At 34.2% G+C, this 57,671-nt stretch carries 50 protein-coding genes (2 of these 50 cut by a window edge); 30 read left to right on the forward strand and 20 right to left on the reverse strand.

The annotated features are described in order from the left end of the window. A protein-coding gene (locus tag GN138_RS10535; RefSeq protein WP_157363863.1) for a hypothetical protein crosses the window boundary here: on the reverse strand, positions 1–750 show its 5' portion. 3 nt of this gene lie to the left of the window's left edge; only the first 750 of its 753 coding nucleotides appear in the window; it begins with the start codon at positions 748–750; its stop codon lies off the left edge, out of view. A gap of 222 nt (positions 751–972) precedes the next feature. Between GN138_RS10535 and GN138_RS10540 the strand changes: the two genes are divergently transcribed. Then, the gene (locus GN138_RS10540; protein ID WP_157363865.1) at positions 973–1,596 is read left to right on the forward strand and encodes a DUF4230 domain-containing protein; all 624 of its coding nucleotides are present in this window, start codon (positions 973–975) and stop codon (positions 1,594–1,596) included. 3 nt (positions 1,597–1,599) lie between these two features. On the opposite strand, the gene GN138_RS10545 is transcribed toward GN138_RS10540, so the two are convergent. Continuing rightward, positions 1,600–1,908 (reverse strand): rhodanese-like domain-containing protein, encoded by a 309-nt coding sequence (locus GN138_RS10545; protein WP_157363867.1) that lies wholly within the window; start codon positions 1,906–1,908, stop codon positions 1,600–1,602. Positions 1,909–2,021: 113 nt separating this feature from the next. Between GN138_RS10545 and GN138_RS10550 the strand changes: the two genes are divergently transcribed. The 15 genes from GN138_RS10550 (at position 2,022) to GN138_RS10620 (ending at position 16,331) form a co-directional block, all read left to right on the forward strand. Then, positions 2,022–2,594: a TetR/AcrR family transcriptional regulator gene (locus GN138_RS10550; RefSeq protein WP_157363869.1), complete on the forward strand. Its 573-nt coding sequence runs from the start codon at positions 2,022–2,024 to the stop codon at positions 2,592–2,594. Between the two features lie 180 nt (positions 2,595–2,774). Continuing rightward, entirely contained in the window at positions 2,775–3,848 is a 1,074-nt protein-coding gene (locus GN138_RS10555) for a 2Fe-2S iron-sulfur cluster-binding protein (RefSeq protein WP_157363871.1), read from the forward strand. A gap of 108 nt (positions 3,849–3,956) precedes the next feature. Next, positions 3,957–4,913: a 1,2-phenylacetyl-CoA epoxidase subunit PaaA gene (gene paaA, locus GN138_RS10560; protein ID WP_157363873.1), complete on the forward strand. Its 957-nt coding sequence runs from the start codon at positions 3,957–3,959 to the stop codon at positions 4,911–4,913. 83 nt (positions 4,914–4,996) lie between these two features. Next, positions 4,997–5,281, forward strand: a complete 285-nt coding sequence (gene paaB, locus GN138_RS10565) for a 1,2-phenylacetyl-CoA epoxidase subunit PaaB (protein ID WP_157363875.1) — start codon at positions 4,997–4,999, stop codon at positions 5,279–5,281. A 243-nt stretch (positions 5,282–5,524) separates the two neighbouring features. Beyond that, positions 5,525–6,277, forward strand: coding sequence for a 1,2-phenylacetyl-CoA epoxidase subunit PaaC (paaC, locus tag GN138_RS10570; RefSeq protein WP_157363877.1), 753 nt, complete (start codon positions 5,525–5,527; stop codon positions 6,275–6,277). A gap of 39 nt (positions 6,278–6,316) precedes the next feature. Continuing rightward, positions 6,317–6,853: a 1,2-phenylacetyl-CoA epoxidase subunit PaaD gene (paaD, locus tag GN138_RS10575; RefSeq protein ID WP_157363879.1), complete on the forward strand. Its 537-nt coding sequence runs from the start codon at positions 6,317–6,319 to the stop codon at positions 6,851–6,853. A gap of 60 nt (positions 6,854–6,913) precedes the next feature. Further along, positions 6,914–7,693, forward strand: a complete 780-nt coding sequence (locus GN138_RS10580) for an enoyl-CoA hydratase-related protein (protein WP_157363881.1) — start codon at positions 6,914–6,916, stop codon at positions 7,691–7,693. A gap of 43 nt (positions 7,694–7,736) precedes the next feature. Next, complete coding sequence (locus GN138_RS10585; protein WP_157363883.1) at positions 7,737–8,672, forward strand: pyridoxal-phosphate dependent enzyme; 936 nt, start codon at positions 7,737–7,739, stop codon at positions 8,670–8,672. A gap of 146 nt (positions 8,673–8,818) precedes the next feature. After that, positions 8,819–9,973 (forward strand): 3-hydroxyacyl-CoA dehydrogenase NAD-binding domain-containing protein, encoded by a 1,155-nt coding sequence (locus tag GN138_RS10590; protein WP_157363885.1) that lies wholly within the window; start codon positions 8,819–8,821, stop codon positions 9,971–9,973. Between the two features lie 110 nt (positions 9,974–10,083). Next, the gene (locus GN138_RS10595) at positions 10,084–10,494 is read left to right on the forward strand and encodes a hotdog fold thioesterase (RefSeq protein ID WP_157363887.1); all 411 of its coding nucleotides are present in this window, start codon (positions 10,084–10,086) and stop codon (positions 10,492–10,494) included. 46 nt (positions 10,495–10,540) lie between these two features. Further along, positions 10,541–10,921 (forward strand): four helix bundle protein, encoded by a 381-nt coding sequence (locus GN138_RS10600; protein WP_157363889.1) that lies wholly within the window; start codon positions 10,541–10,543, stop codon positions 10,919–10,921. A 2-nt stretch (positions 10,922–10,923) separates the two neighbouring features. After that, a complete protein-coding gene (pcaF, locus tag GN138_RS10605; RefSeq protein ID WP_157363891.1) occupies positions 10,924–12,165 on the forward strand; it encodes a 3-oxoadipyl-CoA thiolase in 1,242 nt (413 codons plus the stop codon). A gap of 213 nt (positions 12,166–12,378) precedes the next feature. Then, a complete protein-coding gene (paaZ, locus tag GN138_RS10610; RefSeq protein ID WP_157363893.1) occupies positions 12,379–14,916 on the forward strand; it encodes a phenylacetic acid degradation bifunctional protein PaaZ in 2,538 nt (845 codons plus the stop codon). Positions 14,917–14,918: 2 nt separating this feature from the next. Further along, complete coding sequence (locus tag GN138_RS10615) at positions 14,919–15,677, forward strand: enoyl-CoA hydratase/isomerase family protein (RefSeq protein WP_157363895.1); 759 nt, start codon at positions 14,919–14,921, stop codon at positions 15,675–15,677. Between the two features lie 54 nt (positions 15,678–15,731). Next, positions 15,732–16,331, forward strand: coding sequence for an acyltransferase (locus tag GN138_RS10620; RefSeq protein ID WP_157363897.1), 600 nt, complete (start codon positions 15,732–15,734; stop codon positions 16,329–16,331). 109 nt (positions 16,332–16,440) lie between these two features. Here the strand turns inward: GN138_RS10620 and GN138_RS10625 are convergent, their stop codons facing one another. Further along, positions 16,441–16,917 (reverse strand): Lrp/AsnC family transcriptional regulator, encoded by a 477-nt coding sequence (locus tag GN138_RS10625; RefSeq protein ID WP_157363899.1) that lies wholly within the window; start codon positions 16,915–16,917, stop codon positions 16,441–16,443. Positions 16,918–17,089: 172 nt separating this feature from the next. On the opposite strand from GN138_RS10625, the gene GN138_RS10630 reads away from it, so the two are divergent. The 3 genes from GN138_RS10630 (at position 17,090) to GN138_RS10640 (ending at position 22,012) form a co-directional block, all read left to right on the forward strand. Next, positions 17,090–18,403: a dihydrolipoamide acetyltransferase family protein gene (locus GN138_RS10630; RefSeq protein WP_231743063.1), complete on the forward strand. Its 1,314-nt coding sequence runs from the start codon at positions 17,090–17,092 to the stop codon at positions 18,401–18,403. Between the two features lie 87 nt (positions 18,404–18,490). Further along, a complete protein-coding gene (locus GN138_RS10635; protein ID WP_157363901.1) occupies positions 18,491–19,558 on the forward strand; it encodes a branched-chain amino acid aminotransferase in 1,068 nt (355 codons plus the stop codon). Positions 19,559–19,924: 366 nt separating this feature from the next. After that, positions 19,925–22,012, forward strand: a complete 2,088-nt coding sequence (locus tag GN138_RS10640) for an alpha-ketoacid dehydrogenase subunit alpha/beta (RefSeq protein WP_157363903.1) — start codon at positions 19,925–19,927, stop codon at positions 22,010–22,012. Between the two features lie 67 nt (positions 22,013–22,079). Here the strand turns inward: GN138_RS10640 and GN138_RS10645 are convergent, their stop codons facing one another. From GN138_RS10645 to GN138_RS16040, 4 genes are all read right to left on the reverse strand, one after another. Continuing rightward, positions 22,080–23,972, reverse strand: a complete 1,893-nt coding sequence (locus GN138_RS10645) for a SulP family inorganic anion transporter (protein WP_157363905.1) — start codon at positions 23,970–23,972, stop codon at positions 22,080–22,082. Between the two features lie 147 nt (positions 23,973–24,119). Beyond that, complete coding sequence (locus GN138_RS10650) at positions 24,120–24,668, reverse strand: DUF4136 domain-containing protein (RefSeq protein WP_157363907.1); 549 nt, start codon at positions 24,666–24,668, stop codon at positions 24,120–24,122. Positions 24,669–24,685: 17 nt separating this feature from the next. Next, positions 24,686–26,686, reverse strand: coding sequence for a urocanate hydratase (locus tag GN138_RS10655; RefSeq protein WP_157363909.1), 2,001 nt, complete (start codon positions 26,684–26,686; stop codon positions 24,686–24,688). Further along, positions 26,686–26,847: a DUF5522 domain-containing protein gene (locus tag GN138_RS16040; RefSeq protein ID WP_161624671.1), complete on the reverse strand. Its 162-nt coding sequence runs from the start codon at positions 26,845–26,847 to the stop codon at positions 26,686–26,688. Before GN138_RS16040 ends, GN138_RS10655 begins: the two co-directional genes overlap by 1 nt. Before the next feature lie 50 nt (positions 26,848–26,897). On the opposite strand from GN138_RS16040, the gene GN138_RS10660 reads away from it, so the two are divergent. Then, on the forward strand, positions 26,898–27,224 hold the full coding sequence (locus GN138_RS10660; RefSeq protein WP_157363910.1) for a hypothetical protein: 327 nt from the start codon (positions 26,898–26,900) through the stop codon (positions 27,222–27,224). On the opposite strand, the gene GN138_RS10665 is transcribed toward GN138_RS10660, so the two are convergent. Further along, positions 27,221–31,231, reverse strand: a complete 4,011-nt coding sequence (locus GN138_RS10665) for a T9SS type A sorting domain-containing protein (RefSeq protein WP_197429341.1) — start codon at positions 31,229–31,231, stop codon at positions 27,221–27,223. The genes GN138_RS10660 and GN138_RS10665 overlap by 4 nt on opposite strands. Positions 31,232–31,564: 333 nt before the next feature. Here GN138_RS10665 and GN138_RS10670 point away from each other — a divergent pair, with 333 nt between their 5' ends. From GN138_RS10670 to hemL, 3 genes are read left to right on the forward strand one after another with little or no spacing between them, the layout of a single operon-like run. Next, on the forward strand, positions 31,565–32,467 hold the full coding sequence (locus tag GN138_RS10670; RefSeq protein ID WP_157363914.1) for a 1-aminocyclopropane-1-carboxylate deaminase/D-cysteine desulfhydrase: 903 nt from the start codon (positions 31,565–31,567) through the stop codon (positions 32,465–32,467). Position 32,468: 1 nt separating this feature from the next. Then, a complete protein-coding gene (locus GN138_RS10675) occupies positions 32,469–33,311 on the forward strand; it encodes a glucosaminidase domain-containing protein (RefSeq protein ID WP_157363916.1) in 843 nt (280 codons plus the stop codon). A gap of 3 nt (positions 33,312–33,314) precedes the next feature. Then, positions 33,315–34,601, forward strand: a complete 1,287-nt coding sequence (hemL, locus tag GN138_RS10680; protein WP_157363917.1) for a glutamate-1-semialdehyde 2,1-aminomutase — start codon at positions 33,315–33,317, stop codon at positions 34,599–34,601. A 55-nt stretch (positions 34,602–34,656) separates the two neighbouring features. On the opposite strand, the gene GN138_RS10685 is transcribed toward hemL, so the two are convergent. The 3 genes from GN138_RS10685 to GN138_RS10695 all read right to left on the reverse strand — a co-directional run bounded on the left by GN138_RS10685 (position 34,657) and on the right by GN138_RS10695 (position 37,143). Next, positions 34,657–34,998, reverse strand: coding sequence for a hypothetical protein (locus GN138_RS10685; RefSeq protein ID WP_157363919.1), 342 nt, complete (start codon positions 34,996–34,998; stop codon positions 34,657–34,659). A gap of 101 nt (positions 34,999–35,099) precedes the next feature. Then, entirely contained in the window at positions 35,100–35,558 is a 459-nt protein-coding gene (locus tag GN138_RS10690) for a hypothetical protein (protein ID WP_157363921.1), read from the reverse strand. Between the two features lie 88 nt (positions 35,559–35,646). Next, positions 35,647–37,143, reverse strand: coding sequence for a hypothetical protein (locus GN138_RS10695; protein WP_157363923.1), 1,497 nt, complete (start codon positions 37,141–37,143; stop codon positions 35,647–35,649). Between the two features lie 151 nt (positions 37,144–37,294). Here GN138_RS10695 and yiaA point away from each other — a divergent pair, with 151 nt between their 5' ends. Beyond that, positions 37,295–37,786 carry an inner membrane protein YiaA gene (gene yiaA / locus GN138_RS10700; RefSeq protein ID WP_157363925.1) on the forward strand — a complete coding sequence of 164 codons (492 nt, stop codon included), beginning with the start codon at positions 37,295–37,297 and terminating at the stop codon, positions 37,784–37,786. A gap of 147 nt (positions 37,787–37,933) precedes the next feature. On the opposite strand, the gene GN138_RS10705 is transcribed toward yiaA, so the two are convergent. The 6 genes from GN138_RS10705 to GN138_RS10730 all read right to left on the reverse strand — a co-directional run bounded on the left by GN138_RS10705 (position 37,934) and on the right by GN138_RS10730 (position 46,197). After that, positions 37,934–40,417 (reverse strand): zinc-dependent metalloprotease, encoded by a 2,484-nt coding sequence (locus tag GN138_RS10705; protein ID WP_231743064.1) that lies wholly within the window; start codon positions 40,415–40,417, stop codon positions 37,934–37,936. A 91-nt stretch (positions 40,418–40,508) separates the two neighbouring features. Further along, on the reverse strand, positions 40,509–41,504 hold the full coding sequence (locus GN138_RS10710; RefSeq protein ID WP_157363927.1) for a hypothetical protein: 996 nt from the start codon (positions 41,502–41,504) through the stop codon (positions 40,509–40,511). Between the two features lie 76 nt (positions 41,505–41,580). Continuing rightward, positions 41,581–42,702 (reverse strand): T9SS type A sorting domain-containing protein, encoded by a 1,122-nt coding sequence (locus GN138_RS10715; protein ID WP_157363929.1) that lies wholly within the window; start codon positions 42,700–42,702, stop codon positions 41,581–41,583. A gap of 123 nt (positions 42,703–42,825) precedes the next feature. Continuing rightward, a complete protein-coding gene (gene lysS / locus GN138_RS10720) occupies positions 42,826–44,514 on the reverse strand; it encodes a lysine--tRNA ligase (RefSeq protein ID WP_157363931.1) in 1,689 nt (562 codons plus the stop codon). Positions 44,515–44,624: 110 nt separating this feature from the next. After that, entirely contained in the window at positions 44,625–45,032 is a 408-nt protein-coding gene (locus GN138_RS10725) for a DUF1573 domain-containing protein (protein WP_157363933.1), read from the reverse strand. 109 nt (positions 45,033–45,141) lie between these two features. After that, positions 45,142–46,197, reverse strand: coding sequence for a response regulator transcription factor (locus GN138_RS10730; RefSeq protein ID WP_157363935.1), 1,056 nt, complete (start codon positions 46,195–46,197; stop codon positions 45,142–45,144). Positions 46,198–46,307: 110 nt separating this feature from the next. Here GN138_RS10730 and GN138_RS10735 point away from each other — a divergent pair, with 110 nt between their 5' ends. From GN138_RS10735 to lipB, 3 genes are read left to right on the forward strand one after another with little or no spacing between them, the layout of a single operon-like run. Then, on the forward strand, positions 46,308–46,466 hold the full coding sequence (locus tag GN138_RS10735) for a YqaE/Pmp3 family membrane protein (RefSeq protein ID WP_157363937.1): 159 nt from the start codon (positions 46,308–46,310) through the stop codon (positions 46,464–46,466). A 39-nt stretch (positions 46,467–46,505) separates the two neighbouring features. After that, positions 46,506–47,312 (forward strand): hypothetical protein, encoded by an 807-nt coding sequence (locus GN138_RS10740; protein WP_157363939.1) that lies wholly within the window; start codon positions 46,506–46,508, stop codon positions 47,310–47,312. After that, entirely contained in the window at positions 47,305–48,003 is a 699-nt protein-coding gene (gene lipB / locus GN138_RS10745) for a lipoyl(octanoyl) transferase LipB (protein ID WP_157363941.1), read from the forward strand. The genes GN138_RS10740 and lipB overlap by 8 nt, the downstream gene beginning before the upstream one ends. A 4-nt stretch (positions 48,004–48,007) precedes the next feature. On the opposite strand, the gene GN138_RS10750 is transcribed toward lipB, so the two are convergent. The 3 genes from GN138_RS10750 to GN138_RS10760 are packed head-to-tail and all read right to left on the reverse strand — an operon-like array spanning position 48,008 to position 52,110. Then, positions 48,008–49,057, reverse strand: coding sequence for a nucleoid-associated protein (locus tag GN138_RS10750; protein WP_157363943.1), 1,050 nt, complete (start codon positions 49,055–49,057; stop codon positions 48,008–48,010). A 52-nt stretch (positions 49,058–49,109) separates the two neighbouring features. Further along, positions 49,110–51,473 (reverse strand): ribonuclease HII, encoded by a 2,364-nt coding sequence (locus GN138_RS10755; protein ID WP_157363945.1) that lies wholly within the window; start codon positions 51,471–51,473, stop codon positions 49,110–49,112. Positions 51,474–51,507: 34 nt separating this feature from the next. After that, positions 51,508–52,110: a ribonuclease HII gene (locus GN138_RS10760; RefSeq protein WP_157363947.1), complete on the reverse strand. Its 603-nt coding sequence runs from the start codon at positions 52,108–52,110 to the stop codon at positions 51,508–51,510. 213 nt (positions 52,111–52,323) lie between these two features. On the opposite strand from GN138_RS10760, the gene GN138_RS10765 reads away from it, so the two are divergent. The 3 genes in view from GN138_RS10765 to GN138_RS10775 are tightly spaced (at most 15 nt apart) and all read left to right on the forward strand, a layout consistent with a single transcriptional unit that may run on beyond the window. After that, positions 52,324–55,593, forward strand: a complete 3,270-nt coding sequence (locus GN138_RS10765; RefSeq protein WP_157363949.1) for a SusC/RagA family TonB-linked outer membrane protein — start codon at positions 52,324–52,326, stop codon at positions 55,591–55,593. Positions 55,594–55,608: 15 nt separating this feature from the next. Further along, on the forward strand, positions 55,609–57,087 hold the full coding sequence (locus tag GN138_RS10770; protein ID WP_157363951.1) for a RagB/SusD family nutrient uptake outer membrane protein: 1,479 nt from the start codon (positions 55,609–55,611) through the stop codon (positions 57,085–57,087). Between the two features lie 15 nt (positions 57,088–57,102). Then, on the forward strand, positions 57,103–57,671 hold the 5' portion of the coding sequence (locus GN138_RS10775; RefSeq protein ID WP_157363953.1) for a hypothetical protein. It continues 154 nt past the right edge of the window; the window shows 569 of its 723 coding nt (coding positions 1–569); its start codon is at positions 57,103–57,105; its stop codon lies off the right edge, out of view.

Below are 57,671 nucleotides of genomic sequence, written 5' to 3' on the forward strand. Positions count from 1 at the left end.
AAGACTATTACTGGTTGCTGTAGAATAATATGGAGTTGTATTAAAGGATTTGGTTGTGGATGTATAAACGTAATCTGGGTTAGAAACTTGGTTCTCCATAAAGTCAGCAGTGTTGTATACTTCCCAAATAGTTAATTCATTAAATTTGCCGCTATCACTGTTAAGTTCACTTTTATGTTTTGCAATCATTCTGTCGACAGAATTCTGATCGACTAGCTTCATAGTTTTACTCGAGCCATTTTGATTGTTAACTTGTAATATAACCCAATAAAATTTATTGGGTTTAGTATTTTGATGTGATTTTTTTTCTCTAGTGAGAATGTAAGATATACTTATCTTTGGTGCGACTTTAATAACATTTAAAGTTTCATCTAACATCATGCCTTGGCCTTCTGCAGGTTCATTATTATAAGCGATATCTTTAGAAAAATCTTCGTGTTTTATTAAATCTATTAAAATAATTTTGTTGGTAAGTTTTGCTTCAATAATAAATTTACCTTGAGGCATGTCTTCTAGGGAAATTTTAGTTTTTAAATCATTAACTAAAACGGTTTTTTCAAAATCTTCATTAAAAAAATCAACTTCAATTATTTTTTTGTCACATTCTAAAATTAAACTATCTTTTGTTTTGTTAAGGTTGTGTTTTAATTCCTTGGCTTGTGGATGTGTGTTTTTTACTAAGGTAATCTTTTGACTAAAACCATTAAGAGTTGAGAAGGTGATAAGTAGTGTGCATATAGTTTTAAACATAATTTTCACTTTTTAGATTAGAGGGATTTCGTCAAATACATAAATTTGTATTTGCTTATGCTACAACTAAGTTAAAACCTTAGAAACGAAACTTGTACATAATATTGATGTGATGCATTTTTTATAGACAATTCACACTCAAATACGATATAACGCAAAAAAACAAGATTTAATTATAATCAATTTTGCTATGGTAAAATTGTAAAATATATAAATTGACTTATGAAAAATATACTATTTGGTATCATTATCGCAATTATTGTCATTTTCACGTTTAAATATTGTGATGATAAAAGAGAGGATAAAATGGTGATTGAAGAGCACAGTGCTCTTATCCAAGAACAAATTAAAAATGTTGGTAAATTGGTAGTCACAGAAGGACACTTTTCTGAAGTCTTTAGTTACAAAAATTCAAAAGCCATTTTTGGAGAGTATCTTTCAGCAGACAAAAAAGCCCTTGTAGTTGTAAATGCAGATGTTACTGTTGCTTATGACTTAAGTAAAATAGAATACAATATAGATGAAGGTACCAAAACACTTCAAATTATAAAAATCCCAAAAGAGGAAATAAAAATCAGTCCAGATTTTGAATATTACGATATTCAATCAGATTATTTAAATCAATTTGAAGCAAGCGATTATAATAAGATAAAACAGACCGTTAGTCAGTCTCTTTTAAAAAAAATTGAAGCATCCGATTTAAAATCCAACGCTCAAAATCGTTTAATCAGTGAACTTTCTAAATTCTTTATGTTAACTAATTCATTGGGTTGGACTTTAGAGTACAATCAAAAGCCTGTAGAAAGTATAAATCAACTTAATAATCTCGAAGATTTTTTAGACTAAGACTTAACCTAATTTTCGTTGTAGACTACCAATTCCACCACCATTTATGGCATCTACACCTTTAGATTTTAATAAGCTTGTTGCACTACCAGAACGCATGCCGCTTGCGCAATAAGCAATAACGGGTTTGTTTAACCTTACAATCTCATTAATTCTATTGCCTAATTCCTGTACAGGAATATGAATAGCGTTTTTTATATGTCCGCCTTGATATTCACTTTTGGTACGCACATCCAATATTACAGCACCTTTTTCAATATATTCTGCAACATTGTTAGTTGATTTTCCAAATAAAGCATTAAATAATCCCATAGTCTATAATTTTTGTCAAAATTCTAAAAAGCATTAAGAACCCAGCGTAACCAAAGTTACATTATTTAATAAGAAGCATAAAAATCTTCTTACCTTAGTGTTTTAAATCGTTCATGAAGACTGAAACACGTAAAGAAGAAATTATAAGAGTTGCTGCAAAACTTTTTAAACAAAAAGGATATAGTGCGGTAACCATGAGAGACATAGCAAAAGCAATGGGTATAAAAGCAGCTAGTCTTTATAATCATATCAATTCTAAACAAGATATTTTAAACGAAATCATTATTTCTTTAGCAGAAGCCTTTACTCAAGAGATGAAGCAAATTCAATCTTCAGGTGTTAATAGTATTGATAAACTCAAGAAAATTATAGAGCTTCATGTTAATATTTCAAGTCAAAATATTTATGGCATGGCGTCCCTAAATAATGATTGGATGCACCTCAAAGATAAATTACAATACTATCTAAAACTACGTAATACATACGAAGACGATTTTAAAACTATTTTAATTGATGGTATTACTAAAAATGAAATCATTAACATAAAACCAGAAGTGATGATGTTTTCTATTCTTACTACGCTGCGCTCGCTCTACATCTGGATACCAAAAAAAGAACAACTCAATCTAGAAGCTTTAACCGACGATTTAATTAATGTTCTCATTAATGGAATTGCTAAAGAATAGCATCATAAACTGATGTTTTATTAAGTTATAGAGTCTTAAAATGACATTAACACTAAAATCGATTAATTTTTTTGTAGTTTTGTTTATAAAACTAACAAGTGTTAGTTTTTTTTTAAAATAATATTCCGAAAACGATTTCGGATAAATCTTTAAAAATTAAGTAATAGATAATAACTGTTAATGGCAGAGTTTTATAAATTAGGAATTAAAGACATTTACAAAGAGACAGAAGATACTTCTGTAGTTTCTTTTAATATTCCAGAAGCGTTGGAGAAGGAATTTAAATTCCGTCAAGGACAACATCTAACGCTTAAAGCAGATATTAATGGCGAAGATATTCGGCGTTCATACTCACTCTGTACAGGTCCAAACGATAACAAGTGGCAAGTTGCGGTTAAACAAATTCCAGGTGGTAAGTTTTCAACGTTTGTGAATAATGAATTGAAAGTTGGAGACGAACTAGAAGTTATGTCACCAAGCGGAACTTTTGGCATAGAGTGCAATCCTAATGAATCAAAAAACTATCTTTTTTTTGCAGCAGGAAGCGGCATCACGCCAATACTTTCAATGCTAAAAGCACATTTATCTGCAGAGCCTAATGCCACGTGTAAGTTGTTTTATGTAAATAAAACCGCAAAATCCATTATCTTTAAGGAAGCCTTGGAGCAGCTTAGAAACACCTATTTCGGTAGATTAGAAATCTATTATTTCTTAACCAAAGAAAAGCGCGATATTGAGCTGTTTAATGGGCGTTTTGATGACGAAAAAATGGAAGTACTAACAAAAACGTTTATCGATATTCCAGATACAAACGAAGTGTTTCTTTGTGGTCCAGAAAAAATGGTACACTTCGTAAGTGAGTATTTAATAAACGCAGGATTACCAAAAGAATTAGTGCATTTTGAGTTATTTGTAACAGGATTGTCAGAAGAAGACATAAAACGTGCAGAACGTTTAGCACAGCAAGATGTTGAAGGTACTGAAGTAATCATTGTAGATGGAGGAAAAGAATTCGCCTTCACAATGACCAAAGAATACGATAATATTTTAGATGCTGCACTAGGAGCAGGAGCAGATTTACCATTTGCTTGTAAAGGTGGTGTTTGTAGCACCTGCAAATGCGAAGTTAAAGAAGGAACAGTAGAAATGAAAATAAATTACGCGTTAGACGATAAAGAAGTCTCTCAAAATTTGGTACTTAGCTGTCAAGCAGTTCCAACATCAGATAAAGTAGTTGTCGATTTCGATGTATAAATAAGATTTGTCATTCCTGCGTAGGCAGGAATCCATAATACTTTGAAAAAGAAAAGTTAGAGTTCAACAAGCTAAAGGCCAATAGCCAACAGCTAAAAGCTTAAAAAAATGAGTGAAGAACAAATAAAAAATCTAGAAGCCCAATTCGAAGCACGTATCGCAAGAGACGAAAAAATCGAACCAAAAGATTGGATGCCAGAAAAATATCGTAAAACGCATATTAGGCAAATGTCGCAACACGCACATTCCGAAATTGTAGGTATGTTACCAGAAGGTAACTGGATTACTAGAGCACCTTCATTACGTCGCAAAGTGGCATTGCTTGCAAAAGTACAAGACGAAGCCGGACACGGTTTATATCTATATTCAGCAACCGAAACTTTAGGTGTCTCTAGAGAAGAAATGTACGAGCAATTACACAAAGGTAAAGCAAAATATTCATCCATATTTAATTACCCAACCATTACATGGGCAGATATGGGAGCCATAGGTTGGTTAGTAGATGGTGCAGCAATTATCAATCAAGTACCATTGTGTAATACTTCTTATGGACCATATGCAAGAGCAATGATTCGTGTGTGTAAGGAAGAAAGTTTTCATCAACGTCAAGGGTATGAAATTATGCTAAAGCTTTGCAATGGCACACCAGAGCAAAAAGAAATGGCACAAGATGCATTAAACCGTTGGTGGTGGCCAAGCTTAATGATGTTAGGTCCTACGGATGCCGAGTCTATTCACACCGAACAATCCATGAAATGGAAATTAAAACGTAAGTCTAATGACGATTTGCGTCAGCAATTTATAGACCAAACGGTTCCGCAAGCTGATATTTTAGGACTTACAATTCCAGATTCAGATTTAAAATGGAATGAAGAACGTCAAAGCTATGACTTTGGAGAAATCAATTGGGATGAGTTCTGGCAAGTTGTAAAAGGTCATGGCCCAATGAATAAAGTACGTATGAAAGCAAGAGTTGACGCATGGGAGAATGGAAAATGGGTTAGAGATGCAGCAATGGCTCATGCCGAAAAGAAACAAGAACGAAAAGAGAAACTAGCTATGTAATAACACTTAATGCGCTTAGGTGTATTGTCCCCTAGAGGGGACTTTAGGGGTGTTTTTAAAATATGTAAAAAAATCAACTTAAAATGAGTAAAAACTGGCCACTTTGGGAAGTCTTCGTAAGAAGCAAAAACGGATTAGAACACAGACACTGCGGAAGCTTACACGCAGCAGATGCAGAAATGGCATTAGAAAATGCAAGAGATGTCTATACAAGACGAAGCGAAGGTGTAAGTATTTGGGTGGTAGAATCTAAGCACATTACAGCATCTAACCCAGAAAACAATGGCGAAATGTTTGAGCCTGCTCAAGATAAAGTATATCGTCATCCAACATTTTACGATTTACCAGATGAAGTAAAGCATATGTAATTTGAGCTATGCTCAAATTACAATTCCCGTGAAAACGGGAAACTCATAAATTAAAACGAACTGTCATTCCTGCACAAGCAGGAATCTCATGAATTGAAAAACATATTTTGATACTTAAGATTGTCCCCTTGAGGGGACTTTAAGGGTGTTAAAACTTGAATAATTAAATTTTGAAAGTATAGTGAAACTACTAATTGATTGTCTTCGACTTCATATTAGAATTCAATTTCAATTTAAAATACAATGAATAAGAATTTATACAAATACTTACTTGGCATCGCAGATAATTCACTTATTCTCGGTCAGAGATTAGGAGAGCTATGTGGTCACGGCCCAAGTTTAGAAACCGATATCGCGTGCACCAATATGTCACTAGATTTACTAGGGCAAGTGCGTAGTTATTATCAATATGCAGCAAAGATAGCAGGCGATGGCAGAACAGAAGATGATATCGCAATGCTTCGTAAAGAACGTGAATACTTCAATGTTTTATTGGTAGAGCAACCAAATACCGATTTTGGGTACACAATGGCAAGACAATTCTTATTCGATGTATATCATTTTTTAATGCTAACCGAATTGGAAAAAAGTACCGATTTAAACTTATCAGCTATTGCAAAAAAATCCATCAAGGAAGTGAGTTACCACAAGCGTTTCTCATCCGATTGGATAAAGCGATTAGGAGATGGTACAGAGGAAAGCCACAAGCGTATTCAAACCGCAATAAATGATTTATGGACGTATACCGATGAGTTATTCCATCAAACCGAAGCTGATAAAGCTATGGTTGCTGAAGGCGTTGGAGTAGATGTCACTAAATTAAAAGGCGCTTATTACGAAGAAGTAAATGCAGTTTTAGAAGAAGCAACGTTAAGCGTTCCAGAAAGCAAATACTTTCAAAAAGGAGGAAAGCAAGGCATTCATACCGAACATATGGGTTACTTGCTAGCCGATTTACAATATATGCAACGCGCCTATCCAAATATGGAATGGTAAAAAGCCCATCTCAGTCTTCCCAAAGGGAAGAAGAAAAATATGAGTAAGGAAAATCAAATATTACAGTCGAGTGATAACTCTTCCCCTTTGGGGAAGGTGGATGGGGTTCTAGTTCCGATATTAGAGTCTATTTCAGACCCAGAAATCCCAGTGTTATCCATTATGGATATGGGAGTGGTGCGTTCTGCGATTATCGAAAATGATATTGTAAAAATCGAAATCACACCAACTTACAGTGGCTGTCCTGCAATGGATGTTATCGGAGATGATATCAAACGCGCAATGCAAAAAGCAGGTTATACAGCTGAAGTAGATTTGATTTTACATCCAGCTTGGACAACCGATTGGATTACACCAAGAGGCCGTAAAGCACTAGAAGAATACGGAATTGCAGCACCTCTAAATGCAGAAGCAGATAAAGACCTGCTATTAAACGGAAAACGATTAGTAAAATGTACTAATTGTGGTTCCACAAATACAAGATTAGTAAGTCAGTTTGGTTCTACAGCATGCAAAGCACAATTTCAGTGCAACGATTGCCAAGAACCTTTTGACTATTTTAAATGTTTAAAGTGACAACTTGTTGTCATCCTGAACTCGTTTCAGGATCTCATTAAGATTAATAATTATAAAATTATGAGTTCAATAGAACTAAAAATAGAAAACCAAATAGCAACCATCACGCTTAACAGACCAGAAGTATTTAATAGTATAAATAGAGAAATGGCATTTCTATTTCAAGATACTTTAGATGCTTGCGAAACAAATGCAGACGTTAGAGCCATTGTAATCACAGGAGCAGGAAAAGCATTTTGTGCTGGTCAAGACTTAAAAGAAGTTACAGACCCAGACTTAAATCCAGGTTTTAAAAAAATACTAGACGAGCATTATAATCCAATTATCACCAGAATTCGAGCAATTAAAAAACCAATTATTGCAGCAGTCAATGGTGTAGCAGCTGGAGCAGGAGCAAACATCGCATTGGCTTGTGATATTGTTGTGGCTCATGAAAAAGTAAGTTTTATTCAGGCATTTAGTTTAATAGGTTTGATTCCTGATAGCGCAGGAACTTTCTTTTTACCTAGACTTATTGGTTTTCAAAAAGCATTAGCATTAGCAATGTTAGGAGATAAAGTGTCTGCCGATGAAGCCGAAAAAATGGGAATGATTTACAAAGTATTGCCATTAGAAAGTTTTGAAGAAGACGTGAGTAAATTAGCCTTAAAACTCGCTAATATGCCAACATTAGCTTTAGGAAAAATTAAGGAAGCGTTTAATCAATCCTTAACCAATAATTTAGAAGAACAATTAGCATTAGAATCTAAATTACAGATAGAAGCAGCAATTACTAATGATTATGCAGAAGGCGCTGCAGCATTTATTGAAAAAAGAAAACCAAATTTTAAAGGAAACTGACAATTTATTGTCATCCTGAACTTGATTCAGGATCTTATCAAATATGAATAAACAAACTCTCATACAAACCCATAACAGAATAAAACCATTTATTCATAAAACACCTGTGTTAACATCAAAGTTATTAGATGAAATAGCAGGTTGTAATTTGTTTTTTAAATGCGAGAATTTTCAAAAAATGGGAGCCTTTAAAATGCGAGGAGCCGCCAATGCCATTTTATCACTTTCTGACGAAGAAAGACAAAGAGGTGTAGTAACACATTCGTCTGGAAACTTTGCGCAAGCGGTTTCATTAGCAGCTCAAAAATTGGGAGTTAAGGCTTACATTGTTATGCCCAAAAACGCACCACAAGTAAAAAAGAATGCTGTGAAAACCTATGGTGGTGAAATCATAGAATGCGAATCTACACCTCAGGCAAGAGAAGCTATGGCTAATAAAATTAAGGAAGAAAAAGGAGCCTCATTTTTACATCCATCAAATCAAGATGAAGTCATATACGGTAACGCAACAGCAGCAATGGAGTTGTTAGAGGAGCATCCTAATCTTGATGTAATTATTACACCAGTTGGAGGTGGTGGATTATTAGCAGGTACAGCTTTGGCTGTTAATCAGTTTGTACCAAATTGCAAAATAATAGGCGCAGAACCAATGGAAGTCGATGATGCGTATCGTTCTTTAAAATCAGGTAAGATTGAAAAAAACGAAAGTACAAATACCATTGCAGATGGTTTAAAAACCTACTTAGGTGACCGTAATTTTCCAATTATAAAAACTTTGGTAGACAAGATTATCAGAGTTGAAGAACAAGAAATTAAAGAGGCTATGCAACTCATTTGGGAACGCATGAAAATAATTGTAGAGCCATCAAGCGCAGTAGCTTTTGCTGCTGTTTTAAAAAATAAAGAAGAATTTAAAAATAAGAGCGTCGGAATCATCATTTCTGGCGGAAATGTAGACTTAAAAAATCTACCATTTTAAAAGTCTCAGTAATGACCCCTTGAGGGGACTTTAGGGGTGTTTTAGAAAAAGTTGAATACGAATTGAATAGTCCTGCAAGGTTTTAAAAACCTTGTAGGAATAAATTTAAGTTTAATTAAAAGTTACTCACTTTCGTGGGCATTTATATGAACATAGGAATAATAGGTTCAGGAACAATGGGAAGCGGTATCGCTCAAGTAGCGGCAACTGCAGGTTGTTGCGTAAAATTATACGACACCAACCATGCGGCTTTAGATAAAGCTAAAGCAAGCCTTGAAAAAATATTAAATAGACTCATTGAAAAAGGTCGAATAGATGCTGAAGAAAAAAACAGAATTCAGTCAAATATCACCTATGTCGATAGTCTAAAAGCATTAGCAGATTCAAATCTTACGATTGAAGCTATCGTCGAAAATATCGATATCAAGAAGAAAGTCTTTTCAGAATTAGAAAGCTATGTGGCGGATGATTGTATCATTGCATCAAATACATCGAGTTTATCCATAGCATCCATAGCATCATCATTGCAAAAACCGGAGCGTTGTATCGGAATTCACTTTTTCAACCCAGCACCATTAATGAAATTAGTTGAGGTCATTCCAGCAGTGCAAACTTCAAAAGCAGTTTTAGACAAATCGGTTGAAATCATAAAAGGTTGGAAGAAAACAGTAGCTGTTGCCAAGGATACACCTGGTTTTATCGTAAACCGTGTAGCGCGACCATTTTACGGAGAAGCTTTAAGAATTTACGAAGAAGGCATTGCTGATTTTGAAACCATAGACCATAGTTTAAAAACATTAGGAGGTTTCAGAATGGGACCATTCGAATTAATGGATTTTATTGGCAATGATGTTAATTACACAGTTACGGAAACCGTATTTACAGCCTTTTATTTCGACCCAAGGTACAAACCGAGTTTTACACAAAAGCGTTTAAGTGAAGCAGGCTATTTAGGAAGAAAAACAGGAAAAGGTTACTATGATTATTCTGAAGGTGCTGTAAAGCAAGAACCAAAAGAAGATAGCGAATTAGCACAAACCATTTTCGACCGTGTTTTAGTAATGTTAATCAACGAAGCAGCAGACGCTTTGTTTTTAAACATTGCTTCAGCAGAAGATATAGACAACGCAATGACCAAAGGTGTAAATTATCCAAAAGGATTATTGGCTTGGGCAGACGAAAAAGGTATTGATTGGTGTGTAAATAAGTTAGACGAATTATATAATGAATATCATGAAGATAGGTACCGTTGTAGTCCATTATTACGAAAAATGAATAGAAAAAATAAAACATTTTTTTAAATAACGTCAGTTCGAGTGAAATTGCTTTTTCTGCAATTTTGTATCGAGAACAAGCGAAACTTCTCGATACAATTTTCTGTCGAAAATCACTCGAAGTGACAAATTGAAATATGAAAGGAGAACAAATTCCACATAAAATGTTAAGTCAAGATGCATTCAGTACTTGGTTAGGCATCGAAATCTTAGAATGCGAAATTGGTCGTTGTCGCGTGGCAATGACGGTTCGGAATGAAATGCTTAATAGTATGGGAAAAGCACATGGAGGCATCAGTTATGCATTGGCAGACACAGCTTTCGGATTTGCGGCCAATACACATGGCAAATATGCAGTGTCAATAGAAACGAGTATAAATCATATTGAAGCATTAAATGAAGGGGATTATTTGGTAGCAGAATCAGTAATAGAAAACGTAAAAAACAGACTCGGATTTAATATCGTAGAGGTAAAACGAGGTGATGAACTGGTAGCCCTTTTTAAAGGTGTTGTTTATCGCACTCAAAAGGATTGGGAAGATTCATAGGTATGAGACTTGAGGTATGAGGAATGTGGTAAAAAAGAAAATTAATATGAGAAAATCAAAATATCATTTTAAGTTTGAGGATTTGACCGTATATACTAAAGCAATGGAATATGGAGAAGTTGTAAATAGAATGGTTAAAAAGTTTCCAAAAGATGAACGATTTGAATTATCCTCTCAATTCAAAAGAGCAGCAGATTCAATAGCATTAAATATTGCAGAAGGCTCTAGTGGAACTGACAAACAATTCTATAATTATTTAGGTAATGCCTGGCATAGTGCTCATGAGTGCGTTTCTTGTAGTTCAAAAGCTCAAATGAGAAATTATATCTCAAGTGATGAAGATGAAGATAATAGAAGATTAATTACTGAACTATCAAAAATGATTACATCATTAAGAGTTACTATTTCAAAAAGAATAAACAAATGAATATGAGCAATACAAATACCTCACACCTCAGGCCTCAAGCCTATATAATCGACGGCATTAGAACACCAATAGGAAATTACAAAGGCACATTATCGGCTGTAAGAACAGATGATTTAGCAGCTTTAGTAATCAAAGAAATCGTAGAACGAAACCCAAACATCCCAAAAGAAGCCTACGACGATGTTATTTTGGGTTGTGCTAACCAAGCCGGAGAAGACAATCGTAACGTAGCACGTATGGCATCACTTTTAGCAGGATTACCATTTACAGTTCCAGGAGAAACTGTAAACAGATTATGTAGTTCAGGTTTGTCAGCAATTATTCACGCAAACAGAGCAATAAAAGCAGGAGATGGCGATGTGTTCATTTCTGGAGGTGTTGAGAATATGACACGCGGACCATATGTAATGGCAAAACCATCAAGCGCTTTTGGAGGCGATTCAAAACTTTATGATTCTACCTTCGGATGGCGTTTTGAAAACTCAAAAATGCACGAAATGTATGGCACAGACGGAATGGGAATGACAGCAGAAAATCTTGTCGAAAAATATAACATTTCAAGAGAAGACCAAGATGCATTCGCATACTGGAGTCAGATGAAAGCATCACAAGCACAAGAAAACGGACGATTAGAAAAAGAAATTCTACCTGTTGAAATTCCTCAACGCAAAAAAGACCCAATCGTTTTTGCGAAAGACGAATTTGTAAAACCAACAACGTCAAAAGAGATTTTAGCCAAATTACGACCAGCCTTTAAAAAAGACGGCGGAAGCGTAACCGCAGGAAATGCATCAGGATTAAACGATGGAGCAGCAGCTACTATTATAGCTTCAGAAGAGGCTGTGAAAAAATACAATTTAAAGCCTTTAGCGCGCATCGTGAGTTCCGCTGTCGTAGGTGTAGAACCGCGAATTATGGGCATTGGTCCAGTTGAGGCGTCCAACAAAGCTTTGGCAAAAGCCGGATTAACCATGGACGATATCGACATTATAGAGCTCAACGAAGCCTTTGCAGCGCAAGCATTGGCGTGTACCAGAGCTTGGGGATTGGCGGACAATGACCCAAGAATTAACCCAAATGGAGGCTCTATCGCAATAGGCCATCCGCTTGGCGTTACAGGCACCAGAATCGCCTATTCAGCGGCTTTAGAGCTCAAAGAGCAAAACAAACGTTACGCATTGGTAACGATGTGTATTGGCGTGGGTCAAGGCTATGCCGCTGTGATTGAAAACGTGAATATTTAAAATAATTTGGGCGTTACCACAAGGGTCGCGCTTTCGGCAGTCGCTCTCTGCGAGGAGCTTCAACAAAGCCTCAATCGCTAACGCACCAGCCAGAGATGGTCAGTGATTAATAAATGATTTATCATTCCTGCGAAATCGAAGATTCACGAATTCAATTAAGTGAATTAAGAATCGATGAGTAAAGTAGGAATCCAGAATAAAGTATAAAGTAAGATGAACAAAATACAACACTACGTCCAAGGACAATGGACCACAGGAAAAGAAGAAGGAGCACCAATTTACGACGCTATAACAGGCGAACACTTCACAAATTGGGCTGTTGAAGGATTAGATATTCCTGAAGTTCTTAATTACGGACGCACAAAAGGAGGCGAAGTACTTCGTAAAATGACCTTTCAAGAGCGAGGTAATATGCTTAAAAAATTGGCGCTTTACCTTACAAAACGCAAAGAACAATTTTACGATTTAAGTTATAGAACAGGTGCAACGCGTGTGGACAGTTGGATAGATATTGAAGGTGGTTTTGGTAACCTGTTTGCCAATGCATCATTACGAAAATTGTTTCCAAACAAACCATTTCACGTAGAAGGAGACCCAATCGATTTGTCTCGTGGTGGACGCTTTATGGCACATCATATTATGGTGCCTAAAAAAGGTGTTGCGGTTCATATCAATGCATTTAATTTTCCGGTTTGGGGAATGTTAGAAAAGTGTGCTGTCAATTGGATGGCTGGTGTACCAGCAGTGGTTTTACCAGCGCCATCATCGGCTTATTTGGCAGAAGCTGTAGCGAGAGAAATTATCAATTCAGGTATTTTACCAGAAGGCGCACTTCAAATTATAAACGGAACCGTAAAAACTGTTTTAGATACGGTTGAATCTCAAGATGTCGTAACTTTTACAGGTTCGGCAGCAACAGGTCGTTTGTTAAAAGCACATCCGAGATTAATTAAAGAGTCAGTGCCTTTTACTATGGAAGCCGATTCGTTAAACGCCTCTATTTTAGGGGAAGATGCAGTTCCTGGAACACCAGAATTCAACTTGTTCGTTAAGGAGGTTCGTAAGGAAATGACCGTAAAAGCTGGACAAAAATGTACAGCCATCCGACGCATCATTGTGCCAGAAAATTTAGTTGAGGATGTTCAAATTGCACTAGCAAAAGAACTCGATAAAGTAACCATTGGAGACCCAAGACTTAAGGAAGTGAGAATGGGCTCATTGGTAAGTAAACAGCAAGTTGAAGCAGTGAAAAGTTCCATTGCAGACATCAGTAAAGAAGCTGAAATGGTTTATGGCAATCTAGATAACATCGAAACCATTGGAGCAGATGCCAATAAAGGTGCGTTCATAAGTCCAGTGGTGTTTAGAACTGATAATCCTTTCCAGAATAATGTAGTTCACGAGCGCGAAGCGTTTGGACCAGTAAGTACCATTATGCCATACAAGTCAATGGACGAAGCTGTGCAATTAGCACAAATGGGTAAAGGCTCGTTAGTGTCTTCTATTGCAACTTATGATGATAACATCGCGACTGATTATGTAGTAAATGCAGCAAGTCATCACGGAAGAATATTGGTGATTAATCGCGAAATGGCAAAACAAAGTACAGGTCACGGTTCGCCATTACCTTACTTGGTTCACGGAGGTCCAGGACGTGCTGGTGGTGGCGAAGAAATGGGAGGAATGCGTGGTATTAAGCACTATTTGCAACGAACAGCGATTCAAGGTTCGCCAACAACCATTACCGAAATCACTGGGATTTACCAGCAAAATGCAGCATACAAGGAAGCAGAACAGCATCCGTTTCAATACCATTGGGAAGATATTCAGCCAGGAATGTCTTTAAAAACACACAAGCGTACACTTACGGATACTGATATTCAGAATTTTGCCAATCTAACTTGGGACCATTTTTACGCACACACAGATATTACCTCTTTAGATGGAAGTATTTTCGAAAAACGAACAGCGCACGGTTATTTTATAATTTCCGCTGCAGCTGGTTTATTCGTGTATCCAAATAAAGGTCCTGTAGCAGCAAATTACGGTTTGGATTCTATCCGATTTTTAAGACCGTTATACCACAACGACACCATTTATGTGCGTTTAACCTGCAAGGAAAAAGTAGATAGAGATGTGTCATCAACAGAGCATCCAAGTGGTATTGTAAAATGGCACGTTGAGGTGTTTGATGCTAATTTTGAAAACCGACCAGAAAGTCAAAAAACCGACAAAGATAGTCCGTTAGTAGCTGTTGCAACCATTTTAACAATGGTTCAGAAAAAGCAAGAAACATTTGTTGAAATGACCGAAGAAAAAATCAACGAATGCTTATCAAAGTTAAAAGCAGACGCTAAACCAAAATGGGGAATTATGACGCCTCAACATATGATAGAGCATTTAGAGTATACTTATAAAATTGCGTCTGGCGAAATTCAAGATTTTGAAATTGCCACACCAGAAAAGATTTTAGATAAGGTGCACGCAAGCTTGTATAACTATAGAAAGTTTCCACAAAATTCTCAATTTCCACAGTTAGAAAAAGATGCGCTAGACGATTTAAAACATCAAGATTTAGAAACAGCGATTGAGAAGTTTAAGGAACAACGCAAAAAATACATTGAGTATTTCAAGGAAAATCCAGATGCCAAATTGAAGAATTTAGTATTTGGAGAGTTGAATCGTTACGAATCTTACTTACTCGAAAGAAAACATTTAAACCATCACTTTGAACAATTTGGATTAATATAATTATGTCAGAACAACAACCATACGTAAAATTAGAAATACAAAACGAAGTAGGCTATATCGAGTTTTTTCATCCAGCACATAACTCATTGCCAGGTGATGTATTGGCAGAATTAGCCAATACCATCAGCGAAGCTGGACAAAATGATGCCATTAAAGTTATCGTGCTTAAAAGTGGAGGAGACAGAACCTTTTGTGCTGGCGCAAGTTTTAATGAACTAATCAATATCAATGATGAAGCCACAGGAAAAGTCTTCTTTTCTGGATTTGCAAACGTGATTAATGCGATGCGCAAATGTCCAAAATTTATTATTGGACGTATACAAGGTAAAACCGTTGGTGGTGGTGTTGGCTTAGCAGCTTCAACCGATTATTGTATGGCTACAAAATTTGCAGCCATCAAGTTAAGTGAACTTAATATTGGTATTGGACCATTTGTAGTTGGGCCAGCAATAGAGCGTAAAATGGGATTAAGCGCTATGTCGCAGATTGCCATAGATGCCAATACCTTTTATTCGCCAGAATTCGCAAAACAAAAAGGATTATATACGCACGTTTTTGACTCAACAGAAGCATTAGATGAAGCTGTTAAAACAACAGCAGAACACTTATGCACTTATAATACTGAAGCGATGCTAGAAATGAAAAAAGTATTCTGGCAAGGTACAGATGATTGGGATGACCTTTTAGCCGAGCGAGCAGCAACAAGTGGACGACTGGTTTTATCTGAATTTACAAAAGAAAAACTAAAGACTTATAAATAATCTTTCCTGCAAGGATTTAAAAACCTTGTAGGTATAATTCAAATTTACTGAAATATGGCAATTTACACTTTTAATGGATTTGTTCCAGTAGTACACCAATCCAGTTTCGTGCATCCATTGGCTGCAGTAACAGGGAACGTTATCATCGGTAAAAACTGCTACATTGGTCCAGGAGCAGCTATTCGTGGAGATTGGGGACAAATTATTTTAGAAGATGGTGTCAACGTACAAGAAAATTGTACCATTCACATGTTTCCTGGAAAATCGATGATACTTAAAGATAGTGCACATGTTGGTCATGGAGCCATAATTCATGGTGCTAATTTGGGTAAAAATTGCCTTATAGGCATGAACACGGTAATAATGGATGATGCAGAAATAGGTGACGAGTGTATCATTGGTGCTATGTCTTTTGTAAAAGCCGAAACTAAAATTCCATATCGAAGTTTAGTCGTTGGTAATCCGGCAAAAGTAATTAGAGGAGTTACAGACGAAATGATTACATGGAAAACCAAAGGCACACAGCTGTATCAGCAATTACCAGCCGATTGTCATGAGTCATTAAAGGAAGTTGAGCCACTACGTGAAGTTCCAGAAAACATGAAAGTTCAAGATGAGGTGTATAAAACGCTTCGGGAAACATTTAACAAGTAGACTTGTCATTTCGACAGAGTGAAGAATGAGCGACGAGAAATCTCATCATCTTATTGGATGTTATTGAATTAAAAGATTGCTACGGCTGTTGTCTGCGTAATATCTAATATCACAGCACCCGACTCAAATCAATTTCATTAGTCTCTTTACTCGTCGATAAAGCAATTAAACTCTGCACATTTCCTAAATAAGGTAATAATGTTAATTTCGAAATAATAAAAGTCTCGTAGGCTTCAATATCTTCAACTACTAATTTTAAGAGGTAATCAAAATTACCACTCACTCTGTGACACTCTACCACTTCAGGGAAATTATTAATCTCTTTTACAAATTTTTCCAAATAACTTCTAGTGTGGCCTTGTAAAGTAATACCAATAAATACGGTTAGTTTTAAACCAATTTTCTTGTTGTTTAGAACCGCAACATAGTTTTCAATATAGCCTTCTTTTTCTAATTTTTTAATGCGTTCAAAAATGGGAGAAGTGCTCATACCGAGTTCTTCCGCAATACTTTTCGTCGTTCGGTTACTGTTTTTTTGAAGAATAGATAAAAGCTGAATGTCTATTTTATCGAGCGTATGAGCCATCAGAAAATTATTTGGTTAAAACTGTAAATTTAAAATTAAAAAGTTAAATATTCTGGTTTATTAATCTTTTAAAGATTTATTTTCTTTTTAATGTTATAAGAAAAGATTTTAACAATTGTTAATTGTGATATGTGTTATCTTTAATTCTTATAATTAATAATTTTATAACCGAATGACTTTCGAATTAAAAATGCCTAAAATGGGCGAAAGTATAACAGAAGGGACCATAATCAATTGGTTAGTTTCTGATGGAGATACTTTTGAGGAAGGAGACATTATTCTAGAAGTCGCTACAGATAAAGTCGATAACGAAGTCCCAGCACCAGCTTCAGGAACGTTGTTAGAAACCAAATACCAAGCAAAAGATGTGGTAAAAGTTGGTGAAGTTATTGCTATTTTAGAAGTAGAAGCATCTAGTTCGAAGCAAAAATCTAAAGAAGAAACCGTTATCACATCGAATAAAAGTGAGAAACCGAATTCAAAGCGTAAACCTAAAAAAGAGCATAAGCAAAGTTATATAGAGCAGAGTGTTTCTTCCTCTTTGGGGAAGTCAGAAGGGGCTCTTTTCTTTTCACCATTAATCATTAAAATAGCAAAAGAGCAACACATTAGTTTTGAAGAATTAGCCAGAATTCCAGCAACAGGTCACGAAGGCAGACTACGAAAAAGTGATGTCTTTCAATATTTAGAAGACGGCAGACCATACAAATTCGCGCAACCAATAGCCGAAAAGGACCCAACAGCATATCGCATTCCTCAATTGCAATTCGATAAAGGCAAAGGTAAGGTCATTGAAATGGATCGCATGCGCCAAATGATTGCAGACCATATGGTGTATTCTAAACACACGTCGCCTCACGTTACAGCTTATGTTGAAGCCGATTTAACTAATATGGTAAACTGGCGAAATGCTAACAAAGTAGCGTTTCAAGATAAGTATGGCGAACGCTTAACCTTTACACCATTATTTGTAGAAGCAGTCGCGAAAGCCGTAAAAGACTTTCCAAATATTAATGCTTCGGTAGATGGCAATAACATCATCATAAAAGAAGATATCAATATTGGTATGGCAACCGCATTACCAAGCGGAAATTTAATTGTGCCTGTAGTGAAAAATGCAGATACTAAAGATTTAAAAGAACTTGCAGCTAACGTAAATGAGCTTGCAGGAAAAGCAAGAGAAAACAAACTAGCAGGAGACGATATAAAAGGCAGCACATTCACCATTTCTAACGTAGGAACCTTTGGTAGCGTTATGGGAACACCAATTATTAACCAACCAGAAGTTGCCATTTTAGCCTTAGGAATTATAAAGAAAAGACCAGAAGTTATCGAAACCGAACACGGAGATGAAATCGCCATAAGGAGTATGATGTATCTATCATTATCATTCGATCATAGAGTGGTTGATGGCTTTCTAGGCGGAAGCTTTGTAAGACGCGTAGCCGATTATTTTGAGCAATTTGATGTCAATAGAATAATATAACCCGTTTTGTTATTCCTGCGCAAGCAGGAATCCACAAAAGAAGTATAACATAAATAGATTCCTGCCTTCGCAGGAATGACAAAGTATATGAAACACAACATTTCAATAACCACAGTAACCGAATCCAAAGTCAAAAACGTAGACTTTAACAACATACCATTAGGCACAACATTTACAGACCATATGTTTATTTGTGATTATAACAATGGCGTATGGGAAAATCCAAGAATTGAACCCATGGGAATGATTCCTACACATCCTGCAGCCATGGCTTTACATTACGGACAAGCTATATTTGAAGGTATGAAAGCTACTGTTGATGCCGACGGTAACCCAATGCTATTTAGAGCAGATAAAAATGCAGAAAGGCTAAATTTTAGTGCAGACCGAATGGGAATGCCATCGTTTCCTGAAGATTTATTTGTAGAAGGACTAAAACAATTAGTAGATTTAGAGCGTAACTGGATTCCACCAATCGACGGAAGTGCACTCTATTTAAGACCATTCATGTATGCCGACGAAGCCTTCATTGGTATGCGCGCGGCAACACATTTTAAGTTCATCATTATGGCCTCACCAGCTGGTCCATTTTTTACAAAGCGCATAAAACTATGGGCAGAAAACAAATACATACGAGCAGCCTCAGGCGGAACAGGTGAAGCTAAAGCAGCAGGAAACTACGCAGCAGCCATTCGCCCAACGGAATATGCTAAGGCCAAAGGTTACGACCAAGTTCTATGGTTAGATGCTGTAGAACACAACTATATTCAAGAAGTCGGTACCATGAATATTTTCTTTAAAGTCAACGGAAAATTCATCACACCAAAACGAGACGGTTCCATTTTAGATGGCATTACCAGAATGAGTGTCATCGATATTTTACGAGACAAAGGTTACGACGTTACAGAACGCGCCATAACCATTCAAGAAATTCGTGATGCTTCCTTAGATGGTACTTTAGAAGAAGCCTTCGGAACCGGAACAGCCGTTGGTATTGCTTACATTCAAGAAATTGCTATGGGAGAACATACCATTCATGTATCCGACAAAAGTCCGGTTGGTTTAGAGGTTAACGATACGCTAAATGCAATAAAAACAGGAAAAATTGAAGATAAATTTGGTTGGATGGTTAAAATTGAAAAGCAGTTAGTTTAAAATAATTTGGGCGTTACCACAAGGGTCGGGCTTTACGCTATATCTTTTTTGCTTTTAATGGCAAAAAAGGATGCCGCTGCAATCCCTAACGCGGAAGTAACGGTCCAATAGTACATAACGTCACTTCGAGTGATTTGTGAAGCATGAGCAAATTGTATCGAGAAGTAAAATAAAAAGTTCGTGAGACAAAATTGAAGAAAAAGCAATTTCACTCGAACTGACACAGAGTTATCATTCAGAGCAAAGGGAAAAATTTCTATGAAACTCTTAGTCTTATAAATTTAAGTTTGTCATTCCTGCCTGCGCAGGAATGACAAAAAATAACTGCTTTCGCGGTTATCAATACTGAAATAAATTCAGCATAACATGAAAAAAGAAACACTAAAAAAAGGATTTTCAAAACTCTGCACAGCAAAAGCAATGGCAGAGTTATACGAAGCTAATTTTAAACAAGTTTCTAAATACGTACACGCCACATCCAGAGGGCACGAAGCCATTCAAATCGCTTTAGGGCTACAATTATTACCTCAAGATTATGCCTTTCCGTATTATAGAGATGATGCCATGTTATTATCATTTGGATTAGAGCCTTACGATTTAATGTTGCAATTATTAGCCAAAAAAGACGACCCTTTTTCTGGTGGAAGAACTTACTATTCGCACCCAAGTTTAAAGGATGATGATAAACCAAAGATTCCACACCAATCCTCAGCAACAGGAATGCAAGCTATTCCTGCAACTGGTGTTGCCATGGGACTGCAATATTTAGAAAAACAAGGTTTAAAAAATGCAGTGACGAGTAATCATAATTCGGCTTCGTTCCCTTCGGCAAGGACTGAAGATGGGCTTGTAGTCTGCTCTCTAGGCGACGCCTCAGTAACCGAAGGAGAAATAGCAGAAGCTTTTCAAATGGCAGCATTAAAACAAATGCCAATTTTATATTTGGTACAAGATAACGGTTGGGACATTTCTGCTAACGAAGCCGAAACCAGAGCACAGAATGCTTTTGAATATGCGCAAGGTTTTAAAGGCTTAGAAGCGATTTCAATAGATGGTGCCAACTTTATAGAAAGTTACGAAGCCATTAAAAACGTAATAGAAACTATCCGAACTGAGCGCAGACCATTTTTAGTACATGCAAAAGTGCCATTATTAAATCATCATACATCTGGAGTGCGTATGGAATGGTATCGTGACGATTTAGATGAAGCACGTTCGCGTGACCCTTACCCTGTCTTAAAACAACAATTACTAGATGCAGGGTTTTCAACAAAAGAAGTCGAAGAGATAGAAAATTCCGCGAAAGCGAAAGTACAATCAGATTTTGAAAAAGCGTTACTAGCCGAAGACCCTCAGCCTGAAGATTTATTTACAAACGTTTTTGCACCAACACCGATTACCAAAGAAAAAGGAACACGTTCACCAGAAGGAGCAGACAAAGTGGTAATGGTAGATTGTGCTTTATTCGCCGTAGAAGAGTTAATGAAAAAACATAAAGAATGTTTGCTTTACGGACAAGATGTTGGAGGAAGACTTGGTGGTGTTTTTAGAGAAGCAGCAACGTTGGCTCAAAAATTTGGAGACGACAGAGTGTTTAATACACCAATCCAAGAAGCCTTTATTGTAGGTTCTACAGTTGGAATGAGTGCGGTGGGTTTAAAACCCATTGTTGAGGTTCAGTTCGCCGATTATATTTGGCCAGGATTAAATCAGTTATTTACAGAAGTAAGTAGAAGTTGCTATTTGTCTAACGGCAAATGGCCTGTGAGTATGATTCTTCGTGTGCCAATTGGTGCTTATGGAAGTGGAGGGCCTTACCATTCATCATCTGTTGAATCTGTAATCACCAATATTAGAGGAATTAAAATTGCTTACCCTAGTAATGGAGCCGATTTAAAAGGTTTGATGAAAGCGGCGTATTACGACCCAAATCCGGTAGTGATTTTAGAACACAAAGGTTTGTATTGGTCTAAAGTACCGGGAACGCAAGGTGCAACCTCTGTAGAGCCAAGCGAAGATTACGTACTACCTTTAGGTAAAGCTTGGGTGTTACAAGAAATTTGGAAGCAAGATAATTTTGAAACTTTAACCATTATAACGTATGGAATGGGTGTGCATTGGGCTATGAATGCATCAGAAGCATTAGGAATGCAAGACCAAATTGAAGTGATTGATTTACGTACATTATTTCCATTAGATGAAGACACAATTATGCAATCGCTGAAGAAAACAGGAAAGTGTTTAGTGGTTACTGAAGAACCTTCAAACAATAGTTTTGCAAGAGCACTATCTGGAAAAATTCAAGAAGAATGTTTTAAATATTTAGATGCACCTGTTATGACCATTGGTAGTGAGAATATGCCTGCCATTCCTTTAAATTCAACTTTAGAACAGACTATGATTCCTTCCACGGAAAAGGTGAAAGCTAAAATTGAGGCAATATTAGATTATTAAAAATTAACAGAGCCTTTATTAATAAATGGCTCTGTTTTTTAATGTCAAAAGTGTGCTTTGTTAAAGTTTAGTTGTTTTTGTAGATATCGTATTCAAAAAGTGATTTAGTGAATTTTTCAGGATTTTCAGCTAGATGATATCTTGGGTCATCAATAGCTTCAACAATAACATCTTTAAATTTTGGACTCGCTTTGTACAGCAAAATTTTACAATCTTGGCTTAAATGTTTTAATTTAATGGTTTTACCAGCGGCTTGATACTTTTCAACCAAAATAAAAATAGCTTCAATGGCAGAATGGTCTGATATTCTGGCTTCAACAAAATCTATTTCCACGATATCTGGGTCGTTTTTAATATCAAACTTTTCATTAAATGAAGTAATACTACCAAAGAATAGTGGTCCCCAAATTTCGTATGTTTTAGTACCATCTTCTTTAAATCGTTTTCTAGCTCTAATTTTTTTAGCGTTTTCCCAGGCAAATGATAATGCAGAGATAATTACACCAACAAAAACTGCGATGGCTAAATCAAATACTACAGTTACAACAGAGACTATTATTAATACAACGGCATCGGACATTGGTATTTTTTTCATGATGCGGAAACTGGACCATGCAAATGTTTCTATTACCATCATAAACATTACACCAACTAATGCCGCAATTGGAACTTGCTCAATGTATTTGTCAGCGAAAAGTATAAAAGTTAATAATGTGACAGCCATAATTACACCAGAAAGTCTACCTCGTCCTCCTGCATTAATATTAATTACGGTTTGACCAATCATTCCGCAACCACCAGTTCCACCAAATAATCCGCTTAACATATTTCCTGCACCTTGAGCTACACATTCTTTATTTCCATTTCCTCTTGTGTCAGTTAACTCATCTACTAGATTCATAGTCATTAATGTTTCAATCAATCCAACAGATGCTGCTAAAAAGGCATAAGGCGCAATAAATTTTAAAGTGTCTAAATTAAATGGTAAATTACTCCATAGTTCAGCAATGTTGAGTTTACTAGATAGTTCATCAAAACCATTAAGACCAGCGCCTCCTCCATCTCTAATAAAATCACCAACATTAATAGATTGAAGGCCTCCAAAAATAGAAATTAATGTTACTATTAAAATTGCGGTTAGTGCAGCCGGAAGTTTCTTTGTTAATTTGGGCAAGCCCCAGATTATAAACATGGTAAGTAAAACAAGCCCTATCATAATGTAAAGTTTGTTTCCTTGCATTATAGATTTAACTACACCATTATCCTTTACAGAATAAAAGCCATCATCATGAAAGTTGAAAACAACTTTCTTAGTATTAATATCATATACTTGATTGTCTGCTATAACAAATACATCTTCGTTTGTTTTAATATTTTTTACAGATTCATTATCTATTGAGAATATCGTAGTGCCTGAAATTAAATCTTTTACGGCGTTGTTTTGTACATTATAAACTAACTCTTTAGATTCTGTTTTACGCATGTTTTGACCAAAAATATCTTTGGTGTTCTCTTTAAACATACCTAGCTGAGCCATAAAGATTACTATGGCTAATCCGTTTACAAAGCCCATCATTACAGGGTGTGGAATTAAACGAACGAACTTACCAAGCTTAAATAATCCTGCTAAAACCTGAATGATTCCCATTAAAACAACAGCAGCTAATAAATAAAAATAGCCCATATTTTCTACAGGAGTATCAAAAAGGAGACCTTTGGCGTGCCCTTCTTGTATCATGTGAACAAAAATAACAGCTACAGCACCTGCTGCTCCAGATATTAAACCTGGTCTACCTCCAAAAAGAGCAGAAATTAAACCTATTATAAAAGCTCCAAATAAAGCAACAATTGGACTAATTTGTGCAACAAACGCAAAAGCAACAACTTCTGGAATCATTGCTAATGATACCGTTATACCAGAAAGAATATCGTTCTTAGGGTTTTGCGTAAAATTTTTCATTGTTTTTGACCCGAGTTTCATAATATATGCTTTTAAAAGGCGGCAAAGATATACGTTTTAGATTTAAAGTCTAGCTAAATACGCTATGAAACAAAAAAAGCACTAGCTTATTACTAGTGCTTTGTAATTATATGGCGAATATTTTTGTTATTTCTCCGGAGGGAATAACAATAACATTTCAGAAACAAACTCTTTAATTCTTGCTTCTTTCTTTTCTATATTTCTCATTTCTAAATTTCCGGTACCAGATCCTTGCCAAATTAATTCTTTTTTATCTGCATTAATTAAATCTATATATAGAACACCTTCAGTTGAAGTTGAAACTTGGTTGTTGTTCCAGCCAGTTCGCCAGCCCCAGCCGCCATAACCTCCCCAACCCCATGCACCATTGCCCCAAGCATTGTTGTAAATATCTACTCGTTGGTTAGATTTGGTAAAAATGCTTACTAACATATCTGGATTTTCGGATTTGGTGTAACCTTTAGCCATTAACTCAGCTTCAATAGCTCTTAATATGCGTCTTTTGTCGATATCATTAATTTCTGCTTTGTCAATACCAGGTTTAAAGAAAGCAAAGGTTTTATAATTTTCAAAATTTGTTTCACGGTCATAATCTGCGGCAACTCTAACTGAACTGCACGATGATAATATTACTAGTAAAAGTAACATTGGAGTAAAATTGAGTAGTTTTTTCATAACTTTTTTGTTTTTAATTAAACATCTTTTAATAAATGATCATCTACAATGTTTGGTAATGTTATTTTTAAATTTGGTTCGGCTTCCATGGCGCGTTTAATAGCAAACATAGCACCTTCATTTCTGGCCCAACTTCGTCTAGAAATTCCGTTATTCACATCCCAGAATAACATTTGTTTGAGTCGTTTAGATGATTCTATACTACCATCAAGAACCATACCAAAACCGCCATTAATTACTTCGCCCCATCCAACGCCACCACCATTGTGTATACTAACCCAAGTGGCACCTCTAAAACTATCTCCAATAACATTATGAATTGCCATGTCTGCTGTAAAACGTGATCCATCGTATATGTTGCTCGTTTCTCTGTAAGGTGAATCAGTTCCGGAGACGTCATGGTGATCTCTACCTAAAATAACAAATCCAATTTCATTGTTTGCGATAGCTTGATTGAAAGCTTCTGCTATTTTCATTCGTCCTTCCGCATCTGCATATAAAATTCTAGCCTGTGAACCAACAACTAACTTGTTTTCTTGTGCACCTTTAATCCATTTGATATTATCAGCCATTTGTTGTTGAATTTCTACAGGAGAATTCTTTTTGATTTCTTCTAAAACCGTACAGGCAATTTCGTCTGTTTTTGCTAAGTCTTCCGGTTTTCCTGATGCACAAACCCAACGAAATGGCCCAAAACCATAATCAAAGCACATAGGTCCCATAATATCTTGTACATAACTCGGATATTTAAAGTCAACTCCATTATCTGCCATAATATTTGCTCCTGCACGAGATGCTTCTAATAAGAATGCATTTCCATAATCAAAAAAGTAGGTGCCTTTTTCGGTATGTTTATTTATAGCATCTGCATGTCTCTGTAGGCTTTCTTGTACTTTGGTTTTAAATAATTTTGGGTTAATTGCCATCATTTCATTGGCATCTTCAAAAGATAATCCTACAGGATAATAGCCACCAGCCCAAGGGTTGTGAAGAGAGGTTTGGTCACTTCCTAAGTCTATATGTATATTGGCTTCATAAAATTTTTCCCATACGTCAACAACATTTCCTAGGTAAGCTATTGATATTGTTTCTTTATTTGTCTGCGCGTTTTTAACTCTAGTTACTAATTCATTTAAATCTGTTATCTTTTCGTCTATCCAACCTTGGTCTAATCTAACTTGTGTGATTTTTGGATTTACTTCTGCGCAAACTGTAATGCAACCTGCAATATTTCCTGCTTTTGGTTGCGCTCCAGACATTCCGCCAAGTCCAGAAGTAACAAATAGATGTCCTTTGGGCTCTTTTTGAATTCTTCTAAAACCGTTTAAAACTGTTATCGTGGTGCCATGTACAATACCTTGAGGACCAATATACATATAACTTCCTGCTGTCATTTGCCCATACTGGGTAACACCTAAAGCATTGAATTTTTCCCAGTCATCTGGTTTGGAGTAGTTTGGTATCATCATTCCGTTAGTTACGACAACTCTTGGTGCTTCTTTGTGAGATGGAAATAAGCCCATTGGATGACCAGAATACATCACTAGTGTTTGCTCGTCATTCATTTCGGCTAAATACTTCATGGTTAATCTGTACTGCGCCCAATTAGAAAAAACAGCACCATTACCACCATAGGTAATTAATTCTTGAGGATGTTGTGCTACTTCGTCATCTAAATTGTTTTGTATCATTAGCATAATGGCTGCAGCTTGCTTTGATGCCGCAGGATAATCCTCAATTGGTCTGGCAAATATTTTATAGTCTGGTCTTAACCTATACATGTATATTCTACCATAAGTTTTCAATTCGTGCTTAAACTCTTTGATTAATTCTTTATGGTGTTTTTTATTGAAATAACGAAGCGCATTTTTTAGAGCTAATTTCTCCTCTTCTATAGATAGTATCGCTTTTCGTTTGGGAGCATGATTAATCGTAGGGTTATATGGTTTTAATTCTGGAAGTACTTCAGGAATACCCTCTAGAATTTGCTCTTTAAATGATAATGTAGATGTTGGCATTACTTTTTTTTTAAAGTATTTTTATTAAATCCATAAGGGCAATGTCTACAGCCACTTTCACAACAATAACCGCGTTTTAAATGGTATTGTTCGGTAAAACAGCGGTATCCTTCTGGCGTTAGATAGTAGTCTCCATCTTCAATTGGGACATATTTCTTCATAGTAAACAAAGATAATGTAATTTGGTGTGATTTTTGAATGGATTCTAGGTATGATTATTATATCAAAATATCTAGTGCCTAAAGGTTATATAGGTTTAACTATATTTCCTTTTGTATTGTTAAAGTTTGAAGGGTTAAGAGAGAAGAAGATACTTTTAAACCATGAGAAAATACATCTGAAACAACAAATTGAATTATTAATTATTCCTTTCTTTGTTATTTACGTAATTGAATTTTTGATTAAAATAGTGAAATATCGAAATTGGAATTTGGCCTATAGAAATATTTCGTTTGAGCGTGAAGCCTATGCCAATGAAAAAGACCTTGATTACTTAAAATCAAGGCCTTTATTTAATTTTTTTAATTACTTTTTTTAAATAATTATTTTCTTAGAAACTACGGAACCATTTTGTAACTCTACTTTTACAACATACGTTCCTTTGCTCAAATTATGGGAAAGGTAATTGTAATTAGTACTTTCTACACTAAGGTTTTTATGAATTAATCTTCCAGTAGCATCAAATAATTCAAATGATTTTATGATACTTAAATTGGAAGTAGCATACAGAGTGTTGTCAAAATTTCTTATGTCTAACTCAGATATAATTTCTTCGTCTTTAATACTTAAGGATTCATTGGTAAATCTTAAAATAAATCTAGTATCGAAAACACCAGCTTGCGAAGCAAATATATATGGATTAGCTCTAATATCATGAATGATATTAAGTTCAGTATCTTCTAAAAATATGTTCTGACTCGCATTTGCGAATAAACCATCAACTTGATTAATTGAGATTGTGTATGTGCCAGAGTTATTAATTTTATAACCTAACGGAATTGTTTCTGAATCTACAAAAGGTAAGCCTTTTCCTTGTATGGTAAGTTTTTCATTGCTTACTAATGAGTAAAATTGATCACCAGTTTGGCTTATTAAATACCCATCATATAATCTGTCTATATCATCAGTTGCCCCATCTGTAAATCCTACTAAAGTAGAAAGTGCTGTATTGCTACTATTTACTAAATCTAACCAAATACGATGTTTTTCTGGTGCAGTAGTTGCGCTTCTGTAAAACCCGTTATTGGCATACGTACCACGCATAGTATTGCTAAAACTAACAGTACTGTTTGCTGGAGCTGAATCTAACATAAGCGCAAAGAACCCTTGTCCGGATGCAATATAATCATTAAAGCCAGGAGGTGTTGAGCCTAAGCTATTAGCAGCTAAATATTCGCTATCTGAATAGTTGTACATATAGCCATTGTAAAATGGGTCATCTATAGCACTTGTTGCTGGTGTTAGGTGTTGCCAGAAGTACAATGTACCGTCAATATCAGAATTGGCAGCAACAAAATCTTGCAGAGAAATTGCAGAAGGATATGGGTTTCCTAATAAATTCCAGTTATCATCTTCTGCAGTTGCAGTATTCCCTAAACCAGCGTAATTAGCTCCAGTATAGTTTCCTCTAGATATTGGAAAAGTAATTCTACCATTGTTTAATGTGCCACTGAATTCGGCGGTATTTGCTATTGATGTGCCTGTTAAGCCTCTAACAATATAACCTTTACCAGGTATCATGTTTTCTTGTGTACTTATCCAATTACCATGATTACCAGCTGTGCCATTCGCTTGCGTTGGTAGCCATTTGTATATTCCATAGCTTGGCGTTCCTGGAGAGATGTTTTCAACGTCGAATACATCAACAGGAGAAGACCAATATACGTAATCGAAATAAGAAATACCGTCTACTTTTCGTTGTACTCTTGCTGTACCTGTATTGTTATTTGTAGTAACATCGGTAATTTGAATAATACTTGCACTGGTGTTTACTTCAATGTCACCTGTTGGTTCAATTTCAATAACATCTTCAATTGTTAAAGAAGCATTTGAGAGTTGAGTTAATGTTGCTCCGTTTTCAACACTTAAGTTATAGCCATAGCCATCAGTAGAACCTTGCATAATAGGGTCATTACCCGTGTTTGGTATAGTGATACAATTTGTAGGGTCAGGTACTCCATTTGGTGTCCAGTTGTTAGCGTTTTCCCAAGCTGTGCTTTGTGAGCCGTTCCATGTTTTTTTACCAGTTACAGTTACAGTCGTTGGGTCTAGCTCTACTAAAGTTGTTCCATTACATAAGTTGTAAGTCACCTCTGCGTAATAAGTTGTAGTTTCTGTTGGACTCACTTCAATTTGTCCATCGTTATCAGGATCAATAATTTCATTAGCTGCAGTGATTGAGTTTTCGTACCATTTTAAGGTGGTTATAGGTGTTCCGTCTGGAGTAAATCTCCATGCTTCGTTTGTTGCTGTCCAATTAGGACTAAAAGCATTCCTATCTGGGGCTACTGTGGCAGTTGAACTATCACCTTGAATACCAACTACAGCTCGTCCATTGTTCCAACGTGCTCCGTTATTATAATATACTCTATCTAAATTCTTTTCTTGGATATAAACTTCAATAATATTGGTGTCCTCGTATAACACCATCATCCCAGAATATAAAATTGAGTTTTCAGCGTACATTGGTACATCTTTCCATGCCGTGACTAATGCTTGGCAACCGGTATCTAAAGTTATGAGCTGATAACCTATTTCACCACCTTTACTTGGGTCCACATCATGGTGAACTCCATAAACCGATGGACCGAAATAATAATTGTTCGCACCACTATTAAAATCAGAAGCATTCGTGTTATGGGGAATATTTCTAGAAATATACCATCCAGAAGGTGTGTTTGCTAACCTGTCCGCATCAAAAGATATAACACCATTTGATCCAATAACACACGAGTTATAAGTATTTCCATAAAAACAAAAATCAAATGGTAAATTGATTTTGGGAGAAAAAATATCATCAACGTTTACACTAACTGCGTTTTCTAAACACCCAAATTGATAAGGAGGATTATAGGCTATTGCTTCTACTTTATAATTTGTAGTTTCTCCAATCTCTAAATAATTAGCTTCAAGTGTTGTGCTTCCATCTGTACAATTCATGTCTATATCAGAACCAGAAGTACCTAATCCGCCTGCATCCACAGAAGGGCATGCAAAACTAGATGTCCCCAAAACATTTGTTATTTCACAGGTTTCTCTAACGCATATATTAAAGGTGCCATTGAAATTAGTGTTACCACCATTAAAACTATATACTCTAATGTAGTAAGTTGTGCCAACGTTTAAGGCAATTAATGTTGTAGACTCAGGATTATATTGTGATGTTTCGTTAACACATTCTAAAGATGCACCACTGCAACTACCAACAAACACTTCAAATACTATATTATATAACGTTCCAGCCTCTACAATTATTTCATGTTCTGGCCTTGTGGCAACAAAAGAATACCAAACATCGTCATCTGCAACTCCAGCACAACCAGTCATAGATTCTGTTCCTCCAACTGTTGTACCTGTTACTGGGTTACATATAAAGGATGGTGTTAATGAGATGGCATTAGAGCAATCGTCGTTTGGTGGTGGAGGTACACTTTGGGCTAGCTCTTCTACACAAATATCAAAAGTGCCAGTTTGTCCGTTGCCATTAAAATAACTATATACTCTTATATGGTATTCTGTTCCAATTGTAAGTCCTGATAGCGTTGTGGTTTCAGTTGATCCTCCACCAGTGTCGTCTACACATTCTATGGAAGAGCCTCCACAACCACCTGAGAATACTTGAAAAACGATATCGTTAATACTACCAGCTTCAACAGTAATTGCATGATCTGTGCTTGTTGCAATAAAAGAATACCAAACGTCATCATCAGCAGAACCAGCGCAGCCAGATAAAGATTGCGTAGCGCCTACTGTTGTTCCTGTGGTCATAATACAACTTGTGTCTGGTGTTAAACTGATGGCGTCTATACAATCGTCGTTAGTTGGTCCGCTACCACCACTAATAGGGACTCCTGTAATATTTATATCGTCTATGTAAATTTGATCGTTATTTGCACTAGCATCACAAACAATTCTAAATCTAGAATTATTACTAAAAGTATAAATGGTATTATCTAGAGTTAGACTAACTGAGTAAACTTGTCCGTTATTAAAATGTGTGCCGCGAATATAATTTGCTATAGTGGTTTCGGTTGAACCGTCATCGTATTCCACGAAAAAATTCTCTCCATTTTCCATGCTATTGGCATAAAAGAGGAATTCAATGGTTACAGAGGAATAAGATGTTAAATCAATGTTGTCACTAAACATAGATGAATTATTACCTGAGTTATCTCTAATCCTGATGTTAGAGTTACCATTAATTAAGTTGTTGTTAACAAAATTACAATCATTACCACCATCATTCCAATTTCCCCAATCCGATTCAAAATCATCGAAAATTGGCAACTGAGCATGAACTAAATTGCTATTTAATAGTACAGCCATAAATAGCAAGAAAATAAATGGTTTTTTATTGAGGCTTATACAAGAATTTAATTTAAAGTATAACTTAAAATGTAAAGTATTCTTCATGATAAGTAGGGTTTTTAAAAGTATAGTATCTCTTATAATAATGTTTATAATCTGATAATATTTTAATTATAAAGGACTAATTGTTTGTTATTAATGGCCAAACGTAATAAAAAATGTGAAAAAAAAATAATTTTTAACCGATAAAACGATAAAAAACATCGATAAAGTGATTTTTGTATATTCTTTCTTACATTATTTTGTAGATTATGATTAAAATGCGTTACTTATCTTTGTAAAAAATAAAATTTGATAAATATTAATATTGAAAATCAGAAAGTAATTCTTAACAATTCTTTTGAATTAATTGTGAAACGAGAGGATTTGATTCATCCATTTATATCTGGTAACAAATTCAGAAAACTTAAATATAATTTATTAAGAGCGCAAGAAATCAATGCGAACGCGCTGTTAACTTTTGGTGGTGCATACTCTAACCACATAGCAGCTGTTGCTTATGCGGGAAAAGCATATGGTTATAAAACTGTGGGAATTATTAGAGGAGAAGAATTGCAAAGCAGAACTGATTTAAACCCAACATTAGCATTTGCTAAACGTTGTGGTATGAATTTTAAATTTATATCAAGGCAAGAATACAGAAATAAAGCTGATGATAACTTTATAGATAAATTGAAAACTGAATTTCAAGCCTTTTATTTAATTCCGGAAGGTGGTACAAATACATTAGCTATAAAAGGATGCGAAGAAATATTAGAACCAGAAGACTTGAGTTTTGATTATGTTTGTTGTGCGGTTGGAACAGGTGGAACAATTTCTGGAATAATTAATGCTTCAAACGATAATCAAAACATATTAGGTTTTCCTGCATTAAAAGGTGATTTTTTACAACAAGATATTCGTAAGTTTGCAAATCGAGATAATTGGGAATTAATAACAGACTATCATTTTGGTGGTTACGGCAAAATAAAGCCTGAATTAATTTCGTTTATTAATGAATTTAAAAAGAGATATAATATTCCATTAGATCCAATTTACACAGGTAAAATGATGTATGGTATATTTGATTTAATTGAAAAGGAATTTTTTCCTCCTAATTCTAAAATCTTAGCAATTCACACAGGTGGCTTACAAGGTATTGCGGGCGTTAATGAATTGTTGAAACGGAAAAACCAACCTTTAATTGATGTATAAAATGAAATCTAAACCTATAGTAATAGTTATGTTGGTGTTGGCTTTTTTTAGTTGCGGACCCAAAAAAGGTATTGTTACAAAACGAGAAAATACAACCACTTCTAAAACTGTTGTTACTAAAAAGGTGGAGCAAAAACAAGTGCCTACAGTAACTGCCGATAAGCCAGTGAATGCAGATAAGAAACCACAAAGTGCAGTGGAGGTTTACATACAACAATATGCTTATATCGCCAAAAAAAACATGAAAGAACACAAAATCCCTGCAAGTATTACACTTGCTCAGGGTATTTTAGAATCTGGTTCTGGTAAGGGTAGATTAGCTGTAAAAGCCAATAATCATTTTGGTATAAAGTGTCATGGATGGAAGGGAGCTAAAATTTATCATGATGATGACCGCTCTCAAGAATGTTTCAGAAAATATAAAAAAGCTGAAAGTTCTTATGAGGATCATTCCGAATTTTTAACAGGTAGAAAACGTTATGCAAGTCTTTTTAATCTAAAACCAGACGATTATAAAGGTTGGGCAAAAGGCCTACGTGCTGCAGGTTATGCAACAGATAGAAAATACCCTCAGAAATTAATTAGCTTAATAGAACGTTATCAATTGTATAGGTATGATGCGGAAGTTTTGGGTAAGGCCAGTTCTAAAAGGAAAAGAAGTTCTACCACCATAATTGAAGGCATAAAAAAGAAAGATATTTTAAAAAAGCATACCGTAACTAAAGGTGATACGTTGTATTCACTCTCTAGATTATATAGTACAACTGTAGATGCTATTAAAAAGAGAAATCAGTTAAAATCTAATGACCTTACTATTGGTCAAGAACTAATTATTCCTAATTAAAATATGTTATATCAAAGAAGCAGTGCTTTATTTAAAGAAGCACAAGGCGTAATTCCTGGTGGTGTGAATTCACCTGTAAGAGCTTTTAATGCTGTAGGCGGAACACCGATTTTTGCTAAATCTGCAAAAGGTGCTTATGTTTATGATGAAGATGATAATCGTTTTATAGATTATATAAATTCTTGGGGACCAATGTTACTTGGCCATGCTTATCCTCCAGTTGTTGAAGCTGTTATTGAGAAAGCAAGGCAAGGCACTTCTTTTGGAATGCCAACTGCTTTAGAAACAGAGATTGCTGAATTAGCAGTGGCAATGGTGCCAAATATTGATAAAATTCGTTTTGTAAATTCAGGTACAGAGGCTTGTATGAGTGCTATTCGTTTAGCTAGAGGATTTACCAAAAAAGATAAAATTATAAAATTTGCTGGGTGTTATCATGGGCATAGTGATTCATTTTTAATAGCAGCAGGAAGTGGTGCTATTACTTTTGGGACACCTAACAGTCCTGGTGTAACAGGAGGTACTGCTAAAGATACTTTGTTAGCTATATATAATGATATAGAAAATGTAAAGTCTATAGTTGAAGCTAATAAAGGTGATATAGCTGCTATTATAATAGAACCAGTAGCAGGTAATATGGGTTGTATTCCTCCAGTTGAAGGTTTTTTAGAAAATCTAAGACAGCTTTGTGATGCAAACGATATCTTATTAATCTTTGATGAAGTAATGACGGGTTTTAGATTGGCTAAAGGTGGTGTGCAAGAGTTGAAAGGTGTTGATGCAGATATTGTTTGTTTTGGTAAAGTAGTTGGAGGTGGATTACCTGTAGGCGCATTTGCAGCAAGAAATGAGATTATGGATTTTTTGGCGCCAAATGGACCTGTTTATCAAGCCGGAACTTTAAGTGGAAATCCATTAGCAATGGCTGCTGGCTTAGCTATGTTAAAAGAGATTAATGCCGATAAAGGGTTAATGAATAGGTTAGGAGAGAAGACTAAATATTTGCATAACGGAATTGCTGAAGCACTTAATAAGAATAATGTAATACATACAATTAATAGGATTGGTTCTATGATTTCTGTACATTTTTCTGAAGAGCCCGTTGTAGATTTTGAATCCGCTGCAAAAGGTAATAATGAAACTTTTAAAACGTTTTTTCATGGTATGTTAGATCAAGGTATTTATATTGCTCCTAGTGCTTTTGAAACTTGGTTTATAACTGATGCCTTAACTTATGAAGACTTAAATGAAACCATTGCGGCTGTAGAGCAAATTGCAAAGTCTCTTTAAAATTAGTGTTATGTATTTATATAAAAAAAGCCTCACATTTGTGAGGCTTTTTTATTTAGTTTTCCGAGTCAAACGTTTTGTAAAGCTCGTATTGTTCTTCAGATAAAATAGATTTAATTTTATCATCTAATTGTTTTTCAATTTTAGCATTTTCTTCAGCACTAACATCTTTACCTTCTAAATTAGCAATACTCTGTCCATAATGTTTTAAGGCTTCATAAACGTCATCGCGTTGTTCAGGACCAAATTTAACGTGTATTCTTAGAGATTCAGTTTTTTTTGCAGCTGTGGCGTTTATTTTTTTCATTGCATCTAATTTGCTGTTTTGTGCAGTCAGCGTTTGGCTGCCAAAAAACATTGCAAATGCAAATAAACATAGAGTAATTAACTTTTTCATTATGGACTATTTAATAAATTTAGTGACTAATGTAATAATTTTATTCAATAAAATAAAAAAGTATCGACTAAGCGATACTTTTTTATAGAAATAATATGTTCTTATTTCTCGTCTTTATTTCCTTTTCGTCTCTCTTTTCCTCCTTTTTTATGCTTTTTAGGCTTCATTTTTTCAAACTCAGCGTACTGCTCAGCAGTTAAAATACTCTTCATCTTTCGCTTCATTTGTATTTGCTTGTCTAGTCTCTCATTTTGCATTTTAACAAACTCTTCTGTGGTTGGCTTTTCTTTTTGTTCGCCATCCTTAGCTTTACGTTCATTTCTATGTTTTTCTCTGTCTTTAGCTTGTTCTAAAAATACAGCTTTAACTTCTTTTTGTTGTTTGTCTGTTAAATCTAATTTTAGCGTTAGCTTTTTAGATTTTAAATCTGCGATGTCCTCTGGAGACATATCTTTTCTTAACTCAGACCTGTTTTCTTGGTCCATTCCTTTTCTGCCTTCACGTTGAGCAAAACCATTTAAGGTTACTAGTGCTATCGCAATCATTACTAATTTTTTCATGTCGTTTTTGTTTTATTTTATATCTGTTTAGACATTATAAATGTTGATCCGTTTAATTCAAACTGTGTTTTTAACAGATTATTTAACATTATAGACTAAGAAGTTGTAGTGTAGTTTGGTATAAATCTGTTTGTTCTACTTTACTTTTTAACCATGCATAAAAACTAATTACAAAGATGTCTTCTTGGCATATAGTAATCCATTCAAAAGATGTTTCAAGATTAATTTTAAACCTTTCAGAAGTTAAACTTTTAGGATTTAAATAATACTGTTCTGCAAATTTTAAAAATGTTAGAATTCTTGTTTGTTCTATTTGCTTCAGGTAATTAGTGTAACTTCTTCTAAAGCTTTTTAATCTAGAAAAGAATAAATCGTTTTCCTGTAATTCTACATATAATAAGAGTTCGGCAACGTATTTTTTTATTACCCAATCTAGTCCGGCTTTTTCTTTATACCATTGGTCCGTGTGGTAAAATTTTGAAGAAATTGATTTGGCTTTATTATAGTTGCCTTTTTGAAAATAGAGCATAAAACAAGTCAGTTGAAGATCTAATAAGGTTTCTAGGTCATTGCTTTTTTTTTGTAAAATGTTCTCGGTTAATATAATGGCTTCATTTTGTTTGTTTGTATAATTGAGATTTAAAACTTTAATAAGCGTTTTTTTTAATATAAAATCCTTGTAAAAGGCGCGCTTTTTTAATTGCATTAATTGTTCCATTTCTTCTATATAGAGTAGTGAAGACTTAAATTTTTTGTTTCTGAACAATGTGTTAGCTATTATGTAAACAATATGTATTTGATAAAATAACTGTTTGTCTGTTTCTTTTTTTAGCTTTAAAGTATTGTAGCTTTTTAAAACAAAATCTTCAATTTTATAGTATTTGGCAGTTACTAATGCAGAGAAATGGGCAATTGCCAATATTTGATACAAGGATTTAAAAGACAATGAGGAGTCTAATTTTATGTTGTGTTCTGTGAGAATTTTTTCTAATTCTGTTTCAAAGTCAATCACTTTTCCTTGATAAGTGATTTCATTTAAAACCGATTTTAATTTGGCATAGACAATATTGAGTTGGTCTTCTAATTGATGTTTCTTTTGGTTCTCTTTTTGTTTTAGTATTAAGTCATTTAAATCAACTTTAGGATAATTTGAAGCGTATTGAATCTTTGTGTGATAAATTTCATTGAGCATTGGAAATAACAAATGCTCATCGGCTAAACGTTCTGCTTTATCCAATATTTTATAAGCTATTTTAAAATTATTTTGAATTAAAAATGTACGTGACGCTAATATGTATTTTACAATTTGCATATCAACTGAATTCTCATCTTCAAGATTTTTATTAGCCGTAAATTCTATTAAGGATTGAAATAATCTTTTCCGCAGAGCATGGTAAGCATTGCTCTTTTTAGTGTTGTAAAGTTTTTTGCAAATAGATGTTGAATCTTCATTACCACTAGCAATTAACTTAAACAATTGAACGTTTTTAGTGTCCTTACGCTTGTTCTTTTGTTGAAGATAATTTACAAATTTCTGATGTTCTTCTGAGGAAAATGTGCTAATAATAGAATTTATTTCAATCATTTATTCGTCATTATATATTTTAATTTCCTAATAAATATAGCATATTATAATAATTTAAAGAATAATATATCGTCAGTTTTGTAGAAATTTTGGTTTTCAGAACCTTGTTCTTTATCTGAAATTTGCGTCATAATCATTAAAACAAAACATCATGAATTATCAAACAACAGTTTCGTTAAAAGACGAAGAGAAAGTGAAATCTAAAAAGAAAGAAAAGAAAGTTTATAATAACAAACCTACACCTGCTTTTATTGGAGCGTCTTGGTCTGCCTTACTTATTGGTATGGTGGCGTATTGTGTTGGACTTTGGAATGCAACAATGCAACTCAATGAAAAAGGGTATTATTTTACTATTTTATTATTTGGTTTATTCTCTGTTATCTCAGTACAAAAAGCAGTTAGAGATAAATTAGAAGGCATACAAGTCACCGAAATGTATTTTGGTATTAGTTGGTTTACGTCTATTGCATCAATTGTTTTATTAACTATAGGGCTTTATAATGCAACATTAGAGTTAAGCGAAAAAGGCTTCTACGCCATGTCATTTACCTTAAGTTTGTTTGCTGCCATTGCTGTACAGAAAAACACACGAGATGTGGCTTACATTAATAACGAATTAGAAACAAAAACGGACGAAGATTAGTTTTGATGATGGGTTAGTTGGTAACCTAAGGCCTCACAGTGTTGGTATTACTGTGAGGTTTTTAAAATTAATAGTAAAATTTACATTATTAATAAAAAAGGCTTCAAGATATCTTGAAGCCTTTTTTAATTTCATATGTAACTAAAATTATTTTGGATCTAAAATAAGATTAATTCTTTCTATAGCATCAGCAATATGTATTCTGCTCATAGCGTCACCTCCACGTGCATTGCGTAATTGAGTTCGCAATGTTTTGAGTTCTGCTCTTACAACCGCTTTTATATCAGATTGACTGGTGTTAACAGCAGTAGCTTTAACGTAAGGGCTTCTTGATCTTCCACTTTGGTTTTTAGCGGTCATTAAATATTCTAATCTATCAATATGAGCACGTTGTAAATTACGACGGTAAGTGTCTATTTTTTTACCAGTTCTTAATTCACTCCAAATACCTGTTCTAAGATCTTTCATCATATCTGTTAAAGCATAAGCTTTATTATCGTAAGTATAAGCTTCTGTTAAACGCTGCATTTTTCCTAAGCTTAAAACGGTATTTAAAGTTCTAGCTTGTAAAGCTCTAATACGTTCTACAGAACCAGAATATTCAATACGGTCAAAAATTGTTTTATCTAATAACCATGTTGGTGTATTAAATATATTTTCTTGTAGAAAAGCCATAGCTCTTTTTTGGTGTTCTTTTGGCACTGCAGTATAAACGGCACCTTCTTGGTCTGCAGTTTTGTACATCTCATAAACACCACCTATGTTATTAGCAACGTGTCCCATGTAGCGGTTAAACTGTGATACTACGTGACCATACATTTCTTCTAAATCATCATAATCTTCACCAGCTTCTGTAGTCCATTCTATTAAGTTTGGTACAATACGCTTTAAGTTTTTAATACCATATTCACTCGCTAACATAGCATCGTCACCTAAATCTTCGGTCTGAGAACTTGGATCGTGGATGTCACCAACCTGCTGGTGACCAAAACGATACATTGGGTCGCCTGCATGTTCTTTAATCCATTGATTTAGAATAGGTTTTTCTTCTTCTGCAGTTTTATCTAAGATAGGTCTGTAACCCCAAGCAATCGCATACTTATCATAAGTACCAATGTCTGGCATTAATGCAACACCTTCATCACCTGGTTGCGCAATGTAATTAAAACGTGCGTAATCCATAATAGATGGTGCTGTACCATTTTTTTGAGTAAACTCTGCATCTCTTAATTTTTCAACTGGGTAAGCAACGCTACTTCCCATGTTATGTGGTAAACCTAAAGTGTGACCTACCTCGTGAGCAGATACAAAACGAATTAAACGTCCCATAACTTCATCTCTAAACTGAGGACTTTGAGCATCTGGATTAATGGCTGCTGTATGTACAAAGAACCAACCACGTAATAAAGACATTACATTGTGGTACCAGTTAATGTCACTTTCTAAAATCTCGCCTGTTCTTGGGTCACTTACGTGAGGTCCATTTGCATTAGGAATTGGCGACGCTAAATAACGTACAACAGAATAACGCACATCTTCTGGGCTCCATTCTGGATCTTCTTCTACAGTTGGTGGATCCATAGCAATAATTGCATCTTTAAATCCGGCTGCTTCAAAAGCAACCTGCCAATCTTCAATACCTTGTTTTAAGTACTTTCTCCATTTTTCTGGTGTAGCTCTATCAATGTAGTAAACAATTTGTTTTTTAGGAACAACTAACTCACCACGCTTAAATTTTTCAATATCTTCATCTTTAACTTCTAATCTCCAACGATCTAAAAACTCTAAAGACTTACTTTTTTGGTCTTCTAGTCCATAATCTGTTTGACGACTTGTAAACCACCCAACGCGTTCATCAAAATAACGACGTTTCATTGGGTTATCTGGTAACAAAATCATTGAGTTATTAATTTCTATTGAAATAGTTCCTGTACTCGAATTAGATGGAGGTGATCCAGCAGCATAAGTTTTTACGTGCCTTGCTTCAATGTTTCGTGGGTAACTTTTTATGCTTTCAATAAAAGATTTATCACTTTCTAAACGTGTTACTTTGTAAGGACGTCTTCTAAATAGAGGTAAACCTAATGACTTTACGTCTTTTTGAAATAAAGGTGAAGCATCAATTACAGTACTAGTAGAGTCTTTACTGAATGCTTTAATAGGAAACGTAAAAAGTACAGGTTCGAAGTTTGAATTTTTTACAGCCTCATTAACCGGAAGCGAATCTGCAGCAACTACATTATAAGATACTACTCTAAGTACCACTTTTTTTCCTTTTTTCTCCCAACGTAAAACTTGCTCGTTTTGCTTTCCTCCTCCAAATCCAAGTCCGGAAGCGGTTTTAGAAATACGAGTAACCATTAACATTTCACGGTTAAATAGAGAATCTGGAATTTCGTAATAAAATTTATCATCTACAGTGTGTACTGTAAATAAACCTGTATCACTTTTAGCGTCTTTAGGAATGACTTTGCTATAGGGTTTTGGGTCGTTTTTACCAGGTTTTTTTGCTGGTGGTTTTGCCATTGCTGTGGCATCCTTTTTAGATTTTCCGGCTTTCTTTGCAGTAGAGCAAGAAAATGCCAAAAAAGCAGAAACTACTAAAAGTAGTTTAATAGATAAATGTTTCAAATGAGTCGGTTTTAATTAATTTGGATGAAAATACGGATCTATTAAGAATCTGTTAAATTTAAAACCGATTTTAGTATTTATTTAACGCCTATTAATTAAGGGTGTTGAGGTAAGTCTGTACTAAATCTAAGCCTTCTGTGTGTCTCATAGTTGTACCTATAAAAGGCATGCTAATTCCTTCTAAATAGAAAGAAATCCTATAATCCATTAGAGCTACTTGGTTTAATATGTTGCTATCTTCTAAAGTAGTTTCAAAAGCTAAGTTTAGGGTAGACTCATCTGCACAAGTTCCGCCAGGAATATGGCAATGCGCACAATTGATATCGATGTAAGCCCTAGCTCTAGTTTCTAATGATAGTGAGGTGTCTTCCCAATTTGGCAAGCTTCTAACAGAACCACTGCTTGTTATTCCTGTTAATTGTTGGTTACTTATAAATTGTTCTAATTGATTTACGCCATTTACATTAAAATTCATAGATCTTAGTTTTGGGCCTATAGGTAGAATTCTATCACTATTGCTATGGCAAGTAAAACAGTCTGTGCTAGATGGAATTTTATAAGTTGTTGGGTTGGTGTTTCCATCTGTGTCAATCCAACTAATTGGCACTGTGCTACCTTCTGTGTCTAAAGTGGCATCAGTTTGTGTGTCATTCCATATGTAGTTTCCTGTTTCCCAATTATCATTTATCTTAATAAGAATACGTGTTTCAATGATGGTTTTTCCTAAAGATAAATCGCGTTCGTCTACATTGTAATAAAATGTTTTTGCTATTACTGTATTATCTGGAAAAATGGGTAAGCCATCACCATTATATTGAAGACTAGTAGCTTCTGGTAATGCAATAATGCGTTGTTTGTGTGCGTAATCTGAAAAAAGTGTAGTGTTAATATTGTACTCAAAGGCTTTTTCTGTGATGACCAATTCATTTAAGTTGCCTTCAAAAAGATTAAGTTCAGATAAGTTGGTTTTAAACTCGGCAATCACATTTGGTGTTTCAACAGGCGTTATAGCGTCGTCTTCCTCACATGAAAATAAAAATATTAAAACAACTAGAAGACTAAATAAGTTTTTGAATTGATTGCGCATAGATTGAGGTTCAGGTTTGTGGCTAATGTACAAAAAAGATGTAATTCTATAAATTTTAAGCGTTTTGAAAAGAAACTCAACCTTTTATAAATTTGAAACTTTCTAGCTGATTTTTAGAGTTTTTAATGGTTAATACATAAATTCCTGAGGATATATTTATTAAATCTATTCGATTTGAAGCGTCTATATAATTAGATTGAATTTGTCTGCCTGAAACATCATAAATAGCATATTCAGAATTTGTTAAATCATTATCAGAAATAATATGTAATTGGTTGTTAACTGAATCTGTTATTAATTTGGTTGTTAACTCCAAATTTTCTTCAATAGATAAGGCTTGTCTACCATAAGTAATTGTACTTAAGTAACCATTATGAAGATTTAATATGGCGTCAGAGCCAGTACCTAAAATTTCAAATGTATAAATATCCTCATTATATCTATGGAAAAAATAATTGTAAGAGCTCTCAAAATATTGTTCATCCGTAGTGTTGCAAGTTGAAAGCGTCCAACCCATATTTCTTATAACTATAGAATTGGTCTGTATGGGATTATCATAAGAGGCATTGAATCCATTACAAGTTGAACTGCCAAAAACGTTACTTTGTCCGTTTATAATTTCATCTGAAAAAATAATACTTAAATTTGGGTCAAATGTATTCTCAAATAAAAGATCATATTCCCAAATGGAATGGATAAACCATTCGCCGCTCAATAGGTTGGTCATAGCATTTTCCCGCCCTAAGTTTATGACCTCACCTAGACTATTTGTGAAACTTAGATTGTGTAAGTTATTTGAAAATGTATAAGTTAAGTTACCTGGTTGTTGCAAGATTGCAAAGAATAAATTTTCGAAATCAGTTTCTTCTGTGGTTGTACAGGTATTATCCGTTGAGTCAAAATAAGGGATAAGCGTAATAAATTCTGTTGTGAATTCATGGAAATAAGACGTAAATGAGTTGCAAATTCCGTTACCGTTAATATATCTTCCCCAATACTGATCGTATGGTCCTGCTGGTGGACTGGCTTCAAAAACATCAAAATTAATGTTTGGAGCTGTTGTAACAGTTGCTGGTAAACTAATGGTGTTTCCGTTAGACTCCAAAGAAATCACATTCCAATTACCCGTGATATTCTGTGAGGATAAGATTAAAGTAAATAAGAAAAATAAGCTGAATGTTACGTAGTTTTTTACCATACCAAATGCAATCGAGATTAAGATTATAAAGAGCTGGTAATAAATGTATTAAAATTTGTAATTGATTCCTAAAAAAAAGGAACTATTAGTTAATAGTTCCTTTTCAAAATATGTGTATTAGTTTTAAACCAATTCTACAAACAAACCATCATCAGTTTTTTCTACCTTAGTTAAGCCGTGTTTGCCTAAGCCTTTAATGCCTTTGTCCCAACCTTTGTTACTTAAACCAGATTGAGATTTAAGAGCAACTAAATCCATTCGTTTTTCAGTTTTTAGAACTTCTAAAATCGCTTTTTCATTATCACTTAAATCAACTTTTTTCTTCTCTGGTCGCATTTGAGGGAAGAATAATACTTCTTGTATACTTTGATTATTGGTTAAGAACATAATTAAACGATCCATCCCAATTCCCATTCCAGATGTTGGAGGCATACCGTATTCTAGTGCACGTAAAAAGTCGTGATCAATAAACTCAGTAGCTTCGTCATCACCTTTTTGAGCTAGTTTTAATTGATGCTCAAAACGCTCACGCTGATCAATCGGGTCATTTAATTCTGAATATGCATTTGCAATTTCTTTACCACAAACCATAAGCTCAAAACGCTCTGTTAACTCTGGGTTTTCTCTATGTTCTTTACACAAAGGACTCATTTCTTTTGGGTAATCTGTAATGAAAGTTGGTTGTATGTAGTTGCCTTCGCATTTTTCACCAAAAATCTCATCAATTAATTTTCCTTTACCCATGGTCTCATCAACATCAATATGCATACTTTTTGCAGCTGCTCTTATTTCGTCTTCAGACTTGTTATAAATATCAAAACCAGTAAATTCTAATATTGAATCGCGCATGGTTATACGCTTATATGGCGCTTTAAAGTTTATTTTATGTTCGCCAAAAGTAGCTTCAGATGTGCCGTTTACAGCTATTGCACAATGTTCTAAAAGTTGCTCACAGAAATCCATCATCCAATTATAATCTTTGTAAGATACATAGATTTCCATGGCTGTGAATTCTGGATTGTGCGTTCTGTCCATACCTTCATTTCTGAAGTTTTTAGAAAACTCGTATACACCATCAAAACCACCAACAATTAATCGTTTTAAGTATAGTTCGTTAGCAATTCTCATATACAATGGAATGTCTAAACTGTTATGGTGTGTAATAAATGGACGTGCTGCTGCACCTCCAGGGATAGGTTGTAAAACAGGTGTTTCAACTTCAAAATAACCAGCATCATTAAAAAACTGACGCATGGCATTAAATAATTTTGTTCGCTTTACAAATACTTCTTTTACATGCGGATTTACCACTAAATCAGCATAACGTTGTCTGTATCTTAATTCTGGGTCTGTAAATGCGTCATAAGTAACACCATCTTTTTGCTTTGGTATTGGTAAGGGTTTTAATGCTTTACTTAACAGTTTAAAATCTTTAACCATTACTGTTTTTTCACCAACCTGCGTTGTAAAAAGTGTTCCTTCTATACCAACAAAATCACCTAAATCTAGTAGTTTTTTGAAAACATCATTGTATAATGATTTGTCTTCGCCTTCGCAAATCTCATCTCTATTAAAATAGACTTGAATACGACCTTCGCTATCTTGCAATTGCGCAAAAGAGGCTTTTCCTTGAATGTTAATTGCCATTAAACGACCAGCAATAATTACCTGTTTACCTTCCTCAAAGTCAGATTTTATCTGTTTAGAAGTGTGGTTTACCGGAAACAAATCCGCTGGATAAGGGTTAATCCCTAAAGCTCTTAGCTTGTCTAACTTTTGGCGTCTTACCAATTCTTGTTCTGAAAGTTGCATTCTTATTTATTTTAAAGCTGCAAAATTACGTTATTTCTTTTAAGTATAAAACAAACAAAACTGCTAAGTTTCAATACAACTTAGCAGTTTTGCACCCTTAAATTATGCCGCTATTCAGCGGCAACAATTTTGCCTTTAATTTTTAAGATTTTATTTCCACCTTCTGCATTAGACATTACAGTGATAGTTTTAGCAAAGTTACCAAGTCTTTTAGTGTCGTATTTTATTTCTAATTCACCTTGGTCTCCTGGCTGAATAGGTGCTTTAGAGTAGCTTGGAACTGTGCATCCACAACTGGTTTTTACTTTGGTAATTAATAAAGGCGCATCACCTGTATTGGTAAATGTAAATAAGCGTTTACCATCTGAGTTTTGAGTAATGGTACCATAATCAATAACCTCTGTTTTAAATTTTAAAATAGCAACTTTTGTGTTGTATTTGCCAAATTCTGTAGTGGTTACATTGAAAAAGTTAATTGATAAAACTAAAAGAATTGCAATGTTTAATGTTCGTTTCATGATAAAATATTTTTTATGATTAATTTGAAACAAACATCTTAGATTTTAAGGTGAATTATTAAAAAGTAAGGGTTGAAATTGGTACTAGTACCAGGTTGTAATTTTTTAACTAACTGATAAACAGTGATTTTGCGTCTTCTCTAGATTGTACGTTTAATTTTTTATAAATGTTATTAGTGTGCGTTTTTACAGTACTTACACTTAAAAAAAGGCATTCTGCAATGTCTTTATTTGTTTTATCCATTAATAAATGTTCTAAAACAACCTGTTCTTGTTTAGATAATTTTGCTTTTAAATCTTCTAGTTTAGATTGCTTTTGTTTCCAATTTCTATAGACAAAAATCAAATTTAAAAGGATTGAAATTCCTAATATAAAATATAGTAAAAGGTGCCAATGTGTTGCTGATTTTTTATCTGAAGATGTTAGCAAGTAACGGTCGGCTTCTAACTCGTTCATGTATTGTTTAGTGTAAGTTGTATTAGGATAGGTGTTTTCTAATCTTGTTTTTAAGTTATTGTAGTAACTATTATCCTTTAAGTCTTCAACATAATAATTATGAAGTTCACTACTTCGGTCAGATAAATAAGCGTAAATGTAAATTTCTGCTAAAGGTTCGTTTAGAGCTTTGCCATATTCTTGTAGTGTTTTAAACCATTTTTTGTTATTAAGTTTACGGTTAGCTTCACTTCTAAATTCACTGTAAGCAAAGCGCATGTCATTTTTTAAGGAATCTATTTTTATAAAGGCGTTTGCTTTGGGATTATTAGATTCTATTTCGCAAAAAATTTGCTTACCAAAAGAAAATGGGAGTTTTAACGTGTCTGTATTTTTTGCTAAAAATAAAAGTGTTTCGCTATCGCTGCAATGCCCATTAAAATGATTAATTTCTTGCTGAGTAATGGAGCAGCGGTCAACGTGTACGCGATAGATACGGTTTTCAGTATCTAACATATTGCCTGTAAATTGAAAGAAGCCAGTAGAATCGGCTACTGTTTTTGCAATAATTTGTTCTGAGTAAACACCAGACATTTTTCTGTAATCTTCAACAATAGAAAGATAAACAGAGCTATCCCATTCTTCTGGGTTTGTGTAGCCCGAAAATGAATATTGTGCTTCACAAATTGAAGTGATAGCTAAAAAAATTACAAGGATTTTTATTCGCATAGAACGAAACTACATAATTTAATTATTATTTAAGTGAGAAGAATTCATAAAAAATGTAACAATTTTAATTAAAATTAGTCTTATAGGTACATCAAATCATTAAACAAATTATGAGTATCTGGCGTGTTATCCTTTCTATTATTTTCCCTCCCTTGGCTGTTATAGATAAAGGTTGTGGTTCTTTTTTAATCACCTTTATTTTATGCTTTTTTGGTTGGGTACCAGGTATAATTGCTGCGCTAGTAATATTGAATAATCCTAATCGATAAATCCGTATCTTTGTACTGCATAAAATCAATTTAGAAATTATGAAAAAAATTATCTTACTTTTTACACTGGTATGCTTTTTAACGAGTTGTAATGTTACAGAATCTATTGTTTTTAATGAAAATGGTTCTGGCCAATTTTTAATTAGTTACGAAATGGGTGATGCTGTTACAGCTATGACCAATGCCATGGGTGGAGAAAAACCAGATTCTGAAAAGAAAGAAGGGGGAAAAGTAATGGATACTACTATGGTATTTGCAGATATTATGGAAACATATAAAGATAGTATTGCAGCATTACCTGAAGATAAAAAGTTAGCAATGGCAGCCGTAAAAGATATGTTTATGACCATGAAAATGAATGAAGACGAAGGTGAAATGACTATGGGAATTGGGCTTAATTTTGATTCAATTGATGATTTAAAAGATATCAACGAAAAAATTAAAAAAGCACAAAGCTTAAACGCACAAGGTGATCAAGTTGGTTCTATGAAAGAGAACTCTCCATTAGGTAATTTTTTTGGTAGTGATAATAATAAAACAGGTTATGTTTTAACGGATTCTGGGTTTAGTAGACTTACAGAAATTTCTATATTAGATGAAGAAGGAGAAGAGTCGATTGAAGAGTTATTTGATGAAGCAGATGAAAGTAACCAAGAATTTATAGACTATTTTAAAAATGCTTTTTACAATGTAAAATTGTCTTTTCCTAAAGCAGTTAAAACGATGTCTTTAGAAAATGCTGAACTTTCAGAAGATAGAAAAACGGTGACTTATAAAGTAAATTGGATTGAGTACCTTAAAAATCCTTTATTGTTAGATGTGAATGTTGAGTTTGTAGATGAATAAAGAAATTAAATTAAAAGACCTAGGGACTAAAGATTTTAAAGAAACTTGGGACTACCAAGAGGTACTTTTTAAAGCCATTTTAGATACCAAAATTAAAAATAGAAGAGAGGATGCTGGTATAGTAACTGATAATCACTTTCTCTTTGTAGAACATCCACACGTTTACACTTTGGGTAAAAGTGGAGATTTGTCTAATTTGTTGCTTTCTGAAGCACAACTGGCAGAAAAAGGAGCTACGTTTTACAAGATAAATAGGGGAGGAGATATAACTTATCATGGTCCAGGGCAAATTGTTGGTTACCCTATTTTAGATTTAGATAATTTCTTTACGGATATCCACAAATACTTGCGTTTTTTAGAGGAAGTTATCATTCTTACACTTGCTGATTACGGCTTAAAAACTGAGCGAAGTCCTGGCGAAACAGGTGTTTGGTTAGACGTTGGTACACCTTTTGCTCGAAAAATTTGTGCTATGGGTGTACGTGCCAGTCGTTGGGTAACTATGCATGGTTTTGCACTTAACGTCAATGCAGATTTAGGGTATTTTGATAATATTATTCCGTGTGGTATTCGCGGTAAAGCAGTGACAACTCTAAATAATGAGTTGAAGGTAGATTTGGTGGATGAAGCAGAAGTAAAAGCTAAAATTTTAAAACATTTTGAAACTTTATTTGACGCTGAATTTGTTTGATGAATTAACTTTCATCATTAAAAAACACTTTGTAATAATGCATTTTCTTTTCCTCATCGTAACCTCGTTCTAAATATTCTGCAGAAGCATCTGGTGCATCAACATCTAGCTTAATTTGAATATTAGTATCTAGTTTAATTTCCGTTTTAATCTTTTGTTTTTGCTTTTTTAGAGCAATTTCAGAAACATCAAACTGATTTCTAATGAGAACTTTATTGTCGGTTTCGTATGTTTTTTTATAATCTTCAAACAATTGTATTTGGTCTTCTTCGTCAAAAACCTCTTCTTTAAAGGTTTCAATGTTTACAATTTCATTTTCTTTGAAGAAATCAACCGTTTTTGCTAAGAAATTACTTTGTTCTTGACCACCAAAATTGGGTTGTAAAACTTCTTTAGAAAACTCTCTGCATAATTCAATGCAGTTTTTAGTGTGTTGATTACTATCGTCTGGATACCTTATGTTTAGAAAACTTTTTATCCAGTACTGTGTATCGTAAGTATTATTGTCTACACTGAAGACTATTTTGCCTTCCATGTCAGAGGTGTTCAATATTAAACAACCTTTATCAACCTTTTTAGCTTGAATGCCTTTTTGCACTAAAATATCGTAGTTGTTATCTTCTAAATAGGTCTGAAAAAATTCAGTTTTATTTTCAATTTTAAAGATGCCAATAGCATCGGTAAAGAAATCTTGGTATTGTATATTTTCAAAATGACAGATAAGGACATCACCTGTTTTTATTTGAGCTGAGTTACTTTGCTCAAATAAGTGCGTGACAATATGTTTGGAGATGTCTACAAAATCGGCATCGTCTTTAAATAATTGGTCGCTGTAAGTATTAATTTCGTTGAGACCAACATCACTATGGTGATGAAATCTGTAATTTTCGGCAACGTTACCAAAAGGTCGCAAAAGATAAGGCAAAATTAAGTTGTAAGTAGCTTCGTCAAAATGAACAATTGCATCTGAAAAGGCATTTTTTGTGCCATTAAATTTGTTGCCTACTTTATGAATAATACAGTTTTTTAAAGAAGCTTTTTGTCTTTTTATCATTTATAAAAGGTTGTCTTTAGTTTTAAACTCGCAATTAAAATAAATTCTATTTTTAGTGCATTTTGTATACTACAATTGTTTTGTCGTCACTTTGGGTAATTAGCTCTAACCCTTTTTCATTATCTAATTTTTGTAGTTCTGCAGGTGCTACACCAAATACTGGGAAATTTACTATAGGTTTTGCTTGGCTGTCGAATAAATGCACTTTTTTAGATTGTAAATCTGTAGTTGTGACGTAGATTTTATCATTTAAATAGAAGATTTCAGGTGCAGTATACTCTCCAAAATCTAAATTTAAAGTTCTAGATTTTATGTTTAACTGATTTTCGCTTAAAGTCACTAACGTTTTACTAGTTGTAAAGATATTATGTTTATCTGTGAGATTAAGATTTTTGGTGCTTACTTTTCCTTTGGTATCTATTTGCACAAGTTGTCCTAAAGTGTTGGTGGTGGTAAATTTATTTTGGTATAAATACACGTCGTTATCTGCAAATCTAATCTTATCCTTTACATTTATTCTTGTATTGCCTTGTCTGTTTAATATTTTTAAATGGTCTCCAGCTTCAAACGTAATATAGTCTTTACTACCAATCCTAAAATGTCTTGGTTGCGATGAAATTTCAGAACCGTTATTTTTATAATTAAACCCTTTAACAATTTTTCCTTTGGCATTATACATTATTAGGTTTTTACCTTGTGTTACCAATAGTCTGTAGTCTTTGTGTTTATCATAATCAAAAACCGACAGTGGTTGGGTGATTTTATTGTTAAAATTCATTGGGAAAGAGGAGACGTCTTTACCATTTCTATCTAAAACATAGACTTTATTTTCTGTTGCAAATACAAGTTGTAATCTTCCGTTTTTGTAAATATCAATTTGCTCTATTTTACCAAGAATTTTACCTTGTAATTGTTTCTTCCAGAGTATGTTGCCAGAACTAGAAATAAGGTATAAAACCTTATTAACGTCTTGTACAACTATATCATGTGCTTTGGTTATGTGGTTTTTTACGGTTTGTGGTGCTTTTAGAATAGAAGCTTCTAAAGTAGTTGTAAAGGCTTCTGTTACAGAATTTGTAGCTACTGGTTTTTTATATTTTTGGATGATACCATTAATGTGTGTATAATCGTTTTCATTTATATACTGAACAACGTTGGCGTTATAGCCTGCCATAGTTTTATTTAAAATATCTGAAATTCCTTTAGAGTCTTTATAAATAAACATTGAAGCTTCATCACTTAAATACGTATTAATAGTATTAAATCCGTCATAGTTAGCTAAAGTGTTTTCATTTAGTGCATGGGTTATTATAGATTTTAAGTTATCTATAGTAGATGTAAAAATCACGAAGTTTTCAAATATTGAAAAGTAATTAGCTTCATCAAAAGAGATAAATGGCTCTAGCTTATTTTTGAAGGTGTTCGGATTGTTAAAATTATAGATAGCTATCTCTCTAAAGTCTTCAATAAAAGATTTGTTTTCAATAGATTCTAATAATAGATTAGGGTCTAAGGTATGCAATACAAGTGCATCATCTATGTGCGCAATTTCATTAGTGAAATTTAAAAATTCAGTGTTACCATCATCTTTAGATTTTGTTAATTGATTTAGGTTGTTTTTAAAAACTATAAAATCGTCAAAAGCAATACTAGTAAGAGAACCTGTATTTTGCGGAGCAATTAATAAAGCGTTTGTTTTTTGTGGAACAGTATTTTTAAAAGCATTAAGGTAGTTTAAAGTTGAATCTTTAGTTGTTATTATTCCGTTGTAGTTTAATTTGTTGCCAGATGGTTTAAAATCGAGCAACGTAAGATTTGATGTTTTGTGGTTAAAGATGTCTGTAAATAATAATTTGGAATAATCTTTTGCATTAGATTTAAACACTACTGAAGCTACGGATTTTTTGTCTGCGGTTTCTATTAACTGAGAAAGTTCTAAATTTTCATTTTTAGAATCTATAGTCTTTAGCAATTCTAAACTATTAGAGCTTATAAATGTATTTCCTAATACTTGATGGTATAAAACAGAGTTATCAAGTGTTGTTTTCTTTATATTTAAATTAGTTAAGGTTTCTGTAGAGTAATTTTTTAAACCTTCAAGATTTAAAAGTGTGCTGTCGTTTTTGGTTAAAATTAAATATTGAGTTTCTGTAGAATCAGGTATGGCTATAAAAACTCGTTCTGTAGTATTAAATGTTTTTAAGGCTTTAGAAGCGTTTTTTATATTGTTATTATATATGGTAGAAAGGATATTATTGTTATTTAAGTTATTGATAAAATCGCCGAGCTCATTAATTTGAATAACCGCATAAGTATCATTGGGTATAAAGTGATATGGAAGTTTTGTCTTATTGTAGTCTTTTTGACAACCTAATAGAAATAGGCACATAATTGATAAAAAACCAAATCGCTTCATGGAGTATAATTAATTAGAGTACAAATATAAAAAGTTATATATCCAATTGGTATTGCTCTGGTAATAATCTGAATGATTTTCTGTGATATTTTGTAACACCATATTTTTTAATGGCAGCTCTATGTGCTTTTGTAGGATAACCTTTGTTTTGTTTCCAATTGTACATAGGGAATTCCTCATGTATTTTCTCCATGTACGCATCTCTATAAGTTTTTGCCAATACTGAAGCAGCTGCAATACTTAAATATTTGCTATCACCTTTAATTATTGTTTTGTGCGGAATAGTATTATATGGTTTAAAACGGTTGCCATCAACAATTATAAACTGAGGAGTATGTTCTAATTGGCTTATAGCGCTGTGCATGGCTTTAATGGACGCATTTAAAATGTTGATGGTGTCAATTTCGTCTTCATAAATATGTTGCAACGCAAAAGCAACACATTCTTTTTCAATTATGGGTTTAAGTAAAACTCGTTTTTTCTCGGAGAGTTGTTTAGAATCGTTTAGAATGTCGTTTTTAAATGAATCAGGTAATATAACTGCGGCTGCAGTAACAGGTCCTGCTAGGCAACCTCTACCAGCCTCATCTGTACCACATTCAAAATCAAAGGAAGAAAATCTATTTATAAGAGCCAAAATGTTAAAATTTGAACAAAGTTAAAATTTTAACGCAACCCTTTTGCAATTTTCACATCTAACTGGTGAGTTAATGCTTAGAACGGGTAAAAAATGGATAAAACCATTTACTGAAGATATCGTAAGGATGTTAACATTTTTTTAGTAAAAACCCTTGCAGATTTAATATTTAATTAAGATGTTTGCAACTAGACTAACTCAAATAATTGTTTTATGAAATTAAAATTAACATGGTTATTAACGCTATTGATGGCGTTCGTGATGCAGTTTTCTTTTGCACAAGAGAAGACGGTTACAGGTACGGTTACAACAGCTTCGGATGGATTACCCCTTCCTGGTGCAAGTGTAATTGTAAAAGGGACCTCTAAAGGTCAACAAACAGATTTTGATGGTAAATTTACTATTAAAGTTAATCAAGGAGATGTTTTAGTAATTTCTTACGTAGGTATGACGCCTGGAGAAGTTACAATAGGTGCAGGTAGTACTTATGATGTTGCATTAGAAGATGCGAGCGCTCTTGATGAAGTTATCGTTGTTGGGTACGGTACAACAACAAAAGAAGCATATACTGGTACTGCGACAAAAATTGAGGCTGAAAATATTCAGGCTAAAGCTGTGTCAAATGTTTCGCAAGCACTTACAGGTGAGGTGGCAGGTGTTTCTGTTACAACCACAAGTGGTGCGCCTGGTTCGGATTCTACAGTTAGAATTCGTGGTTTTGGTTCTATTAATGGAAATAGAAGTCCGTTATATATAGTAGATGGTGCGCCATATGCTAGTGATATATCGGCAATAAATCCTGCTGATATTGAGTCTATGACCGTTCTTAAAGATGCAGCAGCAACTTCTATCTATGGGTCTAGAGGTGCTAATGGTGTTATTGTAATTACAACTAAGCAGGGTAAAGAAGGTAAGTTTAATGTTACTGTGAATTTACAAACTAGTATTAACACCTTGTTTTTACCAAACTATGATATTGTAGAGTCTCCTGAGCAATACATTGAGTTTGCTTGGCAATCTTTAAAAACTAAAGGTGCTTTACAAGGTGAGTCTGATCCGGCAGCCTGGGCTAGTTCTGCACTATATGATGGTGTTGAAGGTATTAATAGTGCTTATAATATTTGGAACGCAGATGGTGCTGATTTAATTAATCAAGCAACCGGTCAATTTAATTCAGGCATTAGCCGTAAATTTACACCTACAAAATGGTCTGATGCTGCTTTTAATACTGGCGTTAGAACAGATGCGAACATATTAATGAGTGGTGGTAATGAGAAAACACGTTTTTCTGCGTCGTTTGGGTTTTTAGATAATGATGGATACGCTATAAATTCTAATTATACACGTTATTCAACAAGATTAAATGTTGATCACAAGCCTAACGATTGGTTAACAATTGGTAGTAATATTGCGTTAACTGGTGCCAAGTATACAAACTCTTCTAGTAATGAAGGTTCTGCAGGTAGTTCAGGTAATATATTTGCTTTAACTAATACAACACCTACAATTTATGATGTTTATTTAAGAGATACTGAAGGTAATTTAGTTGAAGATGCTATTTTTGGTGGTTATCAGTTTGACTATGGAACTGATTATGGAAGAAGAGCTTGGAATGCTACTAATGGTATAGGTGATGCTACATATGATTCTGATAGAACTGATGTAATTACAATGTTGGGTAACTTTAATGTAGGTATTCAATTTACAGATTGGTTAAAGTTTGATACAAGATATAGTGGTCAAATAGATACTTCAAATAATATTTCTGTTAACAATCCATTTTATGGAGCTGGTGCATCTAGTCAAGGTTATTTGTATAGAAGAGAACGTACTAATATCAATCAAAACTTCTTACAAATGTTAAGTTTTACGAAGTCTTTTGGAGATCATACCTTAGATGCCTTTGTAGCTCATGAATCTACTGTAGAAAGATATGATTGGTTTTCTGCGGCTGCACAACATGCTATTATACCTAATTCTACAAGTTTAGATCAGTATACAACGTCTGTAGGTCAGGCAACTAACTATACTTTAAGAACAGCATTGGATAGTTATTTTACACAATTAAATTATAACTACGGTCAAAAATATTATTTAACCGCATCAGTAAGACGTGATGGTTCTTCAAGATTTATTAAAGATAAATGGGGTACATTTGGTTCAGTTGGTTTAGGATGGGTTGTTTCTAAAGAAGGATTCTTCTCTAACATAGGTTCTGTAGATTACCTTAAACTAAAGGCGAGTTATGGTGTAATTGGAGACCAAGGTAATAATACTTTATACGGATATAGATTTTACACGATAAATACGTCAGCAGATGGTTCTATATCATATTCTCCAACTGGTGAAGCTCAAAATGACGAATTAACTTGGGAAACTTCTAAAATTGCTCAAGTAGGTTTTGAAAGTACTTGGTTTAATGGTTATTTAGATTTAGATGTTGATTATTACGATAAGAGAACAACTAACCTGTTCTTTGAACAATCGTTACCGACGTCTCCTGGAGATTCTTTTATTAGATACAATGACGGTGAATTACAGAACAGCGGTCTTGAGTTTGATGCTCATGTACATATAATTAAAGCGCACAAAGATTTTAGATTATCTGTTAATGTTAATGGAGAGATGTTCAATAATGAGATTACGGCAATGCCAAATGATTATATTACTGGTGAGCCAAAAATTATTGATGTTGCAAATACCTTATATTCTTATTCTGAAGGTCATTCAATTTATGATTTTTATATGAGAGAATGGCAAGGAGTTGATCCTGCAACTGGTTCTGCCTTATGGACGGCTTATTATAACGATGTTGATAATGATGGTATATTTAACGCTGCAAATGGTGATGAGAGTATTTCTAGCTTAACATTATATCAGTCTGAAAACCCTGATGCTAATATTAAGAAAACAGTAACATCTGTTTATGCTTATAGTGATGAAACTGAATTAGCGGCAACACAAAGTTATATCGGAAAATCTGCTATTCCTAAAATTAGAGGTAGTTTCCGTTTAAACGCGGGGTATAAGGATTTTGATTTATCAGCGCAATTTGGATATAGCTTAGGTGCTTATGTTTATGATACTGGTTATGCTAGATTGATGGATGGTAGTGATTTAATTGGTACGTCTAACTGGCATACTGATATGTCAGAGGCTTGGACACAACCAGGTGATATAACTAATGTTCCTAGAAATTCAGCGGGTATTGCTGCAGATACAAGAGCATCTTCTGTTTCTTCTCGTTGGTTAACAAAAGGTGACTATTTATCATTAAACAATGTTAGACTAGGTTATAATTTACCGTCGGATGCTGTAGAAGCGATGGGACTTTCTTCGTTTAGCGTTTATGTATTAGGTGATAACCTAATGATGTTAAGTGCAAGAAATGGTCTTAATCCAACAACATTCTTTGGTTCTGGTAATTCTGGTATTTACATGCCAATGTCTACCTTCTCTGTCGGAACTAAGATTGAATTTTAAAAAAAAAAGATGAATATGAAAAAAAAGTTAATTTACGCAATTATGCTATCGACCGCATTGTTTATGGGTTGTAGCGAAGAGTTTTTAGAAGGAGAAAACACTAATGTGTTAACAGCTTCTGGTATTGCAGAATATTCTGCAATATACCCAGAGTTATTAGATGGTTCTTTAAATGGTATTACAAGTTTTATCATTGAGCCTTATGGAGTAAGTACTCGTCATTATGATTTTGGTCAAAAAGGAGTAGATATATGGACAGATATGGTTTGTGGAGACATGGCGTTGTCTGCAAGTGCATACGGTTGGTATAACAATACAGCTAATATGGTAGTTACTACTGACTTTACGAATGATGTTAATGATATAATTTGGCAATATTATTATAGAATTATTTCTGTTGCGAACAGTGTTATTGCTAGTAGTGGTGGTAACGACGCGGCACCTGAAACTGATGAGGGTAAAAGAATCTTAGGTCAAGCAAAAGTATATAGAGCCTATGCTTATTTTTATTTAGTACAACTTTTTCAAACAGCTTACGATCCAACAGAAGAGGTGTTACCTTTTTATAATGGAGATGTGTATAGTTTAGCCAAAGTTCAAGCTTCTGTTATATACGATCAAATTGTTAGTGATTTAACACATAGTATAACTTTATTAGATGGCTATACTAGAGATGCGAAAAACCTTGTTGATCAAACAATAGCGCAAGGATTTTTGGCATACACTTATGCAGCAATGGGTAATTATACAGACGCTAAAACTATGGCAGATGCTGTTATTGGTGCTGGTTATACGCTTAATACTGCTGAAGAATTAGCTTATCCTGGTGCTGGTTCTGGATTTAATGATTTGTCTACGTCTTCTTGGATTTGGGGTTATGATTTAACTGAAGATTTAGGACATCAATTAATTGATTGGTGGGGACAAATAGATCCATTTACATATAGTTATGCTTGGGCTGGAGATTATAAATCAATAGATGATTTATTATACTCTCAAATACCTGCAACAGATGTTAGAAGTTCGCAATTTGGTTCTGCTACTGGTAATTTACAACCAATTAATAAATTCTTTGATCCAGGTAGAACTATTGGTGGTCAGTATGTAATTACTACAGATTTAATTTTAATGAGAGTTGAAGAATTCTATTTGTTAAGTGCAGAATCAGCAGCAATGTCTGGAAATGAGGCAGCAGCTAAAGCTACAATGATTGAGTTGTTAACAAATCGTATGGGAAGTGCAGATGCTACTACTTATATTTCTGCATTGTCTGGTCAAGATTTAATTGATGAGATTTACTTACAAACAAGAATTGAGCTGTGGGGTGAAGGTAAATCGTATTTAGCAATGAAACGTAACCAAGCTACGGTAACAAGAGGTACGAACCATGTTTATCGTGCTGGAGAATCGTTTAGCTATGATTCAGATGAGATGTCATTTCAGATACCTGAAAGTGAGATTAACAACAACCCTAGTATAACTGGGCAAAACTAAAATATTAATTTAATTATGAAGAAATATTATAAATATTTTGCAGTTTTAACTGCGCTAGTATTATTCAATTGTCAAGAAGACCTAGAATCTGATTTATCTAACTTTGTCGGGTTTGAGGAAGGACCAGTTGTATATACTGTAGATAATAGTTCAACACTTACATTAGATGTAACTGTTGCGGCAAGTGAAGTTGCAAATAGTGATCGTACGTATTCAATTTACGTAGATGAAGATAACTCTGATTTATTATCAAGTTATTCTGTACCTAGTACAGTTACAATACCTGCAGGTACTAATCTCGGAACGGTGTCAGTATCTGTTACAGACGATGAGAATTTAGGTTTTGTTACCCAAACTTTAGTATTAGACTTTGTTGATGAAGCGGATACAGATTTTGGAGACCCGGTAACATTAGAGTTTACAGAAACGTGTTTAGATACTATTGTAACATTCTATCTTACCTTAGATACATGGCCAGATGAAACGACTTGGGAAATTTATGACTTATCAGATTTATCTGCACCTATAGCATCTGGTGGGCCTTATATTAATCCAGATGATGATTTTGCTGAATTATCTTTTGA

This window comes from Winogradskyella endarachnes (genome assembly GCF_009741275.1).
Classification (GTDB): Bacteria; Bacteroidota; Bacteroidia; order Flavobacteriales; family Flavobacteriaceae; genus Winogradskyella; species Winogradskyella endarachnes.

Bases quoted from the DNA above. Each gene is read 5' to 3' on its own strand.
- GN138_RS10540 (WP_157363865.1), top strand. From the start codon at position 973: ATGAAAAATATACTATTTGGTATCATTATCGCAATTATTGTCATTTTC.
- GN138_RS10545 (WP_157363867.1), bottom strand. From the start codon at position 1,908: ATGGGATTATTTAATGCTTTATTTGGAAAATCAACTAACAATGTTGCA.
- GN138_RS10550 (WP_157363869.1), top strand. From the start codon at position 2,022: ATGAAGACTGAAACACGTAAAGAAGAAATTATAAGAGTTGCTGCAAAA.
- GN138_RS10555 (WP_157363871.1), top strand. From the start codon at position 2,775: ATGGCAGAGTTTTATAAATTAGGAATTAAAGACATTTACAAAGAGACA.
- paaA (WP_157363873.1), top strand. From the start codon at position 3,957: ATGAGTGAAGAACAAATAAAAAATCTAGAAGCCCAATTCGAAGCACGT.
- paaB (WP_157363875.1), top strand. From the start codon at position 4,997: ATGAGTAAAAACTGGCCACTTTGGGAAGTCTTCGTAAGAAGCAAAAAC.
- paaC (WP_157363877.1), top strand. From the start codon at position 5,525: ATGAATAAGAATTTATACAAATACTTACTTGGCATCGCAGATAATTCA.
- paaD (WP_157363879.1), top strand. From the start codon at position 6,317: ATGAGTAAGGAAAATCAAATATTACAGTCGAGTGATAACTCTTCCCCT.
- GN138_RS10580 (WP_157363881.1), top strand. From the start codon at position 6,914: ATGAGTTCAATAGAACTAAAAATAGAAAACCAAATAGCAACCATCACG.
- GN138_RS10585 (WP_157363883.1), top strand. From the start codon at position 7,737: ATGAATAAACAAACTCTCATACAAACCCATAACAGAATAAAACCATTT.
- GN138_RS10590 (WP_157363885.1), top strand. From the start codon at position 8,819: ATGAACATAGGAATAATAGGTTCAGGAACAATGGGAAGCGGTATCGCT.
- GN138_RS10595 (WP_157363887.1), top strand. From the start codon at position 10,084: ATGAAAGGAGAACAAATTCCACATAAAATGTTAAGTCAAGATGCATTC.
- GN138_RS10600 (WP_157363889.1), top strand. From the start codon at position 10,541: ATGAGAAAATCAAAATATCATTTTAAGTTTGAGGATTTGACCGTATAT.
- pcaF (WP_157363891.1), top strand. From the start codon at position 10,924: ATGAGCAATACAAATACCTCACACCTCAGGCCTCAAGCCTATATAATC.
- paaZ (WP_157363893.1), top strand. From the start codon at position 12,379: ATGAACAAAATACAACACTACGTCCAAGGACAATGGACCACAGGAAAA.
- GN138_RS10615 (WP_157363895.1), top strand. From the start codon at position 14,919: ATGTCAGAACAACAACCATACGTAAAATTAGAAATACAAAACGAAGTA.
- GN138_RS10620 (WP_157363897.1), top strand. From the start codon at position 15,732: ATGGCAATTTACACTTTTAATGGATTTGTTCCAGTAGTACACCAATCC.
- GN138_RS10625 (WP_157363899.1), bottom strand. From the start codon at position 16,917: ATGGCTCATACGCTCGATAAAATAGACATTCAGCTTTTATCTATTCTT.
- GN138_RS10630 (WP_231743063.1), top strand. From the start codon at position 17,090: ATGACTTTCGAATTAAAAATGCCTAAAATGGGCGAAAGTATAACAGAA.
- GN138_RS10635 (WP_157363901.1), top strand. From the start codon at position 18,491: ATGAAACACAACATTTCAATAACCACAGTAACCGAATCCAAAGTCAAA.
- GN138_RS10640 (WP_157363903.1), top strand. From the start codon at position 19,925: ATGAAAAAAGAAACACTAAAAAAAGGATTTTCAAAACTCTGCACAGCA.
- GN138_RS10645 (WP_157363905.1), bottom strand. From the start codon at position 23,972: ATGAAAAATTTTACGCAAAACCCTAAGAACGATATTCTTTCTGGTATA.
- GN138_RS10650 (WP_157363907.1), bottom strand. From the start codon at position 24,668: ATGAAAAAACTACTCAATTTTACTCCAATGTTACTTTTACTAGTAATA.
- GN138_RS10655 (WP_157363909.1), bottom strand. From the start codon at position 26,686: ATGCCAACATCTACATTATCATTTAAAGAGCAAATTCTAGAGGGTATT.
- GN138_RS16040 (WP_161624671.1), bottom strand. From the start codon at position 26,847: ATGAAGAAATATGTCCCAATTGAAGATGGAGACTACTATCTAACGCCA.
- GN138_RS10660 (WP_157363910.1), top strand. From the start codon at position 26,898: ATGATTATTATATCAAAATATCTAGTGCCTAAAGGTTATATAGGTTTA.
- GN138_RS10665 (WP_197429341.1), bottom strand. From the start codon at position 31,231: ATGGCTGTACTATTAAATAGCAATTTAGTTCATGCTCAGTTGCCAATT.
- GN138_RS10675 (WP_157363916.1), top strand. From the start codon at position 32,469: ATGAAATCTAAACCTATAGTAATAGTTATGTTGGTGTTGGCTTTTTTT.
- hemL (WP_157363917.1), top strand. From the start codon at position 33,315: ATGTTATATCAAAGAAGCAGTGCTTTATTTAAAGAAGCACAAGGCGTA.
- GN138_RS10685 (WP_157363919.1), bottom strand. From the start codon at position 34,998: ATGAAAAAGTTAATTACTCTATGTTTATTTGCATTTGCAATGTTTTTT.
- GN138_RS10690 (WP_157363921.1), bottom strand. From the start codon at position 35,558: ATGAAAAAATTAGTAATGATTGCGATAGCACTAGTAACCTTAAATGGT.
- GN138_RS10695 (WP_157363923.1), bottom strand. From the start codon at position 37,143: ATGATTGAAATAAATTCTATTATTAGCACATTTTCCTCAGAAGAACAT.
- yiaA (WP_157363925.1), top strand. From the start codon at position 37,295: ATGAATTATCAAACAACAGTTTCGTTAAAAGACGAAGAGAAAGTGAAA.
- GN138_RS10710 (WP_157363927.1), bottom strand. From the start codon at position 41,504: ATGCGCAATCAATTCAAAAACTTATTTAGTCTTCTAGTTGTTTTAATA.
- GN138_RS10715 (WP_157363929.1), bottom strand. From the start codon at position 42,702: ATGGTAAAAAACTACGTAACATTCAGCTTATTTTTCTTATTTACTTTA.
- lysS (WP_157363931.1), bottom strand. From the start codon at position 44,514: ATGCAACTTTCAGAACAAGAATTGGTAAGACGCCAAAAGTTAGACAAG.
- GN138_RS10725 (WP_157363933.1), bottom strand. From the start codon at position 45,032: ATGAAACGAACATTAAACATTGCAATTCTTTTAGTTTTATCAATTAAC.
- GN138_RS10730 (WP_157363935.1), bottom strand. From the start codon at position 46,197: ATGCGAATAAAAATCCTTGTAATTTTTTTAGCTATCACTTCAATTTGT.
- GN138_RS10735 (WP_157363937.1), top strand. From the start codon at position 46,308: ATGAGTATCTGGCGTGTTATCCTTTCTATTATTTTCCCTCCCTTGGCT.
- GN138_RS10740 (WP_157363939.1), top strand. From the start codon at position 46,506: ATGAAAAAAATTATCTTACTTTTTACACTGGTATGCTTTTTAACGAGT.
- lipB (WP_157363941.1), top strand. From the start codon at position 47,305: ATGAATAAAGAAATTAAATTAAAAGACCTAGGGACTAAAGATTTTAAA.
- GN138_RS10750 (WP_157363943.1), bottom strand. From the start codon at position 49,057: ATGATAAAAAGACAAAAAGCTTCTTTAAAAAACTGTATTATTCATAAA.
- GN138_RS10755 (WP_157363945.1), bottom strand. From the start codon at position 51,473: ATGAAGCGATTTGGTTTTTTATCAATTATGTGCCTATTTCTATTAGGT.
- GN138_RS10765 (WP_157363949.1), top strand. From the start codon at position 52,324: ATGAAATTAAAATTAACATGGTTATTAACGCTATTGATGGCGTTCGTG.
- GN138_RS10770 (WP_157363951.1), top strand. From the start codon at position 55,609: ATGAAAAAAAAGTTAATTTACGCAATTATGCTATCGACCGCATTGTTT.